51 protein-coding genes and 1 tRNA gene (1 of these 52 only partly in view) are annotated in these 57,303 nt (G+C 65.8%); 21 read left to right on the top strand and 31 right to left on the bottom strand.

Annotated features, from left to right (window positions below):
* Both I2488_RS18065 and I2488_RS18060 read left to right on the top strand, forming a co-directional pair.
* A protein-coding gene (locus I2488_RS18065) for an adenosylmethionine--8-amino-7-oxononanoate transaminase (RefSeq protein ID WP_343071113.1) crosses the window boundary here: on the top strand, positions 1-727 show its 3' portion. It extends 629 nt beyond the left edge of the window; the window shows 727 of its 1,356 coding nt (coding positions 630-1,356); the start codon falls outside the window, past its left edge; it ends in the stop codon at positions 725-727.
* 79 nt (positions 728-806) lie between these two features.
* Positions 807-882 (top strand) — tRNA-Thr (locus I2488_RS18060).
* A gap of 35 nt (positions 883-917) precedes the next feature.
* Here I2488_RS18060 and I2488_RS18055 read toward each other — a convergent pair.
* On the bottom strand, positions 918-1,832 hold the full coding sequence (locus I2488_RS18055) for an HNH endonuclease (RefSeq protein WP_196277181.1): 915 nt from the start codon (positions 1,830-1,832) through the stop codon (positions 918-920).
* 187 nt (positions 1,833-2,019) lie between these two features.
* Between I2488_RS18055 and I2488_RS18050 the strand changes: the two genes are divergently transcribed.
* Positions 2,020-2,538, top strand: coding sequence for a c-type cytochrome (locus I2488_RS18050; RefSeq protein ID WP_196277180.1), 519 nt, complete (start codon positions 2,020-2,022; stop codon positions 2,536-2,538).
* Between the two features lie 79 nt (positions 2,539-2,617).
* Here I2488_RS18050 and hemA read toward each other — a convergent pair whose 3' ends face one another.
* From hemA to bchF, 14 genes are read right to left on the bottom strand one after another with little or no spacing between them, the layout of a single operon-like run.
* Positions 2,618-3,838 carry a 5-aminolevulinate synthase gene (gene hemA / locus I2488_RS18045; RefSeq protein ID WP_196277179.1) on the bottom strand — a complete coding sequence of 407 codons (1,221 nt, stop codon included), beginning with the start codon at positions 3,836-3,838 and terminating at the stop codon, positions 2,618-2,620.
* 47 nt (positions 3,839-3,885) lie between these two features.
* The gene (puhE, locus tag I2488_RS18040) at positions 3,886-4,665 is read right to left on the bottom strand and encodes a putative photosynthetic complex assembly protein PuhE (protein WP_196277178.1); all 780 of its coding nucleotides are present in this window, start codon (positions 4,663-4,665) and stop codon (positions 3,886-3,888) included.
* Positions 4,659-5,747 (bottom strand): magnesium-protoporphyrin IX monomethyl ester (oxidative) cyclase, encoded by a 1,089-nt coding sequence (acsF, locus tag I2488_RS18035; RefSeq protein ID WP_196277177.1) that lies wholly within the window; start codon positions 5,745-5,747, stop codon positions 4,659-4,661. Before acsF ends, puhE begins: the two co-directional genes overlap by 7 nt.
* Positions 5,744-6,034 carry a hypothetical protein gene (locus tag I2488_RS18030; protein ID WP_196277176.1) on the bottom strand — a complete coding sequence of 97 codons (291 nt, stop codon included), beginning with the start codon at positions 6,032-6,034 and terminating at the stop codon, positions 5,744-5,746. The genes acsF and I2488_RS18030 overlap by 4 nt, the downstream gene beginning before the upstream one ends.
* Entirely contained in the window at positions 6,031-6,528 is a 498-nt protein-coding gene (puhC, locus tag I2488_RS18025; protein WP_196277175.1) for a photosynthetic complex assembly protein PuhC, read from the bottom strand. Before puhC ends, I2488_RS18030 begins: the two co-directional genes overlap by 4 nt.
* Positions 6,525-7,148: a photosynthetic complex putative assembly protein PuhB gene (puhB, locus tag I2488_RS18020; RefSeq protein WP_196277174.1), complete on the bottom strand. Its 624-nt coding sequence runs from the start codon at positions 7,146-7,148 to the stop codon at positions 6,525-6,527. The genes puhC and puhB overlap by 4 nt, the downstream gene beginning before the upstream one ends.
* Positions 7,145-7,909 (bottom strand): photosynthetic reaction center subunit H, encoded by a 765-nt coding sequence (puhA, locus tag I2488_RS18015; RefSeq protein ID WP_196277173.1) that lies wholly within the window; start codon positions 7,907-7,909, stop codon positions 7,145-7,147. Before puhA ends, puhB begins: the two co-directional genes overlap by 4 nt.
* Positions 7,910-7,946: 37 nt before the next feature.
* Positions 7,947-9,371 (bottom strand): BCD family MFS transporter, encoded by a 1,425-nt coding sequence (locus tag I2488_RS18010; RefSeq protein ID WP_196277172.1) that lies wholly within the window; start codon positions 9,369-9,371, stop codon positions 7,947-7,949.
* On the bottom strand, positions 9,371-10,075 hold the full coding sequence (bchM, locus tag I2488_RS18005) for a magnesium protoporphyrin IX methyltransferase (protein ID WP_196277171.1): 705 nt from the start codon (positions 10,073-10,075) through the stop codon (positions 9,371-9,373). Before bchM ends, I2488_RS18010 begins: the two co-directional genes overlap by 1 nt.
* The gene (gene bchL, locus I2488_RS18000) at positions 10,075-10,971 is read right to left on the bottom strand and encodes a ferredoxin:protochlorophyllide reductase (ATP-dependent) iron-sulfur ATP-binding protein (protein ID WP_196277170.1); all 897 of its coding nucleotides are present in this window, start codon (positions 10,969-10,971) and stop codon (positions 10,075-10,077) included. The genes bchM and bchL overlap by 1 nt, the downstream gene beginning before the upstream one ends.
* Positions 10,972-10,980: 9 nt before the next feature.
* Entirely contained in the window at positions 10,981-14,601 is a 3,621-nt protein-coding gene (locus I2488_RS17995; RefSeq protein ID WP_196277169.1) for a magnesium chelatase subunit H, read from the bottom strand.
* A complete protein-coding gene (gene bchB, locus I2488_RS17990) occupies positions 14,591-16,198 on the bottom strand; it encodes a ferredoxin:protochlorophyllide reductase (ATP-dependent) subunit B (RefSeq protein ID WP_196277168.1) in 1,608 nt (535 codons plus the stop codon). Before bchB ends, I2488_RS17995 begins: the two co-directional genes overlap by 11 nt.
* A gap of 3 nt (positions 16,199-16,201) precedes the next feature.
* Positions 16,202-17,485, bottom strand: coding sequence for a ferredoxin:protochlorophyllide reductase (ATP-dependent) subunit N (locus I2488_RS17985; protein WP_196277167.1), 1,284 nt, complete (start codon positions 17,483-17,485; stop codon positions 16,202-16,204).
* The gene (gene bchF / locus I2488_RS17980; RefSeq protein WP_196277166.1) at positions 17,482-17,994 is read right to left on the bottom strand and encodes a 2-vinyl bacteriochlorophyllide hydratase; all 513 of its coding nucleotides are present in this window, start codon (positions 17,992-17,994) and stop codon (positions 17,482-17,484) included. The genes I2488_RS17985 and bchF overlap by 4 nt, the downstream gene beginning before the upstream one ends.
* Before the next feature lie 364 nt (positions 17,995-18,358).
* Between bchF and I2488_RS17975 the strand changes: the two genes are divergently transcribed.
* Genes I2488_RS17975 through I2488_RS17945 form a run of 7 tightly spaced genes read left to right on the top strand, consistent with a single transcriptional unit; the run spans position 18,359 to position 24,819 of the window.
* Positions 18,359-19,168 (top strand): cobalamin B12-binding domain-containing protein, encoded by an 810-nt coding sequence (locus I2488_RS17975; protein WP_214652452.1) that lies wholly within the window; start codon positions 18,359-18,361, stop codon positions 19,166-19,168.
* Between the two features lie 12 nt (positions 19,169-19,180).
* Positions 19,181-20,602, top strand: coding sequence for a transcriptional regulator PpsR (gene ppsR, locus I2488_RS17970; RefSeq protein WP_196277165.1), 1,422 nt, complete (start codon positions 19,181-19,183; stop codon positions 20,600-20,602).
* A gap of 49 nt (positions 20,603-20,651) precedes the next feature.
* Positions 20,652-21,554 carry a chlorophyll synthase ChlG gene (gene chlG / locus I2488_RS17965; RefSeq protein ID WP_196277164.1) on the top strand — a complete coding sequence of 301 codons (903 nt, stop codon included), beginning with the start codon at positions 20,652-20,654 and terminating at the stop codon, positions 21,552-21,554.
* Entirely contained in the window at positions 21,554-22,867 is a 1,314-nt protein-coding gene (locus I2488_RS17960; RefSeq protein ID WP_196277163.1) for a BCD family MFS transporter, read from the top strand. The genes chlG and I2488_RS17960 overlap by 1 nt, the downstream gene beginning before the upstream one ends.
* Complete coding sequence (locus tag I2488_RS17955) at positions 22,864-24,063, top strand: geranylgeranyl diphosphate reductase (RefSeq protein WP_196277162.1); 1,200 nt, start codon at positions 22,864-22,866, stop codon at positions 24,061-24,063. The genes I2488_RS17960 and I2488_RS17955 overlap by 4 nt, the downstream gene beginning before the upstream one ends.
* Positions 24,060-24,554 carry a TspO/MBR family protein gene (locus tag I2488_RS17950; protein WP_196277161.1) on the top strand — a complete coding sequence of 165 codons (495 nt, stop codon included), beginning with the start codon at positions 24,060-24,062 and terminating at the stop codon, positions 24,552-24,554. The genes I2488_RS17955 and I2488_RS17950 overlap by 4 nt, the downstream gene beginning before the upstream one ends.
* 10 nt (positions 24,555-24,564) lie before the next feature.
* Positions 24,565-24,819, top strand: a complete 255-nt coding sequence (locus I2488_RS17945) for a hypothetical protein (RefSeq protein WP_196277160.1) — start codon at positions 24,565-24,567, stop codon at positions 24,817-24,819.
* Between the two features lie 146 nt (positions 24,820-24,965).
* Here I2488_RS17945 and pufC read toward each other — a convergent pair whose 3' ends face one another.
* From pufC to I2488_RS17895, 10 genes are all read right to left on the bottom strand, one after another.
* The gene (gene pufC / locus I2488_RS17940; protein ID WP_196277159.1) at positions 24,966-26,063 is read right to left on the bottom strand and encodes a photosynthetic reaction center cytochrome PufC; all 1,098 of its coding nucleotides are present in this window, start codon (positions 26,061-26,063) and stop codon (positions 24,966-24,968) included.
* Positions 26,060-27,034, bottom strand: coding sequence for a photosynthetic reaction center subunit M (pufM, locus tag I2488_RS17935; protein ID WP_196277158.1), 975 nt, complete (start codon positions 27,032-27,034; stop codon positions 26,060-26,062). Before pufM ends, pufC begins: the two co-directional genes overlap by 4 nt.
* A gap of 14 nt (positions 27,035-27,048) precedes the next feature.
* Positions 27,049-27,873 (bottom strand): photosynthetic reaction center subunit L, encoded by an 825-nt coding sequence (pufL, locus tag I2488_RS17930; protein WP_196277157.1) that lies wholly within the window; start codon positions 27,871-27,873, stop codon positions 27,049-27,051.
* Positions 27,874-28,025: 152 nt separating this feature from the next.
* Positions 28,026-28,214: a light-harvesting antenna LH1, alpha subunit gene (gene pufA / locus I2488_RS17925; RefSeq protein WP_196277156.1), complete on the bottom strand. Its 189-nt coding sequence runs from the start codon at positions 28,212-28,214 to the stop codon at positions 28,026-28,028.
* A 66-nt stretch (positions 28,215-28,280) separates the two neighbouring features.
* Complete coding sequence (pufB, locus tag I2488_RS17920) at positions 28,281-28,436, bottom strand: light-harvesting antenna LH1, beta subunit (RefSeq protein ID WP_196277155.1); 156 nt, start codon at positions 28,434-28,436, stop codon at positions 28,281-28,283.
* Between the two features lie 159 nt (positions 28,437-28,595).
* Complete coding sequence (gene bchZ, locus I2488_RS17915) at positions 28,596-30,041, bottom strand: chlorophyllide a reductase subunit Z (RefSeq protein WP_196277154.1); 1,446 nt, start codon at positions 30,039-30,041, stop codon at positions 28,596-28,598.
* The gene (gene bchY, locus I2488_RS17910; protein WP_196277153.1) at positions 30,038-31,579 is read right to left on the bottom strand and encodes a chlorophyllide a reductase subunit Y; all 1,542 of its coding nucleotides are present in this window, start codon (positions 31,577-31,579) and stop codon (positions 30,038-30,040) included. The genes bchZ and bchY overlap by 4 nt, the downstream gene beginning before the upstream one ends.
* A 3-nt stretch (positions 31,580-31,582) precedes the next feature.
* Complete coding sequence (locus I2488_RS17905; protein WP_168902670.1) at positions 31,583-32,572, bottom strand: chlorophyllide a reductase iron protein subunit X; 990 nt, start codon at positions 32,570-32,572, stop codon at positions 31,583-31,585.
* Entirely contained in the window at positions 32,569-33,534 is a 966-nt protein-coding gene (bchC, locus tag I2488_RS17900; RefSeq protein WP_196277152.1) for a chlorophyll synthesis pathway protein BchC, read from the bottom strand. The genes I2488_RS17905 and bchC overlap by 4 nt, the downstream gene beginning before the upstream one ends.
* A gap of 121 nt (positions 33,535-33,655) precedes the next feature.
* Entirely contained in the window at positions 33,656-34,723 is a 1,068-nt protein-coding gene (locus I2488_RS17895) for a methyltransferase (RefSeq protein WP_196277151.1), read from the bottom strand.
* 141 nt (positions 34,724-34,864) lie between these two features.
* On the opposite strand from I2488_RS17895, the gene crtD reads away from it, so the two are divergent.
* Both crtD and I2488_RS17885 read left to right on the top strand, forming a co-directional pair.
* Positions 34,865-36,424 carry a 1-hydroxycarotenoid 3,4-desaturase CrtD gene (gene crtD, locus I2488_RS17890; RefSeq protein WP_196277150.1) on the top strand — a complete coding sequence of 520 codons (1,560 nt, stop codon included), beginning with the start codon at positions 34,865-34,867 and terminating at the stop codon, positions 36,422-36,424.
* Between the two features lie 23 nt (positions 36,425-36,447).
* A complete protein-coding gene (locus I2488_RS17885; RefSeq protein WP_343071111.1) occupies positions 36,448-37,260 on the top strand; it encodes a hydroxyneurosporene dehydrogenase in 813 nt (270 codons plus the stop codon).
* On the opposite strand, the gene I2488_RS17880 is transcribed toward I2488_RS17885, so the two are convergent.
* From I2488_RS17880 to I2488_RS17860, 5 genes are read right to left on the bottom strand one after another with little or no spacing between them, the layout of a single operon-like run.
* Positions 37,257-37,406, bottom strand: a complete 150-nt coding sequence (locus I2488_RS17880; RefSeq protein ID WP_196277149.1) for a hypothetical protein — start codon at positions 37,404-37,406, stop codon at positions 37,257-37,259. The genes I2488_RS17885 and I2488_RS17880 overlap by 4 nt on opposite strands.
* On the bottom strand, positions 37,403-38,287 hold the full coding sequence (gene bchO / locus I2488_RS17875) for an alpha/beta fold hydrolase BchO (RefSeq protein ID WP_196277148.1): 885 nt from the start codon (positions 38,285-38,287) through the stop codon (positions 37,403-37,405). The genes I2488_RS17880 and bchO overlap by 4 nt, the downstream gene beginning before the upstream one ends.
* Positions 38,284-39,960 carry a magnesium chelatase subunit D gene (locus I2488_RS17870; RefSeq protein ID WP_246465755.1) on the bottom strand — a complete coding sequence of 559 codons (1,677 nt, stop codon included), beginning with the start codon at positions 39,958-39,960 and terminating at the stop codon, positions 38,284-38,286. The genes bchO and I2488_RS17870 overlap by 4 nt, the downstream gene beginning before the upstream one ends.
* 8 nt (positions 39,961-39,968) lie before the next feature.
* Positions 39,969-40,970 (bottom strand): magnesium chelatase ATPase subunit I, encoded by a 1,002-nt coding sequence (bchI, locus tag I2488_RS17865; protein ID WP_196277146.1) that lies wholly within the window; start codon positions 40,968-40,970, stop codon positions 39,969-39,971.
* Positions 40,971-41,013: 43 nt separating this feature from the next.
* Entirely contained in the window at positions 41,014-42,288 is a 1,275-nt protein-coding gene (locus tag I2488_RS17860; RefSeq protein ID WP_196277145.1) for a DUF3422 domain-containing protein, read from the bottom strand.
* 316 nt (positions 42,289-42,604) lie between these two features.
* On the opposite strand from I2488_RS17860, the gene I2488_RS17855 reads away from it, so the two are divergent.
* From I2488_RS17855 to I2488_RS17815, 9 genes are all read left to right on the top strand, one after another.
* Entirely contained in the window at positions 42,605-45,532 is a 2,928-nt protein-coding gene (locus I2488_RS17855) for a TonB-dependent receptor (RefSeq protein ID WP_246465754.1), read from the top strand.
* Between the two features lie 126 nt (positions 45,533-45,658).
* A complete protein-coding gene (locus I2488_RS17850; protein ID WP_196277143.1) occupies positions 45,659-47,206 on the top strand; it encodes a tryptophan halogenase family protein in 1,548 nt (515 codons plus the stop codon).
* The gene (locus tag I2488_RS17845) at positions 47,203-47,922 is read left to right on the top strand and encodes a SapC family protein (protein WP_196277142.1); all 720 of its coding nucleotides are present in this window, start codon (positions 47,203-47,205) and stop codon (positions 47,920-47,922) included. Before I2488_RS17850 ends, I2488_RS17845 begins: the two co-directional genes overlap by 4 nt.
* Complete coding sequence (locus I2488_RS17840; protein WP_343071110.1) at positions 47,915-48,937, top strand: cupin-like domain-containing protein; 1,023 nt, start codon at positions 47,915-47,917, stop codon at positions 48,935-48,937. The genes I2488_RS17845 and I2488_RS17840 overlap by 8 nt, the downstream gene beginning before the upstream one ends.
* Positions 48,934-50,436, top strand: a complete 1,503-nt coding sequence (locus tag I2488_RS17835) for a tryptophan halogenase family protein (protein ID WP_196277141.1) — start codon at positions 48,934-48,936, stop codon at positions 50,434-50,436. Before I2488_RS17840 ends, I2488_RS17835 begins: the two co-directional genes overlap by 4 nt.
* A complete protein-coding gene (locus I2488_RS17830) occupies positions 50,433-51,338 on the top strand; it encodes a glycoside hydrolase family 16 protein (protein ID WP_196277140.1) in 906 nt (301 codons plus the stop codon). Before I2488_RS17835 ends, I2488_RS17830 begins: the two co-directional genes overlap by 4 nt.
* 6 nt (positions 51,339-51,344) lie before the next feature.
* Positions 51,345-52,403 (top strand): LacI family DNA-binding transcriptional regulator, encoded by a 1,059-nt coding sequence (locus tag I2488_RS17825; protein ID WP_196277139.1) that lies wholly within the window; start codon positions 51,345-51,347, stop codon positions 52,401-52,403.
* On the top strand, positions 52,400-53,581 hold the full coding sequence (locus tag I2488_RS17820; protein ID WP_196277138.1) for an MFS transporter: 1,182 nt from the start codon (positions 52,400-52,402) through the stop codon (positions 53,579-53,581). Before I2488_RS17825 ends, I2488_RS17820 begins: the two co-directional genes overlap by 4 nt.
* Before the next feature lie 119 nt (positions 53,582-53,700).
* Complete coding sequence (locus I2488_RS17815) at positions 53,701-56,082, top strand: glycoside hydrolase family 3 protein (RefSeq protein ID WP_246465753.1); 2,382 nt, start codon at positions 53,701-53,703, stop codon at positions 56,080-56,082.
* Positions 56,083-56,086: 4 nt separating this feature from the next.
* Here I2488_RS17815 and I2488_RS17810 read toward each other — a convergent pair whose 3' ends face one another.
* A complete protein-coding gene (locus I2488_RS17810) occupies positions 56,087-56,689 on the bottom strand; it encodes a LysE family translocator (RefSeq protein ID WP_246465752.1) in 603 nt (200 codons plus the stop codon).
* Positions 56,690-57,303 lie beyond the last annotated feature (614 nt).

Below are 57,303 nucleotides of genomic sequence, written 5' to 3'. Positions count from 1 at the left end.
AGCCGCGCTTTCCCGGCTGCTCGAACAGCATGGCACGGGCCTCGCCGGCATCGTCGTCGAGCCGCTGGTGCAGGGCGCGGGGGGCATGGTGTTCCACGATCCCTTCACGCTGCAGGCGCTGCGGCGACTGGCCGATGCCCACGATCTCCTGCTCATTTTCGATGAAATCTTCGTCGGCCTCGGTCGCTTGGGCGATGCCATGTTCGCCTGCCAGATCGCCGGCGTGCAACCCGACATCGTCACCCTTTCGAAGGCTCTTACCGGAGGCACGCTGCCACTTGCCGCTACCATCGCCTCGCGGCGGATCCATGAAGGTTTCCTGTCCGACGATCCGATGCATGCGCTGATGCATGGGCCCACCTACATGGGCAACGCCATGGGCTGCGCGGCGGCCAACGCCTCGCTCGACCTGTTCGAAAGCGAGCCGCGTCTGGCCCAGACCCAGGCGATCGGCGCGCAACTCCGCACGCTGCTCGAGCCTGCTCGCGGGTTGCCCGGCGTGAAGGACGTCCGGGTGCGCGGCGCCATCGGCGTTATCCAGCTCGATCGCCCCGCACCAGCTGATCTGCTCTCGGCCAGTTGCATCGCCAATGGCGTCTGGCTCCGCCCCTTCCGCGACATTCTTTACACCACGCCGCCCTTGATTGCCGACGAAGATGACGTTGCGCTGATCGCCAATGCCATGGTCTCGGCCGTGAGCGATTGGAGCACCGGGATCGCTCCCTGAAACATTGCTCCCCACGCACCGAAAAAGGGTTGCCTCGCCCCCCACTGCTGGCTAAACGGCGCCCCTGCCCAAGAGGCACGCCGCTTTAGCTCAGTTGGTAGAGCACATCATTCGTAATGATGGGGTCACGTGTTCGAGTCACGTAAGCGGCACCATTCTCTCTCGAACATCACAGTATTCGGCTATTGCTTCACGCCTTGAAGCAGTGTTGCCGATGCCATGCGAGGAAGGCCGGATGTGGCCGGTCCAGTGGGCGGATCGGTGGTAGTGCATGGCCGCTGCGATTGATCAGGGATCGGATGCTGTCGGGGTCGTTGGCCTGACGGCTCACCAGGATTTCCAGATCGTCCGTCAAGCTCACCAAGCCGCGATCGAACATCCAGTGCACTGTTCCAGAAAGCGCAAGGCCATTTGAGGCAATGTCGGGGCCGCCGTGCTCGACAGGTCGGATGTGCGCTGCCTCCACTTCGGCACGACCGCCGCCGTTTATCAGCCTCAGGCCCGTTATTGCGCACCGCGAGTCGTAGGCCGCGAGAATACGCCGCCGGAACATCCGGTCTCTGACTGCTCGTGAGCCGAGATAGTCGATCCTGTCACGCTCGACCTCATGCTGGAACGGCACTTGCGTATCCTGCAGCCGGCCCTCGCGCCGAATGGTTGCCATGTCCGCATCGCCGGTACGCGGAAGAAAGTCGGCGCTCTCTGCCAGGCCCAAATCGACTATCCGGTTGAAATCCTGGATCGACAGTGGGCGAACTGCCGATTGCGCCCGTCCGGAAATCTTGCCGCCATCGTTGAGCACGCCTCGCTCCACGATCCCCGACGCGCCATTGAAAGGAACCGGATTGGGAAAATCGAGATACGTTCCTGGCTCTATCAGCGCCAGATACATCCCGGCGAATGAGGGATCGGGAACGATGCGCTCGATCTTTGCCGCCGCAAAGTAACCACGGCTGGAACGTATCTTCGACGGTTCGAGATAGATGACCCAGTCACCGATACATTCGCTGGCACGGCGCAGATACTGCTTGGGAAACTGGTAACGCTCGGCAGGACTGTCATCGTAAATCGAATCCGATCGGTGGATGAACACGCCTTTGGCCATGCGACATGGATAGACTCTGGCGGGCCGTTGGCAACCATTGCGAATGGCTGGCCGGTTCCCCGTTTCCGACCGCTCTTCCGGCTTGGTTTCAGCCCGAAATGCCGTGTTGCACGCACGTGGATGCCGTGTTTTACTCTCCCACCGTTCGATCCAGATGCGCTTCGATACGGAACAAGGGTGGATGCATATGAAGCAAGCTTTTCAATATCTTGCGCTTACCTCGGCGACCCTGCTCCTCGCGTCTTGCGGTGGCGGGGGCAGTGCTGACAAGACCGCGGCCGATTCTGCGGCAAAGCCCGCCGAGACCACTGCGGCTGCGGCGCCCGCGCCAACCGCAAGTGCTGCCGCTCCGACGGCCGATTCAACCGATACGCTCGATGGTGCCACGCTGGCCTCGCTCACCGGCGATGCGGCGCATGGCAAGACCATCTTCACGCAGTGCAAGGCTTGCCATGCCATCGAGGCCGGCAAGAACATGATCGGTCCGTCGCTCGCTGGCGTCGTCGGCCGCAAGGCCGGTTCGGAAGCGGGCTACAGCTATTCTGCCGCAAACAAGAACAGCGGCATTACCTGGACTGCCGAAAAGCTGTTCCAGTACCTCGAAAAGCCGCAGCGCGTGGTGCCGGGCACCAAGATGTCGTTCGCCGGTCTGCCCAAGGCACAGGACCGTGCAGACGTGATCGCCTACCTCAAGGCGCCAAACTGAGCCTGGCGGCCTGATCGGTCACTGCAAAAAAAGGGGCGTGGACCGTTGAAGTCCGCGCCCCTTTTTTGATGTTCGCAGGTCAGGCTGCAGCCGAACGACGCGCCAGTTCGCACTGCGACCAGATGTCGCTCAGCGCATGGATCAGCTTGTCGACGTCGCCATCGCTGTGCACCGGCGATGGCGTGATGCGCAGGCGTTCGGTGCCGCGCGGCACGGTCGGGTAGTTGATCGGCTGCACGTAGATGCCGTGGTTGTCCATCAGCCAGTCGCTGATGCGCTTGCACTTGTGCGGGTCGCCCACCATCACCGGGATGATGTGGCTAGGATTGGGCAGGTGCGGAATGCCGATCGCGTCAAGCCGGCGGCGCACCGTCGCCACGCGCTCCTTGTGCCGCGCCCGCTCCATCTCGCTCGCTTTGAGGTGACGGATGCTGGCAGCGGCGCCCGCAGCGAGGGCGGGCGGCAGAGCGGTCGTGAAGATGAACCCGCTGGCGAATGTGCGGATGAAGTCGCACAGCGCTTCGGATGCGGCGATATAGCCGCCCATCACGCCGAACGCCTTGCCCAGCGTGCCTTCTATCACGGTGATGCGGTCCATCAGGCCTTCGCGTTCGGCGACGCCGCCGCCGCGCGGACCGTAGAGGCCCACCGCGTGAACTTCGTCGATGTAGCTCATGGCGCCGTGTTTTTCGCAGACGTCGAGGATTTCGGCGATCGGGCCGATGTCGCCGTCCATCGAATAGACGCTCTCGAACGCCACCAGCTTGGGCACGTCGGGACCATATTCGGACAGCAGTTCGTCGAGATGGGCCACGTCGTTGTGCCGCCATACCCGGCAGGTTGCGCGCGAATGGCGGATGCCCTCGATCATCGAGGCGTGGTTGAGCGCGTCCGAGAACACCACGCAGCCCGGGATCTTCGCGGCAAGGGTGCCGAGGCCCGCCCAGTTCGAGACATAGCCCGAGGTGAACAGCAACGCCGCTTCCTTGCCGTGCAGGTCGGCCAGTTCCTGTTCGAGCAGCACGTGGTGATGGTTCGTGCCCGAAATGTTGCGCGTGCCGCCCGCGCCCGCACCGCATTCGTCGAGCGTGTTGTGCATGGCTTCGAGCACGGCCGGGTGCTGGCCCATGCCAAGGTAATCGTTCGAGCACCACACCGTGACCTGCTCGGTCCGATCGTCGACATAGCGCGTGGCGTGCGGGAAGTTGCCGCACTTGCGCTCGATCTCGGTAAAGATCCGATAGCGCCCTTCACCCCGGACCGCGTCCAGTTCCCCCTGGAAGTAGGCTTCGTAATCCATGTCGTCGGTCCTCTTCGTGTGTTCTCGTTAGAGTACGGCTTGTCGCATCAATTGGCGGGGCGGCGCGTAGGCAGTGCCCACCCCCACAGTGCCCCGTCGCGGATCGGCAGGGCCAGAAACAGGTGTTCGAGTGCGCCCAGAGCGGCGAGCGCGAAGAGCAGGCTGGCGCCTGATGCACTGGCACTGCCCTCGGGCGCATTGATCGCGCTCAAACCGAGCCACGCTGCAAGCGCGGAAGTCGCTGCAATCGCTAGAAAAAGTTCGAACCCCAAGCGGCGTGGGCCGAAGTAGGTCTTGAGGTAGGCAAGGTGCGGCGGGAAGATCTCGGTGCTCATGTTCGGCACGCCGAAGAAGATCACCAGCTTGGTCGAAAGCCGCATCGCCAAGAGTAGCGTGAAGGTCATCGCGCCAATCTGGTTGGCCGCGTTCCAGCTCACGGAAATGAGCCCGATCGCGCTCAATGCCAGCGCAATCTCGTGCCAAGCCACCGCGCTGACGGCATGGAAGAAGCGCTCGATCCCCTGCGCTCCCTCGGGGCAGGGCTCGCGACGAGGCCCGGTGATCGCCCCCGTCAGGAACGTGATCTCGTGCCACGACCAGATCAGGATCGCCCCGGCGAACGCGGCATAGACCCCTGTCAGCGTCGGCTTGTTCATCGACCAGGCCACCACCGCCAGCCCGCCAACGCCCGCAATCCCCGCCAGCATCAGGCTGCGCGGGAAAGTGCGGCGTTCGCGGTTGTCCGCCCATGCGATCAGACCGGTCGCAAGGAACCAGACCACGATCGTGGCGATCACCGGCAGGACGTGGCCGGTCCAGCTTACCACGCGGGCTGCATCCGCACGGTGGCAGGCAGCTCGTTGCGGCGGGGGCGCAGCAGATACATCCGCGCGAAGTTCGCAGCCGCGCCCAGCGCACCTGATGCGCGCATCAGGGCGCCCGAAAGACCACCACGCTTCTTGCCCGCATCGATCCTCTGGCTCGCCACAAGCAGGCGCTTCATCGCGCGGCGGAAGCGCGGATCGTCAGTGTCGAGCTCGACCGGGAAGACCTGACGGCTGATCGCGGTGCAGATCTCGAACACCCGGTAGTCGTAGGTCTCGGGATCGAGCCCGAGCGCCTTGTGGAACACCGGGCGTGCATGGTCGCGAACGTACATCGTCGAATAGACCGCAAGCAGGAAGAACCGCACCCACAGCTTGTTCATGCCGGTCAGCAGCTTGGGGTCGGCGCGCAGCAGCAGCGCGAAGGCCTCGCCGTGGCGGAACTCGTCGTTGCACCAGCTTTCGAACCAGTTGAAGATCGGATGGAAGCGCAGTTCCGGGTGCGCGGCCAGCTGGCGATAGATCGCGATATAGCGCGCATAGCCGATCTTCTCGGACAGGTAGACCGAGTAGAAGATGAACTTCGGCTTGAAGTAATGGTATTTCTTGGCCTTGGTCAGGAAGCCCAGATCGATGCCGATGCCCGCATCTTTCAACGATTCATTGATGAACCCGGCATGGCGGCTTTCATCGCGCGCCAGCAGCTTGAACAGCAGCTTCATGTCGGGGTTCTTCGTGCGCCGCGCCATCTCGGCATAGAGGATGCAGCCCGAAAACTCCGAGGTCAGCGAACTTACCAGAAAGTCGATGAACTCGGCCCTCAGTTCGGGCTCCAGCCCCTCGATCACCCCGGCAAAGCTTTCCTGGCGCTTGAAGTGCTTCTTGTTGGGATCGCTGACCATTTCGGCCATCAGTTCGTCCCACTCCTCGCGCACCAGCGAGACGTCGATGGAATCGAGCGCGGCAAAGTCGGTGGTGTAAAAGCGCGGGCTCAGCACGGTTTCATGCTGCACCATCTTGTGCACGTCTGGCTTGGGCGCGCGCTCCGGCGCTGCCACAGGACGTTCGAGTGTGATCGCGTTCATCTCAGGCTCCCAGGATTGAAGCTGACCTCGTAAAGCTCGGTCAGGCCAAGGTAGGCGACAAGCCGCATCCAGCCCCGTAGGAGGGGGCCTGCACGAACGACGGTTGCCGTCCGCTCGAACACGGCGCTTTGCCCAAAGGCCACGCGGATCGGTTCGCCATGGACGCGAACCTTGTCGCCGGGCTCGACGGTCAGGTTGCCCGCCAGCTCGACATGCGCGTGGAAATGCGCCTCGCTCTGCTCCACCGCCACGCGGCAGGGCACATCGAAGGCGCGGGCGCGGATCATGCCTGATTGCCCTTTGCCGGGGTTCCGCTCAGGAACCTGGCAAAGGCGGCCCGGTTGGTCGCGCCGAACGAGCCAAGCTCGATCGCACGCCCCGTCGCCGGGTCGCGCAGCGAGAGCGATCCGTTCTCCCACTGCGTCAGTTCGAAGGGAGCCGCTGGGCCGATCCCCTTCATCTTCCGTTCGCGAGCCATGCCGCGCATCACGCCGCGCACGAACCCGCCACCATCGTTCTCGCCGATCATCACGGCGAGCGTCGAACCTGCATCTGCGTCCTTGACCACGACCGCACCGTCCGCCCGGTCCTCGAAAGCGAGGTGCCGCACTTCCAGCGCCGCCACGTTGTCCCGCGCACGCGACGCGGCCGGCACGGCCTCGCGCTCGAGCACGCCGACGCGGACCAGCGCGGTCAGCGCCAGCGTCGTCGCCACCAGCGCGCCTGCCAGCATCAGCGCCGGGCGAGGGACGGTGTTTTCGTGGTCATGGACAAGACTCATGCCGCTGCTCCCTGCAGGCCATGGTCGCGCACGGGCGCGGCCTTGGTCCGCACCGCCGCGGCTTCGTTCGGCACCACAGCGGCGCAAGCCTTTGCCAGAACCTTTGCCGCAACTTCTGCATCGGGCAGGGCACGCAGCATCGGACTCGGCTGGCCCAACCGCCAGGGCCGGGCATGCGGCCAGAGCATGGCGAAGCCGAGGCGATGACGACCGACCAGCGTCAAGGCAATGTCGCCATGCCCGCCACCTTGCGGCCGCAGGTCCGCCGATCCGATCAGCGCCAGCGGCAGGTTCACGCACTTGTTCAGAGCCACGCCGATGCGCAGCACCACGCGGCGGTTGGTGATCGTGTAGACCGTGGTCCGCGCCACGGCGATCGAGAACACCGCCAGCAGCCCTTGCGTGAGCGCCCCGCCGACCACCGCTGCACCAGCACCGAACAGCTTGCCGGTTGCCAGACCCAGCAGTGCCAGCGCCGCGAAATAGCCGCTCACCCAGCGGGTGTGCAAAGCGCTGCGGGCGAAAGTCCGCCAGTCCGGCGAACCCTGCCACAGGATGCTTTCACCAGCGGGCAGATCGCCCGGCAGCCCGCGGATCGGCTCGTGGTCGTACTCGCTCATATCAGCGGTTCCAGGCGGTTTTCGTTGGCATAGAGATAGCCGGTGCCGAAGTAGGCCACGGTCCGCTCTTCCTCGTAGCGGGTGATCTCGCCGGGATTTGAGGGGAAGGGGGCTCCGGCGAAGTCGGCGGCGTTGATCGCGCTGATGATCACCGCGTTCTTCCTGACCGCGGCCATTGCCATCGGGGCGAGGACGGTCTTGCCGCCGGTGTCGACGGCAAGGTAGCGCACCATGTGCTCGGCCCGGTCGACCCACAGGTCGGACACGACGCCAGCCTTGGCACCGTCTGCGCCATAGACCGGAAGGCCGCGCGGATCGGTGCTGGCCGAGGCCACGCTGATCTCGGGCACCACGCCCATCGGCACGATGCGCGGGTTGCCGTTGGCGTCGATGTCGGGCCACTTGGCGCGGTTGGCGTAGGAGCCGGGGCCGACCCCTGCTTCGAACACGTCGCCAACGGGCGAGAGCGGCGCTCCGCCAAAGTTCTCGCGGCGCTTTGCCTTGACCTCGAAGTCGTCACGGCTGCCGTTGGGAACCGATACCGTGCCCTTGTCGAAGGGCAGGATGAAAGTCTTGGGAGCTGCTGCCGAAAGCGGCCCGCCCTCGGCCAGCGTCCGGCCGGTCAGCGCATCCTCAAGCGGATAGCCCTCGCGGCGATCTTCGCGGCGCAGCCAGAAGACCAGCGCGATGAAGAAGCCGATGAATGTGATCATTGCGATCTGTGCGGCATCGATCGTGCCGACGATATTGCCGTAGTTCATGTGCGTGTCCTCTTCGCGTTCCTTTGACCCCTGCTGCTCATGTGGGGAATTCCGTCAGTCCGAAGCTTCGTCCTTCCCGCCGGATCGCCGCCGGGGTCTGGCCTACGAGCGGGCCCAGCACGACGAGTGTGGCCAGCAGCAGGCAGATTTCGATGATGTAGATCGTGGCATAGCCGGTCGCCCGGTTGGCCAGCGTCAGGCCCAGTTCGTCCGAGACCGCCAGGCTCGAAACCAGGTCGCGCAGCACCCCGCCCATCGCGATGGCAAGGCCGGCAAAGGTGGTCTGCACCGCACCCCATGCGCCCAGCGCAAGGCCTGATGTCTTCTCGGTCGCGAGTGTCATCGCTGTGGTCAGCGTGCCGACGAGGAACAGCCCGGCGCCCGCGCCGATGCCGGTCGCGCCAGCCAGCAGTGCGGTCGGACTGCCCAAGGGCGCGGCAAAGATCACCAGCATGAACGCGGCAACCCCGATCACTGCGCCGAACCCGGCAATCCGCAGCGCGTCCATCCCGCGCGACAGCCAGCGGCCCGAAAGCGTGAAGCCGACCAGTGCGCCCAGCGACCACCCTCCGGTGAGGAAGGTCGTTGCACCGACGGAGAGGCCCAGAATCTCGCCGCCGTAAGGTTCGAGCAGCGCATCCTGCATGGAGAACGCCGTGGCCCCGAGGCCGACCGCCACCAGCAGCCGCATCGTTATCGGCTCGGCAACGAAGCTCTGCCACACCTCTGTAAAGGCGGGGCGCGGCGTTTCTGCCGATGCAATCGCGGCACTGCGCGCTTCCTGCTTCCACAGCGCAATCACGTTGAGGAAGAACGTCAGGATCGCCGAACCCTGGATCACCTGCACCAGACGCGTCGGTGTGAAATGCGCCAGCAGCCCGCCGATCACCAGGGCTGCGATCATCATGCCGGCCAGCAGCGCCAGATAGAGCAGCGCAACAGCACGCGGACGGCGCTCGTCGTCCACGAGGTCACCGGTCAGGGCAAGGCCCGCCGTCTGCGTCGTATGCATGCCGAAGCCTGCCAGCAGGAACGCCAGCGCGCTCGCCGCAACGCCGATCGCGAACAACTCGGGCCGCGCCATCAGCAGCAGTGCGAAGGGCATGATCGCCAGGCCGCCGAACTGCATCAGCGTGCCAAACCAGATAAACGGCACCCGCCGCCAGCCCAGCACCGAACGATGCACGTCGGACTTGTGCCCGATCAGCGCACGGAACGGCGCCGCCAGCAGCGGAATTGCGATCATCAGCGAAACCAGCCACGCCGGAATGCCCAGTTCCACGATCATCACGCGGTTGAGCGTGCCGTTGAGCAGCACTGTCATCATGCCCACGCTCACCTGGAAAAGCGACAGGCGCAGCAGGCGCGACAGCGGGATCTCGGCACTGGCCGCATCGGCGAACGGCAGCCAGGTGAGCGCCACCTTGCTCCACTTCGCGGAAAGGGCCTGCCGCTGCGCCATCAGATCTTCACCAGCTCCATTGCGTGGCTCTTGTAGAAGCCGCTCGAAATCCGGCCCGAACGGCGCACTTCCCAGCCATCGAACTGGCTCAGCGCCGCACGCAGTTCACTCTCGGCAATCGGCACGATCGCGGGCGAACGGTCGGAACGGGGGAACACCTTGCCCACCGTGTGCATCGCGCCGAGCAGCGGGGTGTATGGCGCGAAGGTGAAGAGGATCGAACCGGTGCAGCGGCGGGTCAGCGCAGAAAGCGCCCAGACCATGTCCGGCAGCGTGTAGTGGATCAGCGAATCCATCGCCACGACATGGTCAAATGACCCGAGCGCCGGATCGAGCATGTCGCCCACGCGCCACTGGATGCGCCCATGGCCGAGGTATGACGGTGCCCGCTCGGCGGCGATGTCAACCAGCCCCTGCGCCACGTCGATGGCCGTCACCACCGCGCCGCGGCAGGCCGCTTCCACGCTCAGGCTGCCGGTGCCGCACCCGGCGTCCAGCACGTCGCGCCGCCGCAGGTCTTCGGGAAGCCAGCCCAGCAATTGCGCGCGCATCGCATCGCGTCCGGCCCGTACTGTTGCACGGATGCCGCTGACCTTGGCGGTCGAGGTCAGGTCGATCCACGCCTTCTGCGCGGTGCCATCGAAGTAGGCCGCCAGCTTCTCTCGCTGACTGTCATAGCGGTTGGGGGCAAATTGCGTGGCCATCATTCGTACCCCAGAAAGTCGAAGATATCGCGGTCCTTCATCGGGCTGGCGGCCACGGGATCGACGCCGTCCCACAGCATTTGTGCAAGCCGCAGGTATTCCTGCTGTGCAGCAATCACTTCGGGCGAGGGCTCCATCTCGAACAGCGTGCACTTCTTGAGGCGGCTGCGGCGGATCGCATCGACATCGCGGAAGTGCGCCAGGCGCTTCATGCCGATGGCTTCACTGAAGCGGTCGATCTCGTCGGTCGCGGCAGAGCGGTTGGCGATCACGCCTGCCAGTCGCACGTTGTAGTTCTTCGCCTTCGCACCGATCGCCGCAACGATGCGGTTCATCGCGAAGATCGAGTCAAAATCGTTCGCCGCAACAACCAGCGCGCGCTCGGCATGCTGCAGCGGTGCAGCAAAGCCGCCGCACACCACGTCGCCCAGCACGTCGAAGATCACCACATCGGTATCTTCCAGCAGGTGGTGCTGCTTGAGCAGCTTGACCGTCTGCCCGACGACATAGCCGCCGCAGCCGGTGCCCGCCGGAGGTCCACCGGCCTCCACGCACATCACCCCGTTGTAGCCTTCGAACATGTAGTCCTCGGGCCGCAGTTCCTCGGAATGGAACTCGACGCTTTCCAGCACGTCGATCACCGTTGGCATCAGCTTCTTGGTGAGCGTGAAGGTGGAATCGTGCTTCGGGTCGCAGCCGATCTGCAGCACGCGATGGCCGAGCTTGGAAAAGGCGGCGGACAGGTTCGACGATGTCGTCGACTTGCCGATCCCGCCCTTGCCATAGACGGCAAAGACTTTCGCGCCCTTGATCTCGTCGCGCGGGTCCAACGAGACCTGCACCGATCCTTCGCCGTCCGGCTGGCTGAAACGGGCTCTGGGGTCGAGCAGGTTCATCGCAAACTCCTATTCCGCCGCAATTGCGGAAGTGATGGTGGAAGGGGTGTTCCCCACGAACACGCCTTCCAGCCTGTCCTCAAGCTCGTCGCTGGCCATGCGCAGCGCTTCGAGCGTATCGTCGTCGGGTTCCCACAGGCGCCGCTCGCAGGCTTCGAGCAGGCGGTTCGCCACCCGCGCCGAACTGGTCGGGTTGAGCTGCGAAAGCCGCTCGCGCATTGCCGGGTCGAGCACGAAAGTCTCGCTGATCTTCTGGTAGACCCACGGCGCCACCTGGCCGGTCGTCGCCGACCACCCCACCGTATTGGTCACGTGCTGCTCGATGTTGCGCACGCCTTCGAAGCCATGTTTGAGCATGCCCTCGAACCACTTGGGATTGAGCGTCCGCGTCCGCGTCTCCAGGTCGATCTGTTCGGCCAGCGTGCGCACCTTGGCCTCGCCCACCGTCGCATCGACGATGTAGACCGGCGCTTCCACGCCCTTGGCCCGCGCGATCGACCGGCTGACTCCGCCGAGGCTGTCGACGTACTGGTCGAGATCGGTAATCCCGACCTCGACGCTCTCGAGATTCTGGTAGACGAAATCGACGTCCTTGAGCGCGCTGCGCAGGAGGTCGCGCTGCGCCACCGGCGTCCCCTTGACGCCATAGGCATAGCCCTTGCGCGTCTCGAAGGCGTTGGCCAACTCGTCCGGATCGGCCCAGACGCCGCCCTCGATCAGCTGGTTGACGTTCGCGCCATAGGCTCCTTCGGCATTGGAGAACACGCGCAGCGCGGCGGTTTCCATGTCGCAGCCATGCTCGCTCATGTGCGAAAGGCTGTGCTTGCGCACGAAGTTCATCGTCAGCGGCTCGTCGGCATTGGCAGCGAGCAGCGCCGCCTCGGCCAGCATCCGCGTCTGCAGCGGCAGCAGGTCGCGGAAGATGCCGGAAAGCGTCACCACCACGTCGATGCGCGGGCGGCCCAGTTCCTCCAGCGGGATCAGTTCGGCCCCGGCAAGGCGGCCATAGCTGTCCATTCGCGGCCGCGCGCCCATCAGCGAAAGCACCTGCGCGATCTGCGCGCCCTCGCTCTTCATGTTGTCGGTGCCCCACAGCACCATGGCGAGGCTTTCCGGCGCGGCATCCCCGTTGGCGGCATGGCGCGCCAGCAGCCGCTGCGCCTGCAGCTTGCCCTGCTCGCAGGCAAAGCGCGTCGGCAGGCGGAAGGGGTCGAAACCGTGGAGGTTGCGCCCGGTCGGCAGCACTTCGGGATTGGCGAGCAGATCGCCGCCGGGGGCAGGGCGCACATAGCCGCCGTCCAGCGCATGGATCAGCGCGCCCAGTTCGTCGCAGGAATCCAGCGCAGCCTCGATCGCCTCGGACGAAGTCTCGCCCGCCTCCATCAGGGCCTCGACCAGCTCCGCGCGCTCTGCGCCCGCGGGTGCCTGGCCCAACACGTGCAGCCCATGCGGGATCAGCGTCCGCTCCAGCTCATAGAGGTTGGCGCTCAGTTCCGGCACGCTCTCGGCGGTGATGTCGAGCGCATCGCACTCGTCCCAGATCAGCTCCTCAAGCGCGGCGCGCTCGGCCCCGTCGGTCGTCATCCGCCAGCGTTCGACGCCCGCCTTGAGGTCGGCAAAGCCGCGATAAAGCCCCGCGCGCGCCAGCGGCGGCGTCAGGTAGCTCAGCATCGTCGCGCCCGAACGCCGCTTGGCCAGCACGCCTTCGGAGGGATTGTTGGCAGCGAACAGGTAGAAGTTCGGCAGATCGCCCAGCAGACGCTCGGGCCAGCACTTGCCGGTCAGCCCCACCTGCTTGCCCGGCATGTATTCGAGCGCGCCATGCGTGCCGAAATGCACCACTGCATCCGCGCCAAAGTCTTCGCGCACCCAGCGGTAATAGGCCGAGAACGCATGCGTCGGGGCAAAATCGCCATCGAACAACAGGCGCATCGGATCGCCCTCGTAACCGAACCCCGGCTGCACGCCCACGAACACGTTGCCGAACCGCGCGCCCAGCACATGGACATGCGAACCGTCGCTCTGGATCTTGCCCGGCGCGGGGCCCCATTGCGCCTCGATTTCGGCCAGATAGGGCTCGCGCCGCACGTGCTCGTCGGCATCGATGCGGGTATAGACATTGGCATCTGCGCCGAACCGCTCGGCATTGCCCTTGAGGATCGCATCGCGCAGCGCATCGACGCTTTCGGGCACCTCCACCTGATAGCCCTCGCGCGCCATCCGCTGGAGCGTGCCGTGCAGCGATTCAAACACGGCCAGGAACGCTGCCGAGCCGGTTGCGCCAGAGTTCGGCGGGAAGTTGAAGATGGTGATCGCCACCTTGCGCCGCGCCCGCTCAACCTTGCGCAGCGCGACGATTTTGGCGACCTTCGCCGCCAGCGCCTCGGCGCGTTCGGGGCAGGCGCGCATCGCGTTGACCGGCCCGGTGCTCTCGAACACGCAGGCCTTGGCGCAACCCGTGCAAGCCTTGCCCGCTCCGTCCGAGCGCCCGCCGAACACCGTCGGCGTTGTTGCCCCGTCAAGCTCGGGAATGGCCACCATGATGGTGGATTCCAGCGCCAGAAGACCTTGCCGCGATGCGCCCCACTGCTCCAGCGTCTGGAACTCCAGCGGATGCGCTGCGACGTAGGGCACATCCAGCTTCGCCAGGATCTCCTCGGCTGCCTTGGCATCGTTGTAGGCAGGCCCGCCGACCAGCGAGAACCCGGTCAGCGAAATCACCGCATCGACGACCGGCTCGCCGTCCTTGAGGAAGAACTTCTCGATCACCGGCCGCGAATCCAGCCCGTTGGCAAAGCCCGGAATGACCCGCAAACCCGCCGCTTCCAGCGCCGCGATCATGCCGTCGTAGTGCCCGGCATCCTTCGAAATCAGGTATGAGCGCAGCAGCAGCAGCCCGACCGTGCCGTTCGGACCCTGCTTGGTCGGCAGCAGGCGCAGGCTGTCCGAAAGCTTCTGGTCGGTGCGCGGGTGATAGACGCCCACTTCGGGATAATCGCGCGGGGCCTCGGCCTTGGTCATGCCGCGCCTCGTCAACCGCTCGCCCGCAGCATAACGGTCGATCAGCGCGCGGACCATCGACACCACGTTGTCGTCAGAACCCGCCAGCCAGTACTGCAGTGTCAGGAAATAGGCGCGCACGTCCTGCGCGGTGCCGGGAATGAACCGCAGGATCTTGGGCAGGCGGCGCAACATGCGCATCTGTCCCGCGCCCGAACTGGCGCCCGACTTGCCCGATCCGCGCAGCTTCTTGAGCATGGCGAGCGGGCCCTTCGCCGGCGCGTCCATGCGATAGCCACCCATCCGCGTCAGCCGCACCACGTCGCCCGACGACATCAGGCAGACCATCGCGTCGCAGTCCTCGCGCCGCGCTTCCAGCGTCGGCAGGATCGCGCGGATGTGATCGTCGAGGAACAGCATCGTCACGATCACGATGTCGGCCTGCGCAATCGCCGCCTTGGTCGCCTCCAGCGCCTTGCTTCCCGGGCGGTCCCAGTCGGTCGCGGCGTGCAGCGTGACGCTGATGTTGTCCTGCCGCAGCCGCGCATCGGCGCGTTCGACGCCCGCCTTGAGGTGGTTGTCGAGCGTGACGATCGCGACACGGACCTGGGGGGCGCGGCTACCGGGCATAATGGGCCTTCGCATCATAGAGCGTGGCCAGATCCACCGCGCCGCGACCTTGCGAAACTGCGAAGGCCTCGGTGTTGCGGCGAACCTTTCCGCGCACGAAGAACGGGACTTTCCTGAGCTCCTGTTCCGCTTCTGCGGTCCACGAGATCGCGGTGCCTGCCGGCCGGGCCTCGGCAAGATCACCTTGGGAAACGAGGGAGGCGTCCGCGACATCGGCCGCGCGCGCATCGGACGGGGACGGCGCGCTCTCGCTCCTGTGGGAGCGTGCAGCACCGTGCAGGTGTGAAGGCCCTGCCTCGTCCGAAAACTCGAAGTCGTCGCGGAACATCGTCAGCAGATGTTCCTCAAGACCCATCACCAGCGGATGGACCCAGGTATCGAAGATCACGTTGGCGCCTTCGAAGCCCATCTGCGGGCTGTGGCGCGCCGGGAAATCCTGCACGTGGACCGGCGAGGAGATCACCGCGCAGGGAATGCCGAAGCGCTTGGCGATGTGGCGCTCCATCTGCGTGCCCAGCACCAGTTCGGGCGAGGCGTTGAGTATCGCGTCCTCGACCAGAAGATGGTCGTCGGTGATCAGCGGCTCGATGTCGTAAAGTGCGGCGGCAGCTCGCATTTCGCGGGCGAACTCGCGGTTGTAGCAACCGAGCCCGCAGATATCGAAGCCCAGCTCCTCGTGGGCAATGCGCGCAGCGGTGATGGCATGGGTCGCATCGCCGAAGATGAAGACTCGCTTGCCGGTCAGGTAGGTCGAATCGACCGAACGGCTCCACCACGGCATCCGCGATGTCGCGTCGTCGAGTGCTGCGCTTGCATCCACGCCTGCGAGCGCGGCCACTTCCCTGATGAACTCACGCGTTGCGCCCACGCCGATCGGCACCGTGCGGATGGCTGGCTGGTGCAGTGCCTGATCGAGCCAGCGGGCTGCTTCGCCACCGACTTCGGGATAGAGCACGATGTTGAAATCGGCCCGGCCCAGCGTCCGGATATCGTCGGGCGCGGCATCGAGCGGCGCGACGCAATTGACGTCAATGCCGATGCTATCGAGCAGTCTGCGCACTTCGGCCACGTCATCACGATGGCGGAAGCCCAGCGCGCAGGGGCCGAGCAGGTTGACGAGCGGACGGCGACCTTCACGCGGGGCAGGGCGAACCTCGCGGTCCACAAGCTGGCGCACGACGCGATAGAACGTCTCCGCCGCGCCCCAGTTCTCCTTGCGCTGATAGCTCGGCAGCTCCAGCGGGATGACCGGGCAGGGCAGTTCCAGCGCTTCGGCAAGGCCCGCCGGATCGTCCTGGATCAGCTCGGCGGTGCACGATGCGCCCACCAGCAGGGCCTTGGGGGCAAACCGCTCGTAGGCATCGCGCGCGGCGTTCTGGAAGATGCTTGCCGTGTCCTTGCCCAGATCGCGCGCCTGGAACGTGGTATAGGTCACCGGCGGACGCTTGCCCCGGCGTTCGATCATCGTGAACAGCAGATCGGCGTAGGTATCGCCCTGCGGCGCGTGCAGCACGTAGTGCAGGTCCTGCATCGCAGTGGCGACGCGCATGGCGCCCACATGTGGCGGACCCTCATATGTCCAGACCGCCAGCTGCATCGCCTATACCCTCAGTATGTCGCGACGGCGCAGGGGCCGCGCGAAGAGCTCGGCGAGGTCACCCGCCTGCTCGAAGCCGTGGATGGGCGAGAACACCAGTTCGATCGCCCACTTGGTCGAAAGCCCTTCGGCCTCCAGCGGATTGGCAAGGCCAAGGCCGCAGACCGTGAGGTCCGGGCGGTCGAGCCGGACGCGGTCGAGCTGCAGGTCAACGTCCTGCCCCTCGCTCAGCCGCGTCGAGGTCGGCAGGAGCGCCAGCTCGCGCCCGTTCAATTCGCGGTTGAGGTAAGGCGTGCCCACTTCCACCGGCATCATGCCCAGTTCCGTGTGAAGGAAGCGCGCCAGCGGCAGCTCCAGCTGCGAATCCGGCAGGAACGTGATGCGCTTGCCTTCAAGCCGCTCGCGCCGATGGGCGATCGCGCGCTTGGCTCGCTCGCGGCCGGGAGCCACCACGCGGTTGAAGTGCATGCGGTCGATGCCGAAAGACTCTGCCGCTGCGCGCAGCCAGTCGGTCGTGCCCTCGGCGCCGAACGGGAACAGCGCGTCGAGGCGTTTTGCCCCGCGCCGCTGCAAGGCGCCGGTCGTCTCGGTCAGGAACGGTTGCGCCAGCAGGAACACGGTGTTCGGCCCGACCTTGGGCAGTTCGGCCATGCGCTTGGCGGGCAGGAAATGCACCGGTCCGATGCCAAGCTCGTCGAACAGCCGCTTGAACTGGTCCTCGACAATGTCGGGCAGGGCGCCCACGATGAGCAGATTGGTTGCCTCGCCTGCGTCGGCTGACGGCATTTCCGGCACCAGCGCGGTCAGGCAGGCATCTTCGCCCTCGGTAAAGGTCGTCTCGATCCCGCTGCCCGAATAGTTGAGGATGCGCACGGAGCCGGCAAATTTGCCGTCAAGCCGCTGCGCTGCCTTGCCCAGATCCAGCTTGATCACTTCCGAAGGGCACGAACCCACCAGAAACAGCGTGCGGATCTCCGGCCGCCGCGCCAGCAGCTTGTCGACGATGCGGTCAAGCTCGTCCTGGCAATCGGCCATCCCGGCCAGATCGCGCTCCTCGATGATCGCGGTGGCAAAGCGCGGCTCGGCAAAGATCATCACGCCCGCCGCGCTCTGCAGCAGATGGGCGCAAGTCCGCGATCCGACGACGAGGAAGAATGCATCCTGCATCTTGCGATGCATCCAGATGATGCCCGTCAGCCCGCAGAACACCTCGCGCTGCCCGCGTTCGCGCAGCACCTGTGGTTGTGCTGCAGGGGCACAGCCGAGGACGCTCTCGCCGGGGCTCATGCTGCCACCTCGAGGCGGGCGGCGCGCAGCTTCAGCAGGAACTGTCCAGCGTTGATGACATAGGCGGCATAGCCTGCGAGCGCGATCTGCATCCGCTGTTCGAAGCTGCCGTAATGGCCCAGCAGCATCACCAGGTAGGCAGTGTGCAGCGCGATCACGAGCATCGAGAACACGTCCTCCCAGAAGAACGCGCGGGCAAACAGCCACTTCCCGAAGACGACCTTCTCCCAGATCGAGCCGGTGACCATGATCGCATAGAGCGTGAAGGTCTTCACCACGACCGAGATGTCGGCCGCCATGACGCCTTCGCCTGTCCAAAGGCTGCGAACCACGAGGCCGAGGCTGATCAGGAAGACGAGGAACTGGAACGGAGCGAGCAGGCCCTGGACCAGGGTCCAGCGAGTCGAATCACGCCTCTCCCGCTCCTCCGGCGTGTAAAGCGCCGGACGTGCAGGCTGCCTGCCAAGTGTCTGGCCAGCAGCGTCAAACCTGATCGCGTCCCCTCTCATTCGGCCCCTTTCACGGGCTGAGGCACAAGGCCTTCGAGAACCGGAGACTACGCCTCGCCTTGCAGAAGTGTCAATCTTTCTTGACGACAAATAAAAATGACAGATGAGGGTTTGTCAGCAACAGTTTACAGGCGTAGGATACCGGTTCCGGGCAGAGTCGAAGTATCGAGGCGGCGGTTCGGGGGTGCCATCATGCACCCGCACCAGACCGGAGGGGTCTGACATGGCTACTGTGTACGGAACCGGGACCAGAAGGGTCGCCCCTGCACGCCGCAAGCGTGGCGCAGGTGTGAGGGCAGGTACCGGGCACGCCGACGCAGCGGGGTTGCCTCATTCCGGACCTGACCAGACTTGCGCACCCGGGATGGTTCCCGCAAAGGGCGCGCGCTCGCTCAACAGTCTCATCGAAGAACAGATCATTCCTCGCCTGCTCCTTGCGCATTCGTCGGATCTGCCGCGCTCCCGCGTGGTCGGCACGCTGTCGGTCGATCCGGCAGACGCCGCGCGCTTTGCCTCGCTGCCGCTGGACCTCGATGCCGAGGAACTGCTCGAGGTTGTCGAAGGCTTCGTCCAGCGCGGGGTTTCCATAGAATCGATCTACGTAGATCTTCTTGCCCCCTCGGCCCGTCGGCTCGGCCAGCACTGGGAAGAGGACGAGTGCGACTTTCTCGACGTCACCATGGGGCTCTGGCGCCTGCAGGAAGTGATGCGCCAGGTGGCCTTGCGCTACCCGTCGGACGTTTTTGACGGGAACCATACCCGTACTGCGTTGTTTTCGCCGCTGCCCGGTGATCGGCACGCGCTTGGCACTTTGATGATCGAGGAAGTGTTCGCGCGGTCGGGTTGGCAGACCGAAGCGTTGATTGAGCCTAAGCGCAAGGAATTGCTGCAGATTATCGCGGAAAGACACTTTGATGTCATAGGCTTGACCGTCAGTTGCGATTGCACTAACGCGACCTTGGCCGACCTAATTTGTGCCATTCGCAGCGTCTCGCGGGCGCCAGGGGTTCAGGTTTTTATCGGTGGACGAATGGTCAATGCCAATCCGGGTATCGTCGATGAAGTGGGTGCCGATGGCACGGCTCCGGATGCGCGCTCGGCTCTTGTCCTCGCCGAACGGCTTGTCGCGAAAAAACGTGCAGGATCAGTCCGTTTCGATCTGCCACTCGGATAATCGGCCCGGTTGATGCCATCCCGGAACAACTCCATCGAAGGGAAGCTGCCCTTCGGCAGTCCGCACACCCATTTCAACGGGTTGGGTTCGGACGCTGCGGCAACGCTGGCCATGGTCGCCGGCGACCTTGCCCTGATCATTGACGATTCCGGCAAGATCATCGACCTCACCGCCAATCCGCGCGAGTTTCCCGAAGCACAGCAGTGGCTTGGCCGTGACTGGCTCGATACTGTCTCGATCGAGAGCCGTGCCAAGGTGATGGAAATGCTGGCAAACGCCCGCAAGGGCGTGACCCAGCACTGGCGTCAGGTCAACCAGGTCACCGCCGATGGCGAAGTGCCGGTCCGTTTCGTCGTGGTCCGTCTGGGCGAGGGCGGGGGCAGCATCGCCTTCGGTCGCGACATGCGCGATGCCGCCGCGCTTCAGCAGCGCGTGCTGCAGGCCCAGCAATCGCTCGAGCGCGACTATCTGCGCCTGCGCCAGCTCGAGGCGCGCTACCGCATGCTGTTCGACCAGTCGGTCGAGCCTGTCCTGATCGTCGATGCCGAAGCATTCCGCATCCGCGAGGCCAACCGCGCCGCGCACCAGATGTTCCATGCCCGCAACGGCTCGCTCCAGGGCGGCAAGTTGACCGCCCTCTTCACCAAGCCCGCGCGCGAACACCTGATCGCCTTCCTCGGTTCTGCACTGGTCTCCCCCGGCGTCATGCCGATCGAGGCGGAAGTGGTCGACAGCACCGAACCGGTCATGCTCTCGGCCAGCGGCTTTCGCGAGCGGGGCGGGCAGTTCCTGCTCATCCGCCTGTCCGGCGCCAACAGTGCCGTCGAACAGAATTCGGGCGCAACGCTGCGGGTGATCGAGGAAATGCCCGACGCTTTCGTGCTGACGGATGCGCGCATGATCATCCAGGCCGCCAACCCGGCATTCGTCGAACTGGTCTCTGCAGCTACGGCCGATCAGCTGCGCGGCCGCCCGCTCGGCGATTTCCTGGGGCGTCCCGGCATCGATCTCGATCTGATCGACAGCCAGTTGGCCAAGCACGACATTGCCCGCAATGTCAGCACCGTCGTCGGCGCGCGGGACGGTTTCGATGGCGAGCCGGTGGAACTGTCTGCCGTACGCACCAACGATGACCAGCCATCCTACGGCTTCGTGATTCGCCCCATCGGCCGCCGGCTGCGCGATCTGCCGGCCACCACCGATGCGCCGCGTTCGGTCGAACAGCTCACCGACTTGGTCGGCCGCATGTCCCTGCGCGATATCGTCCGGGAATCGACCGACCTGATTGAGCGCCTCTGCATCGAAGCCGCGCTCGAATACACCTCGAACAACCGCGCTTCCGCCGCGGAAATCCTCGGCCTCAGCCGCCAGAGCCTCTACTCCAAGCTGCACCGCTACGGCCTCGGCAACATGGTTGACAGTGTTGACGAATAGAGTGTCAATTTGATTTGACGCTAGGGGTGCATGGGCATAGTCTTTGCCCATGGCGCGATCTGCAGTCACCACTGGGATTACGCCGCCTCCGGCGGCTCGCGATGTCTTGGAACTGCTCAAGCCGATAACCTGGTTCCCGCCGATGTGGGCGCTGATGTGCGGCGTCGTCTCCTCGGGCGTTTCCCCGCTGAGCCGCTGGACTTTCCTCATCGCCGGCATCCTCCTGGCCGGGCCGCTGGTTTGCGGCACCAGCCAGGCGGTGAACGACTGGTTCGATCGCCATGTTGACGCCATCAACGAGCCCAACCGCCCGATTCCCTCGGGCCGCATCGGCGGTCGCTGGGGTCTCTACATTGCCATCGGCTGGACGATCCTCTCGCTGGTGATCGCCGCGCTGACCGGTCGCTGGGTGTTGATCGCCACGGTCTTCGGTCTCGTCTGTGCCTGGGCCTACAGCGCGCCGCCGTTCCGCCTGAAGACCAGCGGCTGGATCGGCCCTGCCGTCGTCGGCCTAACCTATGAAGGGCTCAGCTGGTTCACCGGCGCTGCCGTCATGGCCGGGTCGCTGCCGCCGACGCATGTGCTGGTGGTGCTCACGCTTTACAGCATCGGCGCGCACGGCATCATGACACTCAACGATTTCAAGGCGGTGGAAGGTGACCGGGCGACAGGCCTGCGCTCGCTTCCGGTCGTCCTCGGTGAACGGCCCGCAGCGCTGCTGGCCAGCGCAGTCATGGCCGTGCCGCAAGTGATCGTTGTCGCCCTCATGGTCCTGTGGGGCCACCGTATTTCCGCAGGCGTCGTGGCACTCCTGCTCGCCGCACAACTCGCGCTGATGCCGAAGCTCGTCTCGGCCCCGGCGAAGAACGCGCCCTGGTACAACGCCACCGGCGTCTCACTTTACGTGCTTGGCATGCTCGCCTCGGCACTCGGCCTTGGAGGGTATGTCTGATGCACGGCAGGTTCGGCTGGTTCTCGATTGTCCGTCTGGGCCTTGTCCAGGCCTCGATCGGCGCAATGGTGATGATCGCCACGTCGCTGCTCAACCGCCTGATGGTGCTGGAATATGGCCTCGCCGCCGGCATCCCGGCAGGGCTGGTGGCGTGGCACTACATGGTGCAGCTCTCGCGCCCGCTGTGGGGTCATGGCTCCGACCTCGGCCGCAGGCGCACGCCATGGGTGATCGGCGGCATGGCCATCCTCGGAGCAGGGGCAATGCTCGCCGTGCAGGCGACGACCATGCTCGATGATGCCCGGACGCTCGGCATCGCGCTCGCCGTTGTCGCCTTCTCGCTGATCGGTGCAGGCGTCGGCGCAGCGGGGACCTCGATGCTCGCCATCCTTGCCACCGGGGTCGCACCCGAACGCCGCGCCGCTGCTGCTGCCACGACATGGATCATGATGGTCTTCGGCATTGTCGTTTCGGCCGGAACGGCTGGCGCCTTGCTCGATCCCTTCTCCGAACAGCGCCTGTTCATGGTTGCAGGCGGCGTCGTGGCCGCAGCGATTACGCTCACCTGCCTCGCCATGTTCGGGCTTGAGGCCAAGGCGACAAGCGCCACGGCTCCCGAAACCCGCGAGCCACCGGCATCCCTGCGCGAAGCCATTGCCGAGATTCTCGGCGATCCGCAGTCGCGCCGCTTCACCCTGTTCATCTTCGTGTCGATGCTGGCCTATTCGATGCAGGACCTGATCCTCGAACCTTTCGCAGGGCTTGTCTTCCAGATGTCGCCGGGGCAATCGACCAGCCTTTCCGGCGTCCAGCACGGCGGCGTTCTCGTCGGGATGATCGTGACCGGCCTTGGCGGCAGTGCCTTTGCCGGACGCATGCCGATCGAACTGCGCATCTGGACGATGCTTGGCTGCATCGGTTCCGCGCTCGCGCTGGCAGGCCTTGCCATTGCGGCACAGACCGGTCCCGGCTGGCCGCTCGCAGCCAACATTGCCGCGCTCGGCTTCTTTAACGGTGCATTCGCGGTCTCGGCCATCGGCTCGATGATGGGTCTGGCCGGTGCCGGAAAGCGCACCCGTGAAGGCGTGCGCATGGGGGTCTGGGGCACGGCGCAGGCCATCGCTTTCGGCCTTGGCGGATTGACCGGCGCCCTCGGCGTCGATTTCGTGCGGAGCGCGACAGGGCAGGTGGCCGAAGCCTTCCAGCTGATCTTCGCTTTCGAGGCGAGCCTGTTCCTCGTCTCGGCAATCCTCGCGATGCGGGTAACCTTCCGGCGGGCCATTCCCGCCCAACTGGGGGCGGCAGGGGCATGACCGGAGAGAACGAATTCGATGTCGTGGTGATCGGTGGCGGACCTTCGGGAGCTACCGCAGCCTGGGATCTGGCGCGCGCTGGCCGCAAGGTCCTGCTGCTTGATCGGGCAGGGCGGATCAAGCCTTGTGGCGGCGCGGTGCCGCCGCGCCTGCTCGAGGAATTCGAAGTCCCGCAATCGCTCCTCGTCGCCCGCGCCCGCGCGGCCCGCATGGTCGCGCCCTCGAACCGCGCGGTGGACATGCCGGTGGGCGAGATCGGCTATGTCGGCATGGTCGATCGCGATCACTTCGACGAATGGCTGCGCGAACGGGCCGCCACGGCGGGCGCGGAGCGTCGCACCGGCACCTACGAACGGATCGAGCGCGACGCCAATCCCGGAGCGATCGTCTGCTATCATGAGGCGCGCGGCGGTGAAGTCCGCAAGGTCCGTGCCCGCCTCGTCATCGGTGCCGATGGTGCCCGCTCTGGCGTCGCGCGCGAGAACATCCCCGGCGCAGAGCGCAACCCCTGTGTCTTTGCCTATCACGAAGTCGTGCGCTCGCCCGAGAGTACCGAACAGGGCTTCGACGCCTCGCGCTGCGACGTGCTCTATCAGGGCAAGCTTTCGCCCGATTTCTATGCCTGGGTCTTTCCCCACGGCGAGACTTCCAGCATCGGCGTCGGCAGTGCCAACAAGGGCTTCTCGCTGCGCGGCTCGGTCAAGCAGATGCGCGACGATCTCGGCCTCGCCGGATGCGACACGATTCGCCGTGAAGGCGCGCCGATCCCGCTCAAGCCCCTGAAGCGCTGGGACAATGGGCGTGATGTCCTTGTTTCGGGCGATGCCGCCGGCGTCGTCGCACCGGCTTCGGGTGAGGGAATCTATTACGCGATGACCTGCGGCCGCATCGCCGCGCAAACCGCGGAGGCCTTCCTCGCCAGCGGCAATCCCGCCGTGCTCAAGCAGGCGCGCAAGGCGTTTCTGCGTGAACATGGCCGTGTCTTCTGGATCCTCGGGATCATGCAGTACTTCTGGTACTCGAGCGACAAGCGTCGCGAGCGCTTTGTCGAGATGTGTGCAGACAAGGACGTCCAGCAGCTGACCTGGCAGGCCTACATGAACAAGAAGCTGGTCCGCGCCAAACCGATGGCGCACGTGCGCATTTTCCTCAAGGATTGCGCGCACTTGCTCGGCTTGAGGCCTGCCGCCGGATGAAGCGTGCCTCGCTCCTTCCTGCCGGCATACCCATTGGCATCGCCTCGCTCGCGGCCTTTGCCACGGCGATGATCGGCGGGACGATCACCGATCTCGGGCCTTGGTATGATTCACTGATCAAGCCCGATTTCACCCCGCCGCGCCCGGTCTTCCCGATCGCCTGGACCACGATCTTCGCGCTCTGCGCCATCGCCGGCGTCTCAGCCTGGCGCGCGGCCAAGGATTCACGCACGTCGGACACGGTGATCGGCCTGTTCGCGCTCAACGGCTTCCTCAACATCCTCTGGAGCCTGATGTTCTTCCGGATGCAACGGCCCGACTGGGCGTTCTGGGAGCTCTGCGTGCTGTGGTGCTCGATCGCCGTGCTGATCGTCTACTGCGGACGTCTCTCGCGCCTCGCGGGCCTCCTTCTCCTTCCCTACATCGGCTGGGTCACGGTGGCAGGCGCGCTCAACTGGGAAATCGTCCGCCTCAACGCGCCGTTCGGTTGAGGGCAGGGCGTTGGAAACGCTCTTCGCCACCGGTCACGCCGCCGACATCGTCCTTGCAGCGCTCTTGCTCGAAGCGCTCTGGCTGCGCTGGCGCGGTTGGAGACTTGGCGATCTCCTCACCATGCTGCTCCCTGCGGCGCTGATCGTTGTCGGACTTCGCGCCGCCTTGGTCGGGGCGGAGTGGCCGTGGATCTCGGTGCCGATCGCGCTCTCCTTCCCGGTCCACATCGCCGACGTCATGCGCCGCCGCCGTAGCCTTCCATAGTTGCGCTCCCGATTGCGGGAGTTGCGGGGGAGTTGCCGGGGAGTTGTGGCAGAGTTGCCCTTCTGCCTCGGAGAGTTGGAAACATAAAAAAAGGTCCGCCGGAGCAGCTCCGGCGGACCTTCGAGGTCCCACATTACTGCGGGGGATCAGTGTGTTGCGGTCGTCACCGCAGCTGCCATCGGTGCGGCCGGAGCCGCGGGAGCTGCCGGCGCCGCTGCGGGCCCCGACACTGGCTGGGCCATCGGCTGGCCCCACAGCGCCGGGTAGTCCTTGGCCATCTTGTACCCGCCCATCGGCTTGTTCTTGCCCTGGTGGCAGGTCGCGCAGCTGACCTTGAACGGATCGCCCATCGGCCCCTTGCGGTGTGCCGGGAAGACGTCCTTCAAGCCGCTGATATACTTGCCATTTATGTCCCGCACCATGCGCAGGCCGTACCACGCCGTGGCGCGCTTGGGCGTGCTGATGTTCCACGGCTTGAACGCCTGCGCGTTGTGGCAGAACGTGCAGTTCACGCCCAGCGACGTCGAGATGTGGTTCATAAGTGCATACTGCGGCTCGGTTTCCTTGACGGAAAGCTCGTTGGCCTTGGTCGGATGCAGGGTGTCGGAAACGACCCGGATCGACCTGTCGGTCTTGGGGTCGCCAGTCAGGTACAGGGCCAGCGAGGCATTGGGCAGCGACGAGTAGGCCGAGGCCGGAAGTGGCTGATTTTGCCCGTGAAGATTGCCGATGATCCCGTTTTTGCCGGCCTCGGGCAGAGCCCAGTAGTTGGCAGGGATGGCGTTGCCGCGGTGGCAGGTCCAGCAGGTCACGCCCGTGGTCGCTACGTGCTTGGTCCAATTGGAGTTTATGTTGCGCGTCATCTGCAACATCTTGCGCGCGGCAACCTTGGTGTACTTCTCGTCCGAGGCCATGTTCTCGGGGTTGTGGCAGTAGTTGCACCCTTGCTCCGGCGCGACCCACGCGGTGATCGCAGCCATCGTGTAGGTGAACTGCTCTTCCGAGACATCGCCCAGAACCTGCACGTTCTGGTAGGCAGCCCCGGCACGCGGACCCTCGGTCGAGGGTGAGTCATAGGGCGGGGCGGGCACGTCGTCCTTGGCCATGGCCACCTTCTTCAAGGTGACCTGGTCCATGCCCGTGCCGCGATGCCCGTACTGCACCGATTGCTTCGGCGAGAGTTCGCACCCCGTCAGCGTCAGCGCAGCGCTCGCCAATGCGGCGATTGCGATTGTCCTTCTCATTGGCCCGCACTCCCCAGCGTGGCGGGATCAATGACCCCGGTATCGGGATACATCGGAGCATAGCCATGCTGCTGCGCCCAGAGGTACCAGTTGTCGACCACGGTGCCCGTCAGCAGGATGCCGATGCCGCCGGTCAGCGTCGTCAGCACCGCGAACCACCAGGCCCAGCGGTGGATCGATTCCATCGTGGCGTTGAAGCCCATGGTCCAGCGCCAGAACAGCGCCGCGCGTTCCGAGGCCGTGCCGCGATCGGTGATCTGCTCGATCTCGCGCTCACCGCCGTAGCGGCCGACTGCCAGGATGGTCGCACCATGCATCGCGAAGAGCAGGGTCGAGCCGTAGAGGAAGGCGATCGAGAAGGCGTGGAACGGATTGTAGAACAGGTTGCCGTAGCGGATCGAGAAGGCTGCGGTCCAATCGAGGTGCGGGAAGATGCCGAACGGCACGCTTTCCGCCCACGAACCCATGAAGAACGGGCGGATGAAGCCGAGCACGAGGTAGAGCCAGATCGCCGAGGCGAAGGCCCAGGCCACGTGCGTTCCCATGCCGAGCGCCCGGGCGCGGGTATAGGTGCGGATCCACCACAGGATGATCGAGGTGGTCAGGAAGAACCCGGCCATGATCCACCACCCGCCCTTGGCCAGCGGCACGAAGGGGGTGAAGCCATATTCCGGCCCCGGCGGTTCAAGGCTGAGCCAGGGCAGCATGCGCACGAACTGGATCGGGTCCCAGTTGACCGAGGCGAGCATGTTGAGCCCGATGATCTCGATCGCGAAGAAGCCGAAGATCAGCGCGAATACGCCGGTCCAGCCCAGATAGACGGGGCCGATCTGCGCGTGGCCGATGATCCCCATGAGGTGGTTGAAGGAACCCTTGCCGATGCGCGGCTCGCTGCCGGCGGGAAGGTCGATCCCGGCTTCGGGGTGACCACGAAGCTGAACCTGGGTGAAGATGTTCTGATAGGTCGCCATCGCTCAATGCTCCTTCACGACCAGATCGGCAGGTTGAGCCACCAGGTCCACCATTCGGGCCAGCCCTTGGTCCACAGCGGCCCGCTGATCACGATGCACACCGCGCTCCAGAAGCCCGCATTCATCGCCAGCAGCAGGCCGACGCGGTGAATGCCGAGCGTGCCGACCGAATAGCCGATGAGATCGCGGAAGAAGGTGTCCTCGTACTCGGGCGACTTCACTTCGCCGCCAGCTGGCGGGTTCACGGCGGAGAGCACCAGAGCGCCATGCAGCGCCAGGGCGAGGGCCGTTGTGAAGAAGAACGAGACCGCGAGCATGTGGGCCGGGTTGTAGTGGAAGTGCAGGTACTGATACCCCGTGTTGGAAACCCAATCGAGGTGGCTGAAAATGCCGTAGGGGAAGCCGAAGTGCCATCCGCCCAGAAGGACGGGGCGGATCACCACCAGCGTGAAGTAGGCGAAGATTGCCATGCTGAACGCGGCGGGGACATGGTAGCCCATGCCCAGCTTGCGGCAGATCTCGACTTCACGCAGCGCCCAGCTGGTAAACGATACCAGCGCGCAGACCGTGATGACCTGCCAGAACCCGCCCTTGGCCAGTGGAGCCAGCCCGAGGCCGTACTTGAGATCTGGCGGCTCGATCGAGATGAGCCAGGGATTCCACGTCGGCCCTTGCGAGGCGGCGTAGAAGATGAGGGCGGTGCCGAGCGACGCGAAGATCGCGGTCACCACACCGAAGAAACCGACGTAGAACGGACCCACCCAGAAATCGAACAGGTCGCCGCCGATCAACGTGCCACCGCGAACGCGGTATTTTCGTTCGAAACTAAGGAGTGCCATGGTTCTACCCCTCCCCGCCGCGGCGCGACGGGCTTGATTGTTCCCCACCCGCCGCAAGCAGCGGGGTCTCTTGCCTTATTCGAGGGGGATACAGGAGGCGGCGACGGGAGCGCCGCCGCCTCTCGCACAGGCCCCAATCAGGCAGTGCGGTGTCAGGACGCCGGAGGCGCCGCTGCCGCTGCTGCGTTCGCCATGCCCTGGGCCGAGTTCGGACCATCGAGCCAGTTGAACGTATCGGTGCTGAGCAGGATGAAGTGAATCACCAGCGCGAGCACGAACAGGAACGCGAACAGAGCGACGAGTGCCCTGCGCGGATCGAAAATAAGCCAAATCCTCCACATGGTCTTAGTCCTTGTGCAAGTGTTTCAGGACCCGCGTCAGGCTTGCGGCCGTGGCGGGCGGATGCGTCAGAGCCAGGGCTTCCACATCCAGACGAGGACGTGTGCGACCACTGCGACGGCGGTGAAGCCGACGAAGCTGCTCACGAAGAGTTTGTGGAATTCCTTTGCTTCCTCTGGGGTGAGGTAGGTCCTCAGCCCGAAGCGATCGTCATGATCACTCATTGCCCAATCTCCAGTCGTTGTTGATGTGCGAGAGGCGGAAGACCTCTTTCGGTATCCACGCGGAACTGACCCGCGGGGATGGGGGAACACGGCGACCGGAGAACGGCGACCGTGCAAGCTGATGCGCCTGGGATGAGCGCGGAAGGATAGCTGCGCGGATCATGTGACCTGCGCCTCGAGCATGGCGTCGGCGAGCCGGTCGGCGCTGACGCGGGTTTCGTTGTTGCGGCGGGTGACCCGCTCGGCCGCATCGCGCAGGCGCTTGGCGGCGGAGATACGGACCAGCACCGGCTGGGCTTCGACGATCTGGTCGAGCCGGGCCTTGGCGTCCTCGTCCCACGCCAGTTCGCGATGATCGCGTGCGGGCGTGGCTTCCACGGCATCGAGCTGCGTCGCCAGTGGGATGATGTTGAACAGCGCGTCGAACAGCGCGTTGCACACCTCCTGCACCAGGTAGGTCGCGCCCGAATAGCCCATGAACGGCGTGCCGATGTGGCGACGGATCGCCGCGCCGGGGAAGCTGGCCGGGATGTAGATCGACCTGCCGCCCTTTTCGGCGTTGTACATGCGCTCGTTGTAGCTGCCGAACAGCACCAGCGGCGGCGTGGCGTGGATCGCGGCGCGCACGTCCTCGTTCTTCGGCTTCACGCCGGCACTGCGCGAGAAGGCGAAAGTGCAGGGCAGGCCCATGTCGTCTTCGAGGAAGTGGCGGATGCCGCGCGCATAGGTCTCGTTGGCGACGATGCCGAAGCTGGCCGTGGCGAAGAAGTCCTGCGTGACCGAGCGCCACAGGTCCCACAGCGGCTTGATCGTGGTGTGCTTCTCGCGCTCGATGAACGGTTCGGGATCGAGGCCGAGTTCGGCGGCGAGAGCGCGCAGGAAGCGGGTCGTGCTGTCGAGCCCGATCGGGGCCTGGAAGTAGGGCCGCTCCATCTGCTCGCACAGAGCGCGGCCGAATTCGCGATACATGCAGACATTGGCCTGTGCGTCCGCCAGCTTGCGGATGTCGGCGAGGTGGCTGCCCATCGGGAAGACCATGTTCACTTCCGCGCCGATGCCTTCGACAAGGCGGCGGATCTCGTGAAGATCGCTCGCCATGTTGAACATGCCGTAGGCGGGGCCGAGGATATTGACCTTGGGCTTTTCGCCCTCCTTCAAGGGCTTGGGCGCGGGCACGGTCTTGGGGCCGAATTCCGACCACAGCCAGGTCAGCGCGCGGTCAGCCGATTGCCACTGATCCTCGTCGATCGTGCGCGGCAGGAAGCGCTTGATGTTGGTGCCCTGCGGGGTGACGCCGCCGCCGATCATCTCGGCGATGGAGCCGGTCACGACCACGGCGGGCAGTTCCGGATCGAGCACCTTCCACGCGCGCTTCATCGCGCCTTCGGTGCCGGTCTTGCCGAGTTCTTCCTCGCCGAGGCCAGTGACAACGATCGGCAACTCGTGCGGGGGCAGTCCGTCGGTGTAGTGAAGCACCGAGGTAACCGGCAGGTTCTCGCAGCCGACCGGGCCGTCAATGATCACCTGCAGGCCTTTGACCGCGGTGAAGACGTAAACGGCGCCCCAGTAGCCGCCGGCCCGATCATGGTCGAGAACGAGGGTCATGTGCCCACCGCCTCTGCCGCCTTGCGTGCGGCTTCGTTGAGGGCGGCGTACTTCTTCTTGAAGGCTGGGCGGTCCTGCGGGGTTTCTTCCCAGATCCCGGCAGCAGGGCCGGTGCCGACGCCTTCGAAGAACGCAGTCATCTTGTCGAAGCGCGCCTTGTTGGCCATCGCGGCGTTGATCACCTGCGCAAGGCTTCCTGCGCCAGCCACGCCCATCAGCGGCCGGGCGGAGATCAGGTTGGTGAAATAGAGCGCCGGGATCGCCTTGGCCTTGGCGTGCTGAACCACCGGGGTAGTGCCTATGGCGAGATCGGGGCGGAATTCCTCGACCGCGGCAATGTCCTGCTCAAGGCTGGCGCGGAACTGGACGCGGACGCCGCGTGCTTCCAGCCATTCGCGGTCGGGATCGGACCAGCGCGTGCGCGGGCAGGCGCTGCCGACATAGGGCACGTCGGCGCCGCTTTCGATCAGCAGTCTTGCGACGAGCAGTTCGGAGCCTTCGTAGCCCGAAACCGTGATGCGTCCCTTGATCGGGTTGGCCGCGAGCGCGGCGCGGATCATCGGCACGAAGCGGGCTTTGGCGGCTTCGACCTTTTCGGCGGGAACGTTGCAGGCAGCGCCGATGGCTTCGAGCCACGCCGCCGTGCCTTCCGCGCCGACCGGGGCCGAGCCGACCACGGCGCGTCCGGCATGTTCGAATTCGCGGATGCTGGCCGTGTAGAAAGGATGGATCGCCGCAATCACCGCGCAATCGAGCGCCGCATAAAGCTCGCGCCATTCGCGGGTCGGCACTACCGGTCCGGCGGCGAGGCCGAGCGGTTCGAGCATCATGCCGATGCCGACGGGATCGGCCGGGAACATCTCGCCAAGCAGGGTGACGGTCGGCTTGTCGGAGCGGGTGGCCGGGGCTGCCACCGGGCCTTGCGCCACTTCCTCGCGCGCGTAGGCGAGCATGGCACCCGCCAGCACGTCCTTGGCCTCGGCATGGGTCGGAATGCCGAAGCCGGGCACATCGATGCCGATGATGCGCACGCCGTTGATCTGCTTTTTCAGCAGCCGAAGCGGAACGCCGCTGGCAGTGGGTACGCAGAGGTTGGTGACGACAATGGCGTCATAATCAGCCGGATCAGCCAAGCCCTCGACCGCTTCCTTGATGTCCTCGAACAACTTGCCGGTGACGAGCGTTTCGGAACTGAACGGCACATAGCCGACCGTGCGACGCGCGCCGTAGAAGTGCGAGGTAAAGGTGAGGCCATAGACGCAGCACCCCGAGCCCGAGAGCACCGTTGCGGTGCGCCGCATCCTGAGGCCGACGCGGAGGGAACCGAAGGCCGGACACATAGATTGCGGCTGATCGTGCGGGCCGACCGGGTAGTCGGCGGCATAACGCTCCAGCAGTTCGGAACCTTGCGCCTTGTTGGTCGCTTCGCGCAGCACGTCTGCGCCCGCATGACAGCCGCCGCCTTCGACCGGAGGATCGAGGTCGATCCGGTCGGGCTGGCGCGAGAAGTCCATCGCGTCGGTGGCGAGGTCGGTCATGCCCTAGACCTCATCGTACACCACCTCGAGCGAGGGCTTCTTCTCGAATGACCCGCCGCGCATGTCAGCCTGTGTCGCCGGGACCAACTCGACGTTGCCTCCGGTGTCTTCGGGGGAGAAGAGGCCAAGCAGTCCATCCTGGTCGAGGGGCGTGGGCTGCCGCGGCGGCGCCGACGCGACATTGGATGCGAGCTCCGCGAAGAGACTGCCCCATTGCCCGCCGGGCTTGCCGATAATCTGGTAATTGGCCGACTTGCGCCGGATGTCCTCGTCCGCCGGAATGGCGCAGAGGACCGGGATGTCGACCGCCTTGGCAAAGGCCTGGGCCTCGCCGGTGCCGTCGTCCTTGTTGACGATCATGCCGGCCACGCCGACATTGCCGCCCATCTTGCGGAAGTATTCCACCGCCTTGCAGACGTTGTTCGCCACGTAGAGCGACTGCAGGTCGTTCGAGCCGACGACGATGACCTTCTGGCACATGTCGCGCGCGATCGGCAGGCCGAAGCCGCCGCAGACGACGTCGCCGAGGAAGTCGAGCAGGACGTAGTCGAAGCCCCAGTCATGGAAGCCGAGCTTCTCGAGCAGTTCGAAGCCGTGGATGATGCCGCGCCCGCCGCAACCACGGCCGACTTCGGGGCCGCCGAGTTCCATCGCGAAGACGCCGTCGCGCTGGAAGCAGACATCCTCGATGCGCACGTCCTCGCCCGCCAGCTTCTTGGCCGAGGACGTCTCGATGATCGTGGGGCAGGCCTTGCCGGCGAACAGCAGGCTGGTGGTATCGGACTTGGGATCGCAGCCGATCAGCAGCACGCGCTTGCCCTGCTGGGCGAGCATGTAGCTGAGGTTGGACAGGGCGAAGCTCTTGCCCGAGCCGCCCTTGCCGTAGATCGCGATGATCTGCGTTTCCTTCTTCACTTCGCCGGTGTGCGGGGCGTCAGGCTCGATCGACGCTTCATCGCGCAGAGCGGCGGCATGTGTATCCAGCATCGTCATGCGCAATTGCTCCAGTCGAGGACCATCTTGAGGCAGTCGGCGTCGAGGAAGGCTTCGGGGTAGGCTTCCGGGGCTTCCTCTGCCGGGCGCTGGTGCGAGACCAGGCCGGAAAGATCGAGCGCGCCGCTGTCGATCATGGCGCGGGTGGACGCGAGATCGTCAGGCCCCCATTCGGCGGCGACGCGGAAGCGGGCCTCGGCGCGGAAGGCTGGGGCAAAGGCAAAGCTCGGACGGTTGGCGTAGAAGCCGGCCAGCACGATCTCGCCCTTCTTGCGCAGGCGGGGGACCAGAAGGTCGAGGCAATCGGCGTCGCCACTGGCGTCGTAGATGTTGGCGTAGTCGTGCCGGTCGTCGTCCTTGGGGGCGATGACGTTGTAGCCTTGCGCCCCGGTGCGACGGGCGGGCTTGTGCTCCCACACGGTCGGCGCAGGGGCTCCTGCCGCGATGGTCATGCGGGCGAGAAGACGACCCAGCGTGCCGTGGCCGATGATCAGATCGGGCGGATCGCCGCCGTTCATGGCATGGAGCGCGGTGGCGGCGAGGGCAAACAGCACCCCGTCACGGCCCAGCGACTCGGAGACCGGAAGGGCGCGGGCCGAGGGCACGATTACCTGCCGTGCCGTGCCGCCGAACAGGCCGCGAGCGTCGCGGTAGCAGGTGGCGCCCGGCACGAAGACCCAGTCACCGATGCGGCCTTGCGCCTCGCTCCCGGCGTCGACAATGCGGCCCAGGCTTTCGTATCCGGGCACCAGCGGGTAGCCCATGCCGGGGAAGTTGGGCATTTCGCCTGACCAGAGAAGCTTTTCGGTTCCGGCACTTACGCCGCTCCACTGCACTTCGATCAGGACATCGGAGGGGGCAAGCATGGCTGAGCCGACGTCGGCAGCCTGTCCTGACGTCAGCGCAAGCCTGCGAAGCGCGATGCGCCTCGGTGCTTCCAGTATGACCGCCAGCGACTCCATGCCGGTCTTCCCCTCTCCCGGCCATTCCGGCCGTGCCGCAGTATCCGGATGGGTACTGTCAGGCGCTGTTCACCATACGCTAACGCCAAAGAGTGTCAAACAGATTGGACGGTCAAAACTGTCAACATGAACTAACAATCAGGGTGGCGATGACCGGCATCGGCGTGCGCTTGCGTTGCCAGCGGCCAAATCCGGCGGCCTGCAGCATGTCGCCGTACTCTGCGGGTGTGCGGGGGCGGCCCGAATTCATCGCCCAGAGATACAAGCCGAAATAGGCATCCCCCATGGCTTCCGCTCCCGGGGTTCCGGCCATGGGTTCGGCGATCACAAGGCGTCCGCCCGGCGGAAGGGCCTCGCGGATCGCGCGCAGGATCTGCATGCAGCGATCGTCATCATGATCGTGGAGAATTCGCACGAGTGTGATGCAATCGTACCCGGTGGGAAGGCGATCTGCGAAGAAATCGCCCGGATGCAGCGCGACTCGGTCCGGTACGCCAGTGATGCCCGCGAGGACGGGCGGCAAATCGAATATCCCGAGCTCCAGCGAAGGGCAGGCAGGGGCAACGGCATTGACGAAGGCGCCATGGCCACCGCCGACATCCAGTAGCTTGCGGTGTCGGTCGAAGCGATAGGCGGACAGGGCCTGTCGGGCGACCATCTCCTGCGATGCCGCCATCAGGGTCGAATATCGGTCGGCCGTTTTCCGATCTGTTTCAGTCGTATAGTGCCAGAAGCTCGACAGTGCGGTCGGCAGAGACCGATCCTGGCGCAGAAGTTTGAGCGGGTCGGCAAGATCCTCGTAGAGCAGCGCGTGGTGGCGCACCATGGCCAGTGCGCCGGGATTGGAACGTAGCGCCGCGCCTTGCTGGCCGAGCATCCAGCAGTCCGGAGCGACTTCTTCGGCGAGCCGGAGTGCGGCTGCAGCGCGCAGGAGGCGAGTCGCGGCATCGCGGCTCAGCCCGGTCGATCGGGCAATCTCTCCGGCATCGCAGGGCCCGACGTCGAGCAGGTCAAGCAGGCCGACCTGGACGGCGGCAAAAAGCACCTGCGAGTAGGAAAAACCAGCGACAAGATCGAAGGCGCTGCTGGCCCGCCGTCTGGAAACGCTCGCGAAGATTGGCAGACGCGCAGCCCACTGCTGAAACACGGGGCTGCTCAGGACGCTGTTGCGCCACTGCGTCCAGCGCATTCGCCATAGCGGCGGCGCACTTGCGGGCTGTGCTGCTTCAAGGGGCATGACGTCCAACATATGTCCAAAAGATTGGACATTTGTGCTGTAAAGGTCAATTGTATTCGCTGAAGGGCTACAGCCTTCACAGGAGAGCAGGCCTTGGCATCGCGTGTCGCGATCATCGGCGCAGGCATCGGCGGGCTGACAGCAGCTGCGCTTCTTGCGGCGCGCGGGCTTGACGTGACGGTGGTGGAAAAGGCGTCCCATCCCGGAGGAAAGGCGCGGCAACTGATTGTCGACGGCGCCTCGATCGATGCCGGACCCACTGTTTTCACGCTGCGCGATGTGTTCGAGGACATCTTCGCTGCCTGCGGCGCAGACCTTGCCGACTTCGTCGACATTCGCCGGGCAGAGGTGATCGCCCGTCATGCCTGGGGCCCTGAAGGTCACCTCGATCTCCATGCCGATCCGGAACGGAGCGAGGCGGCCATCGGCGCGTTTGCCGGCTCTGCCGCTGCGGCGGGCTATCGTGCTTTCTGCAAGGAGGCCGCGCGCATCCACTCGATCATCGATGGCCCGATGATGCGCGGCAGCAAAGTGAGCTGGCCACTGCCCCTGATGTGGCGGATCGGCCTGTGGCGCATGGGCGATCTGCTGGCGATCAGGCCCTATGAATCGATGTGGAAGGTGTTGGGCGAGCACTTTGCCGACCAGCGCCTGCGCCAGCTTTTCGCGCGCTATTCCACCTATTGCGGCTCATCCCCGTTCGAGACTCCGGCCACGCTGATGCTGATCGCGCATGTCGAAGCGCAGGGCGTCTGGCTGATCGACGGCGGGATGAGTGCCTTGGCGGGGGCGCTGATGCGCCTGGCCCAGATGCACGGCGCCAAGTTCCGTTTCGGCACCGGGGCGGCGTTGATCGAGACGGCGCAAGGGCGCACCGCGGGCCTTATCCTCAGCAACGGCGAGCGGATTTCCGCTGATGCTGTCATTTCCAATGCCGATCCGGAAGCCTTGGCCGCCGGGCGCTTTGGCCCTCTGGGAGCCATGGCGGTGCCCTCGCACGGGGTGCGCAAGCGGTCGCTCTCGGCGATGGTCTGGCTGGCGCACACGGCGACGGCCGGTTTCCCGCTGCAGCGCCACAACGTGTTCTTCTCGCCCGACTATGCGCGCGAATTCAGCGACATCCGCGGTGGCGCGCCGCCATGCGATCCCAGCGTCTATGTCTGCGCGCTCGATCGCGAGGGCGGGGCTGACGTGCCGTCCGGCCAGCGCGAGCGGTTGCAGATCATCGTCAATGCTCCCGCCAACGGCGACAGCCACACTTATACCGAAGAGGAGAAGGCCCGGTGCACTCAGGCCATGAGGCGCAGCCTGCAACGTTGTGGGCTGGAGCTGGAGGAAGCGTTTCCCCACACGCTGCTGACACCGAACGCCTTCGAGAGCTTTTTGCCCTCGACCGGGGGAGCGATCTATGGTCGGGCCTCGCACGGCTGGGCGGCGTCCTTCCTCCGGCAGGGCACGCGGACCCGGATCCCTGGGCTCTTCTGCGCGGGTGGAAGCACCCATCCGGGGGCCGGGGTCCCGATGGCCGCCTTGTCCGGACAACTGGCGACGCAGGCCGTGCTGCAAGACCTTGCTTCGATGCGGAAATCCCGTCCGGTGGCTACGGCTGGTGGTATGTCGATGCGATCAGCGAGTGTGGACGCCACGGCCTGACGATCATCGCCTTCATCGGCAGCGTGTTCTCGCCCTACTACAAGCGGAGCGGGCGCGGCGATCCGCTGCAGCATTGCGCGCTCAACGTGGCGCTCTACGGCCCAGGCGCGCGCTGGACGATGACCGAGCGCGGACGCGGCAGCGTGAGGCGCGATGCCGACAATCTGCAGATCGGGCCGAGTTCGATGCGCTGGACGGGTGACGCGCTCGAGATCGATATCGAGGAAATGGACAAGCGCGTCGGCGTGCCGTGGCAGCGGCGTGTCGCCGGGAAGATCCGGGTCTGTCCGGAAGCGGTGAACGACCGTGCCTTCTCGCTCGACCCGGATGGGCACCACCGCTGGCATTGCATTGCTCCGCGCGCGCGGATCGAAGTGCTGATGGAAAAGCCGGACCTCAGGTGGAAAGGCAGCGCCTATCTCGATTCGAACTTCGGTGCGGAATCGCTGGAGGAAGGTTTCCGCATCTGGCACTGGTCGCGTGCGCACGGGGCAAGCAGTTCGGTGGTCTGCTACGAAGGCATCCGCCGCGATGGGCAGGGTTTTGCCAGCGCTCTGCGCTTTGGCGCTGACGGCGTGCCGCACGAGGAGGAGGCGCTGCCGCCCGTCGCACCGCTACCCAACACGCTGTGGCAGATGGAGCGCAAGACCCGCGCCGACAGGGGCCATGCCAGCGTGATCCGAACCTGGGAGGATGCGCCGTTCTACGCGCGCTCGACGCTGTCCTCACGCCTGTTTGGCGAGCCGGTGGTGGCGGTGCAGGAAAGCCTGGATCTCGACCGCTTTTCCTCGCCGATCGTGCAGTTCATGCTGCCGTACCGGATACCACTCGGTTAATCGTCAGGATTTTCGGCCTGCTTCTTCGCCTTGTCGCGCGCGATTTCGGCGTTGATCGAGCGCAGTTGCCACAGCCCGAAACCGAGCGCGACGGCTGCGAAGACCACGATTTCTATCCAGCCGAAGTTTTCGCCTATGGCGTTCATGCATGCTCTCCCTGCTTGCTGTGCGCAAAAGTGCGGATCAGGTCGGCGGCTGTTTCGGGACGTTCTTCGTGGGCAAGGTGGCCGAGGCCTCGCAGCACGTCCACATGGCAATCGGGGATGAGGCGCGCCGCCTGTTCCACCGACGACAGCGGGATAGCCGCGTCGCTGTCAGAGTGAACCAGCAGCATCGGGCTTCCCAGTTCCGGCAACCGGCGGCTCAGAGCCTCGAGGTCCCAGCTTGCCATCATCTCCATCGCACCGGCGCAATGGTGGCGATTGCCCATCAGCGCTTCGTAGGCGGCGATTCCCCGATCGTCGATCGTCGAGCCGGTGGCGCGGCGCAGGAAACGGGCGGTCTCGCCGGGGATGCGGGCGATCCCTGCCAGCATGCGCGGCACGAACGGGTTCACGAACATCATCCTGGCCAGCGACGGAAACAGCTTGGCGGCAAGGCCGGGGAAGGGCATCAGGGCCGGATTGAAGCCGATCAGCGGCGTGCCTCCGCCTTGAAGATGGACGGTCTCGATGGCTATGGCCGCGCCCGCCGAGTGGCCGACAATGAGGACAGGCTTCTGCTCAAGCGTCTCGAGAAGAGCGATGACCGCGCTCGCCATGCCGGGCAGGGTCAGACCTTGGCGAGGGCGCCCTTTGGTGAAGCCATGTCCGGGAAGATCCGGGGCGATCACGGTAAAGTCGCGCGCGAGCAACGGGAGCACATCACGCCAGCTATGCGTGGCCGCGCCGGTGCCATGGAGCAGCAGCAGGGCAGGGCCGCTCCCTGCAGTCTGCACATGCCATCTGAGGCCCGGAGTCTCCACGAAACGGCTCGCCTCGCGGTTCGGCCAGTTGCGGCCTTCGACTTCCCAGCGCGGGCCGCTCATGCGCGCTTCTTCTGCGGTTCGGCCGCCAGCGTGACGGCCGCCTTGAGCGCCTTGGCGTCGGCAAAGGGCAGCGGCAGGTAGCGCGCGCGCATGGCTTCGGCGATGTGGGCCGCTTCGGGGCGCGGACGCGGGGAGATGTCGATCACCACGGCATCGAGATTGACGCTGGCGATTCCCTTGGCCGCGGCCAGCGCATCGGCGTTAGCCTGAACTCGGCCCGACGTTCCATCTGCAGCAATGTTCGCGCTGCCGTCGGTGAGGAACACGAGGAACGGAGTGCGCCCGCGGCTCATCACGGCATCGGCCAGCTGGCGGGTGAGGGCAATGCCGCGGGCGAGCGGAGTACCGCCGCCGCCGGGCAGTTCGGCAAGCGCGCGCTTTGCGCGGGTGAGCGAGCGGGTGGGCGGAAGGAGAAGATCAGCCTCGGTGCCGCGAAAGGCGATCAGCGCAACTTCCGCGCGTTTTACATAGGCCTGCGCGAGGATCAGTTCGACGGCGCCCTTCGCTTCGGACAGGCGGGCGAGAGCGGCGGAGCCCGATGCATCGACCGCGAAGATGGTGACGGTGGTGGCGCGCTCCTCGAAACGGCGCACGCGCAAGTCGTCGCGGCGGAAGCGGATAGGGCCTGCCCCCTCCGGCGCCGGATCACGCCTGCGCAACGGCTGCCACGGAATTGCCGCGCGCAAGGTATCGACCAGCGCCATGCGCGCGCCACCGCCCGGCATGCCGGGGCGTGCGCCGAGCGGCTTGCCGCGCAGTGCCGAACCGGTGCGTCGCCCGGCACCGCCCCCGCGCGCGGACCGTTGGGCGCGACCGGACGCGATCATTTCGAGCACGTCGGGCGGGATCGCGGCGCGGGCCGCTTCGATCAGCAGGTCTTCGGGTATGTCGGGCGCATTGTCGTCGTCATCATCCTCGTTGTCAGGCTGCTCGGCCTCTTCGCGTTCGGGCTCGGGCGGTGGCGGTTCCGGCTGCGGTTCGGGCGGAAGCTGTGTCGCGCGCGGTGCGAGGACCAGACGCGTGGCAGCTTCGAGATCGGTGCGACCCACTGTTTCGTTTCCGGCCAGCAGCGCGTTTGCTCTGGCCGCTGCCGCAGCCTGAAGGAGCGGGCGGATCGAGGCAATGCCGAGCGCCGCAGCCGTTGCAGCAAGTGCCGACAACGCCTCGCTTTCAAGCGAAGGCGCGCCGTTCGCATCGCACGGTGCAGGCATTTCGCAATCGAGATCAGCTGCACGCAGGTCGCGCAAGGGCAGATCGAACGCGACCCGCTCCATCAGCGCCAGCGGGGGCCGCTCGTCCGGGCCTTCGCCGTCGTCCAGCAGGACCAGCAGGAAGCCGCCACCATTGTCGAGGCTTTGCGCGATCCGCCCGGCAATGTCGGTGCGCAGCCGCTCCGCCATCGGCACGACCAGAACGCCGCCCGCCACCTCGGCGAGCAAGCCGCGCTGGAGCACCAGCTGTCCGCTGGCGAGACTTGCGGCGATGTCAGTGCCCCCGGTGAGGCGGTCCTCGTCGATATGGCCCGGCAGGCGGCGGAAGGGTGTGTCCGGCGGCAGCAATCCGCGCAATGCCTGCAGCACCACATCGCGCGCAGGCCCGCCGCCGCGCAGCACCATGCCGCCAAGCTTGCGGTCTGCGGCGAGCAGGCGCGCCGCGAGGAGCGCATCTGCCATCGCATTCGTCATCCGAAGTGTTCGGCGATCGCGCGGTCTATGCGGGCGGTCGATCCGCTTTCGTCGAGCACGTCGCGGCGCAGGCGGTGACGCAAGGCCATGGGTGCGACGTGGAGAAGATGGTCGCGCTTGACCACCTTTGCGCCCTTGAGCGCAGCATAGGCGCGCGCGGCCCGCATCAGGGTAAGTTCTCCGCGCAAACCATCGACACCGACCGCGCTGCAGATGCCGGCGGCATCGACGAGCACGCTGTCTGGCACTTCGATCTTGGCCAGCTTCTTCTGTCCCCGCGCGATCTGCTGCAGGACCTTCTCGTCCTCCTCGGCCCACTGCGCGGCGAAGGCTTCGCTGTCGGCATCGTGGGCGGCGCAGCGGCGCATGATCTCGACGCGGTTCTCGATCTCGCGCGGGGTGCGCACTTCGACCGAAAGGCCGAAGCGGTCGAGCAGTTGCGGACGGAGTTCGCCTTCTTCCGGGTTGCCGCTGCCGATCAGCACGAACTTCGCCTTGTGGCGCACCGACAGCCCCTCGCGCTCCACCACGTTCTCGCCCGAGGCGGACACGTCGAGCAGCAGGTCGACGAGGTGATCCTCGAGCAGGTTGATCTCGTCGATGTACAGGAATCCGCGATGCGCCCGCGCCAGCAGCCCGGGTTCGAATGTCTTTTCCCCGGTGCGCAGCGCGCGTTCGAGATCGAGGGAGCCGAGCACGCGGTCCTCGGTCGCGCCGAGCGGCAGATCGACGAAGGGGACCGGGCGCTTGCTCGCCTTGGTCGAGTCGCAAGGGCCGGGGCAGGTGTGCGGCGCTTCGGGCGAGCAGCCGTAGCGGCAGCCGTCCATCACCATGATCGGTGGCAGCAGGCTGGCGAGGGCGCGGGCGGCGGTGGACTTGCCCGTCCCGCGGTCGCCGAAGACCATCACCCCGCCGATGGAGGGATCGACCGCTGCGATCAGGAGCGCGAGCTTCATCTCGTCCTGACCGACGATCGCAGAGAAGGGGAAGCGCGCCATCTGTCCAGAACTGTGGACACTTATGGCCGTCAGGACAAGCGAATTATTGCTGCGATGACGTCTTGATCAACCGGTCCTTCAACGTGTGCATCGTCCACCACACGCCAAGTACCATCGGCAGCACCAGAACGCCGACGACGAACTCGTCGGAAACCCCCAGCGCAGCGTCCGGGACGGCGTAGAGCGCGTACTTGACGAGGCCCAGCACATAGTAGCTCAGCGCCACCGCCGACAGGCCCTCGACCAGCTGCTGCAACCGCGCCTGCATCGAGATCGACTGCTCCATCGACCGCAGCAGTTCGGCATTCTGGTTCTCGATCCGGGTGTCGATCCGGGCCCGCAGCAGCGAGGCGAGCTGCTCGGTGCGATGGGCAATGCGCTCGATCCGCTCGCTCGTGGCGATGCAGGTGTTCATGGCCGGGCGGAAACGCCGCTGGGTGAAATCCACCAGCGAGGCGAAGCCCTCGACTGGCTGCACGCCCAGTTGCTCGAGCCGCTCCTCGACGATCTGGCCATAGGCGCGGGTGGCGTCCATGCGGAACGAGATCGCCGTCGAGACCGAAGCCAGATCGAGTGCGAGACCGGACAGTTCCTCGAGCAGGCTGTCATCGCGCGCGTCGCTGTCGGCAATGCGGTTCGAAAGATCGCGCAGCCGTCCTTCGGCGGCATCGAGCTTGGGCCAGCATTCGCGCGCCACCGGCAGTCCCAGCAGGGCCTTGTTGCGGTAATTGCCCAGTTCCTGCATCCGCTGCAGCTGGCGCGTCAGGTCGCGCCGGTCGATCCCGTTCGCCGCCACGAGCAGCCGTCCGAAACCGTCGTCCTTCAGGCGGAAGTCCGACCAGATGCGGATGCCGCCGCCCAGCGTGCTTGAAACCAGTTCGTCGCGATTGAGGGCATGGTGATCGAGCACCTGCTCCACGTCCGCGTCGTTCTCGCCCAGCCACACCCGCGTGCTGCGGATGATCTGGCCCGGCAAGGTCTGCGCCCAGGCGATCGCCGCAGACAGGAGCGGATCGGTGCCCGGATCGAGAAAACCGGCCTCGTCACACGGCGCGCAGAAGATCGTGAGGCTGCTGCCCTCGCTCTGCCGCTCCCAGGTGAAGGTCACATGGTCGTTGATGCGGCCCTCGCGATGCGTCGGGTTGCCGACGCTGTCGTGACTGGCCGTAAGCGCTTCGATGGCGGCGAGTTCGTCGGCCCGTTCGCCATCTTCGACGCCCAGCACCCATTGCACGATGTGGCAGGGGACCTGCAGCAACGGCCAGCGCCGCAGGTGCATTTCGCCGACAGCCCTGCTTCGAAGGTCGTGGTCGCGCATGGAAGGCCTATCCCTGACGCGGCTGACGGGATGAAAGCACAATCGGGCCGCCGCTTGATCGCAAGGCTATGCCAAGAGCGGCGCGCGACCAAACGGATTTCCCGGCTTTCGCGCAAGTCCCTGCCCGGATTGCCCAAAAGAACTAGGGCTGAGGCGCCGATGCACCGAAGTCGCTTGACCGCGTGAACGTTCTCATTTAGGTGAACGTTCACAAGAGCGCTGATGGCGAGCAATTCGCGTGGCAGTGCCGAGGTTTCAAAAGGGGAGGATCATGAAGGTTTCCATGACACGTTCCGCTGCCGTTCGCGCAGCCAGCATGGGTGCCCTCGCACTCGCACTCGCCGGGCAGTCCGTCCATGCGCAGGAAGCGCCGCAGGACGCCGCTGCTCCCGCCGATGAGGGTGAGGCCATCGTCGTCACCGGCATCCGCGCCTCGCTGTCGAAGGCGATGGACATCAAGCGCACCGCGCAGGGCGTGGTCGATGCGATCTCGGCCGAAGACATCGGCAAGTTCCCCGATACCAACCTCGCCGAATCGCTGCAGCGCATCACCGGTGTTTCGATCGACCGCAACAGCGGTGAAGGCTCGACCGTGACGGTCCGCGGCTTCGGTCCGGACTTCAACCTTGTGCTGCTCAACGGTCGCCAGATGCCAGCCTCCAGCCTCGGCGGCAGCAGCGGCGCTCCGGCCTCGCGCTCTTTCGATTTCGCCAACCTGGCCTCCGAAGGCATTGCCGGCGTCGAAGTCTACAAGTCGGGCCGCGCCTCGCTCGCCACCGGCGGCATCGGTTCGGTCATCAACATCAAGACCGCCAAGCCGCTCGAGCGCCCCGGCTTCCACGGCAGCATCGGTGCCAAGGGTGTCTATGACACCTCGCTGTTCGAAGGCACGAGCATCACCCCGGAAGTTTCGGGCATCATCAGCGATACCTTCGCAGACAATCGCATCGGCGTGCTGCTGACCGGTTCCTACCAGGACCGCAAGGCCAGCCAGGCCCAGTTCAACGCCGGGTGGCGCGAAGGTTATCTCGGTTCGGAAAACAACTGGGGTTCGCTGGCGCAGCCGGGCACTCCGGGCGCCGCCAACATCCAGAACCGCCCCGGCCCGAACGACATCTATCAGGTCACGCAGAACGCGGGCTACGATTTCACCACGTTCCGTCGCAAGCGCATCAACGGCCAGGCCGTGGTGCAGGTCAAGCCGACCGACACGCTGACCGCGACTGTCGACTACACCTTCTCGCAGAACACCATCGACGCGCGCACCAACTCGATCGGCGTGTGGTTCAACCACGGTGATACCTCGAGCAGCTGGACCGATGGCCCGGCGGCAGGCCCGAACTTCTACGCCGAGAACTTCGGCCCCGGGAAGGACCTCGCCATTACCGGCGCGGTCGCGGCCAACCGTTCGCGCAACCAGTCGATCGGCGGCAACCTCAAGTGGGATGGCCCCGGCGGCCTGCGCCTCGAACTCGACGGCCACCACTCGACTGCCGAGAGCAAGCCGACCAAGCCTTATGGCTCGGGCATTGCCGTGGGCAGCGCCATCTTCGGTGTGAAGTCGCAGAAGGTCGACTATACCCAGGACATGCCGGTCATCAGCGTCGAGATGTATCCCGGTGCCGAGATCAATGCCGCCAACATCCGTCCGGCCGGCAACGCCTTCCGCACCGCCTACATGCGTGACGAGATCAACGAAGTCACCTTCCGGGGCGGCTACGATTTCGACGCCTCGTTCATCGACAGCCTCGACTTCGGCGTGACCTATACCGAGAACAAGGTGCGCTCGGCTTTCGGTGTCATCCAGAACGACACCTGGGGTGGTACGCTTTCTGCGGCCGAGACGCCTGACGACATCTACCAGATCCGCAACCTGCCCAAGGACCTCTCGGGCATGTCTGGATCGAACGATGCCTCGATCATCCCGAACTACTTCGAGATCGATACCGACAGGCTGATCCAGCTGCTCGACAGCAAGCTCGGCATCTGCAGCACCTCGGTTGCGGCAGGCACTTGCATCGCCAAGTACACGACCGACCGCACCGTCCGCGAACGCACTTGGGCGCCGTACCTCCAGACGACGCACTCTTTCGATCTGGGAGCCGGCACCGCGCACCTGCGCTTCGGCCTTCGCTACGAGAAGACCAAGGTCGACTCCACCGCGCAGGTTCCGATCCCGGTCCGCACTATCTGGACCGGCGGCAACGAAACCGCGATCGACTATGGCAACCCGCAGCAGGTCGCTGCCGCCTCGCTCAAGGGCGAGTACGAGAACTGGCTGCCGGCGATCGATTTCGACATGGAGCCGGTCCGCAACGTCCGCCTTCGCGCCAGCTACAGCCAGACCATCACGCGTCCCGACTATACCTCGCTGCAGGGCGGCACTACGCTTGCCTCGCCGATCCGCATCGGTGGCAGCACGGCATCGAGCGGCAACCCCGGCCTGTTGCCGTACAAGTCGAACAACGTCGATCTTTCGGCTGAATGGTACTACGCGCCGACCAGCTACGTCTCGGTGGGCTTCTTCCACAAGGTCGTGAAGAACTTCATCAGCCAGACGCAGGTCAACCAGCCCGCGTTCGGCCTGACGAATGCTGCAGCGGGTGCCAACGCGGCAGCGGCGCGCGCGGCGCTCGGCCCGAACGCCACGGCGCAGCAGTTGCTCGACTACATCGGTGCCAACTTCCCCTCGACCGTCATTCGTGACGCCAACGGGGTGGTGACCGGCGTCGTCGGCCAGGCGTCCGATCCGCTTGTCAACTTCATCACCACGCAGCCGACCAACAGCGACCAGAAGGCCAAGCTGTGGGGCTGGGAGTTCGCGGTCCAGCACAGCTTCTGGGACACCGGCTTCGGCGCGATCCTGAACTACACCGTGGTGAAGAGCGACACGAAGTTCGACAACACCCTGCGCTACACCATCCCGCAGTTCGCGGTGAACGGGGTCAGCGACAGCGCCAACGCCGTGCTGTTCTACGACAAGAACGGTCTGCAGGCGCGCGTTGCCTACAACTGGCGCGCCGGGTTCCTCTCGGGCTACGGCTTCGATCCGTACTACGTGAAGGCCTATGGCCAGTTCGATGCCAGCGCGTCCTATGAAATCCGCAAGGGCGTGACGGTCTTCGTCGAAGGCATCAACATCACCAACGCCGACCGCAAGGGCTACCAGCGCAACAACCAGACCGTGTTCTTTGCGGCACCGGGTTATGCGCGCTATGCTGCCGGTGCGCGGTTTACCTTCTGAGCCTGAGGACTTGACCTTCGGGTAAGGAAAAACCGGCGGCCCGTACTGTTCACGCAGTGCGGGCCGCAGGGGTTTCGAGGAACTGACAGGCTCGCCGGATCAACCGGTGGCCGAAACGGGTGAGAGATGATCGGGTCGGTGGAGCAGGTTGTCATCGTCGGAGGCGGCACCGCAGGGTGGCTTTCGGCCTGCCTGCTGGCGGCGCGGCGGCCCGAACTTGCGATCACGCTGGTCGAAGCGCCCAATATTCCGACCATCGGCGTGGGCGAGGGCACCTGGCCGACGATGCGCGAGACGCTCGCCACCATCGGCATTCCCGAGGCGGAGTTCCTGTCCGAGTGCGACGCCTCGTTCAAGCAGGGTTCTCGCTTCGATGGCTGGGGCGATGGCGGCGAGGCTGACAGCTACTACCATCCCTTCACCCCGCCTCCGCCTGGCGACATGGCGGCGATGCTCGCGGCGTGGCAGGCGGATGCGCCGGGTGCGCCCTTTGCCGCAGCGATGACGCCTCAGGCTCTTGCCTGTGACGAAAGCCTTGCGCCACGGCAGCGGGCGATGCCGGACTACGCCGGGGCGCTGAACTACGGCTATCATCTCGACGCGGGCAAGTTTGCTACCCTCTTAAAGCGCCATGCTACCGCGCGGCTCGGCGTGACGCATGTTTCGGCGCAAGTCACTTCGGTTGCCAATGACGACACCGGCAACATCTCCAGCCTGCGCCTGCACGACGGGCGCGAGCTCGCTGGAGATTTCTTCATCGACTGCTCCGGCCTCGCCGCCATCCTGATCGGCGGGCACTGTAGCGTGCCGTGGGTCGACCGCTCGGACGTATCGTTCAACGACAGCGCGCTTGCCCTGCAAGTGCCGGTGGAGGCTGGCAGTGCCATTGCCTCGCAGACCATCGGCACCGCGCACGAAGCGGGCTGGATCTGGGACATTGCTTTGCCGACGCGGCGCGGCATCGGCTGCGTGTTCTCCTCGCGCTTCATGGACGATGCGCGGGCCGAAGAGGTGCTGCGGTCCTATGTTGCGGCGAAGCTGCCGGGGACGGACCTTTCCGCCTTGCGCCCCCGCAAGCTGACCTTCTCGACTGGCCACCGCGAGCGCTTCTGGCATGGCAACTGCCTCGCCGTCGGCCTCTCGGCCGGCTTCATCGAACCGCTCGAGGCCTCGGCCATCGTCACCATCGAACTGTCGATCAAGGCGCTCGCCGAGAGCTTCCCGCGTCGTGCGGCCACGATGGGCCTGCTCGCCGAGCGCTTTAACGAACTGTTCCGCTACCGCTGGGACCGCATCGTCGAATTCCTCAAGCTGCACTACGTCCTCAGTCGCCGGACAGAGCCCTACTGGCTGGCCCAGCGCGACCCTGCGACGATCCCCGCGCGGCTTGTCGAGGCGCTCGAACTCTGGCGCGATCAGCCCCCTTCGGTGTGGGACTTCCCCCGCATGGACGAGCTGTTCTGCGCCGCCAGCCAGCAATACGTGCTCTACGGCATGGGCTTCCCCGTGCCCGCCGGAGCGCCTGATGCAGCAGCGTCGCAGCGCCTTGCCGAAGTGCGGCAGCGCTCGCGTGCGCTTGCGGCGGCGCTGCCCTCCAACCGGACCTACCTCGATGCCCTGCGCCCTGTCGCGGCGGCAGACCCGATCGCCATGCACGGAGCGGCAATGAAATGAGCAACCACGCAGTCCTCAATCCCGCCGACCATGGCGAGTTGCGCATCGACACCGCGGCCAGCGCGGAACTGGGCGACAACGTGATGGCCTGCGCCACCGTGCCTGCCGAGTTTCGCTCGATCCAGGCTCACTACCCCATCGTACTGCGCCGCGACCTTTCGACCGGCAAGCTGGAAGCGCTGGCGCTGCTGGGTTTCGAGACCGGCGAGAACCTGTTCCTGCGCGATGGCGCCTGGGACGCTGCCTATCGCCCGCTGTCGATGGCGATCCGCCCGTTCCTGATCGGCCGCGCCGCCACGCCCGATGGCGTCGGCCAGGTCCACGTCGATCTCGACCACCCGCGTATCAGCAAGACGGGCGAGGGCGTGCGGGTGTTCGATGCCGGCGGCCAGCCCACGCCTTATCTCGAGGACATCGCCGCCAAGCTCGGCGATCTCGACCACGCCCATCGCGAATCCGCCGACTTCTTCGCCGCGCTCGATCGCTATGACCTGGCTGAATCCTTCACCCTCGAAGTGACTCTCGACGATGGCGCCAAGAACTCGCTCGTCGGCTATCACACCATCAACGAGGAGAAGCTCTCCGCCCTCGATGGCCCTGCGCTGCAGGACCTTATGACCGGCGGCCACCTCGCGCGGATCTACATGATCATCGCCTCGCTCTCGCACTTCGGCGATCTGGTCGCGCGCAAGAACGCAAAGGTCCGAGGTGGCTGAGGCCGCTGCCCTGACGCTTCCTGCCGTTGCCGAACGGACGCTCGAAGCACCCGGCGATCTCGACGCCATGCTGCGGGGCGCGCGCGAACCATTCGTGCTGCGCGGCCTGGTGCGCGATTGGCCGCTGGTTCAGGCGGGCCTCCAATCGGCCCGCGCCGCCCGTGCCTATCTGGTGGAGCGCGCCCGCCCCGTGCCGTTCACCGTTTCCCTCGCCGATCCCGGCAGCGGCGGCCGCCTGTTCTATGACGCGGCCATGCAGATGAACTTCCGCACCGCGCGCGGCAAGCTGGACGACATCTTTGCAGGCTTTGACGCCAACGAAGGCCGCGCCGATCACCCGGTGATCTACCTCGGCTCGATCGACGTGCCGACGCACTTCCACGGCGTCGATGCCGAAAACCGCGTCGATCTCGGAAGCCGCGATCCGATCACAAGCCTGTGGATCGGATCGCCCACCCGCATCGCCGCGCACAACGATTTTCCCGACAACCTCGCGTGCTGCGTGGCGGGACGCCGCCGCTTCACGCTGTTCCCGCCCGACCAGTTCCGCAACCTCTACCTCGGCCCGATCGACAACACCCCGGCCGGGCGCGCGGTCAGCATGGTCGATTTCGCCGCGCCCGATTTCGATGCGCACCCGCGTTTTGCGGAGGCTCTGGCCCACGGGCAGGTGGCCGATCTCGAACCGGGCGACGCGCTGTTCGTGCCTTCGATGTGGTGGCACCATGTCGAGGCGACCGGGCCTTTCAACATCCTGCTCAATTACTGGTGGCGCGATACCCCGCGCTACATGGGCCAGCCCCAGACCGCGCTGACGCACGCCCTGCTTGCCATTCGGGACCTGCCGGAGGCGGACCGCGCGGTGTGGCGCGATCTGTTCGACTACTACGTGTTCTCGGGCGGCGATGAGGCCCGCGCGCACATTTCCGCAGAAGGGCAGGGCGCGCTCGGCCCCATCGACGCGCAGGGCGCTGCCCGCATTCACCAGTTCATCCTGAGGAGCCTCAGCCAATGACCGCTTCGCATCTGCCCCGCCGCATCGTCATTGCCGGAGGCGGCACCGCCGGATGGATGACCGCCGCCGCGCTCGCCCGCACGCTCGGGGCCGTTGCGCAGGTCACGCTGGTCGAGAGCGAGCAGATCGGCACGATCGGCGTCGGTGAAAGCACGATCCCGCCGCTCGTCACCTACAACCGCCTGCTCGGCATCAACGAGGCCGAGTTCATGCGCGCCACGCAGGCGACGTTCAAGCTGGGCATCAATTTCGAGAACTGGCGGGTGCAGGGGGAGAACTACTTCCACTCGTTCGGCGGCACCGGCAAGGACCACTGGTCGGCGGGCTTCCAGCACTTCTGGCTCAACGGTCTGGAGCGCGGACATGCCGAGCCCTACGGCGAATACTGCCTTGAGCTGAAGGCGGCTGAAGCTGGCAAGTTCGCGCACCTTCCGGATGACCGGATGAACTACGCCTACCAGCTTGATTCCGGCCTCTACGCGAAGTTCCTGCGCACCATGGCCGAAGCCGATGGCACCACGCGGATCGAGGGCAAGATCGCCCGCGTCGAACTTGATGGCGAGAGCGGCAACATCGCCGCGCTGGTGCTGGAAGGCGACCGCCGCATCGAAGGCGATCTGTTCATCGACTGCACCGGCTTTCGCGCGCTGCTGATCGAGGGCGCCTTGCGCGCAGGGTACGACGACTGGACACACTGGCTCCCTTGCGACAGCGCCATCGCCATCCAGACCTCCAGCGTGCGCGCGCCGGTACCCTATACCCGCGCCATCGCGCACGAGGCGGGCTGGCAGTGGCGCATCCCGCTGCAGCACCGCCAGGGCAACGGCGTGGTCTATTGCAGCGACTACCTGAGCCACGAGGCGGCGCTCGAAAAGCTGCTCTCGACCGTGGAGGGCGAGAAGCTGGTCAAGCCCAACCACATCCGCTTCCGCACCGGCGCGCGGCGCAAGCAGTGGCACCGCAATTGCGTGGCGGTGGGGCTTTCGGGCGGCTTCATGGAGCCGCTCGAGTCCACCTCGATCCACCTGATCCAGCGCGCCATCCTGCGCATCGTGCGGATGCTGCCGGCGGGCGAAATCAGCAGTCGCGACATCGACGAGTTCAACGAACAGCAGTTCACCGACATGGAACAGATCCGCGACTTCCTGATCCTGCACTACAAGGCGACCGACCGCCGCGACACGCCGTTCTGGCGGCACTGCGCCAGCATGGAGATCCCCGCCAGCCTCGAACACAAGATCGAACTGTTCCGCGAAACCGGCCGCGTCTTCCGCAAGAACGAGGAACTCTTCGCCGAGAATTCCTGGGTGCAGGTGATGATGGGACAGGGGATCAGTCCGCAAAGCCACCACCCGGTCGCCGCCAAGCTGCGCGACGAGGAACTGAAGCATCTGCTCGGCTCCCTGCGCGAGCAGGTCAGCCGCACCGTCGCCGCGCTGCCCTCGCACGGCGATTACGTGGCCCGCTATTGCGGTGCGGAGGTTCCGGCAGCGGCATGAGCTTTCTGCTTCTGGCCGCGGCGGCGGTCCAACCCGATTGGCAACTCGTCTGGGCCGACGAGTTTGACGGCACCTCGCTCGATCGCACCCACTGGGTCCTTGCCGAGGACTGCTGGGGCGGCGGCAACGAGGAGCGCCAGTGCTACACCGCACGCGCGGCCAACCATCGCGTCAAGGATGGCGTTCTGGAGATCGTCGCGCAGCGCGAGGACTTCACCGGCCCGGCATTCCCGCGCGACCAGCGCGACAGCATGGAAAAGGCCGAGGCGACCCGGAGGAAGCCGTTCACCTCGGCGCGCCTTTCAACGCAGGGCAAGGCCTCGTGGCTCTACGGCAAGATCCAGGTCCGCGCGCGTCTTCCGCAAGGGCAGGGCACATGGCCTGCGATCTGGATGCTGCCCGAGGACTGGGCCTATGGCGGCTGGGCGCGCTCGGGCGAGATCGACATCATGGAGGCGGTCAACCTCGGTGAGCCGTGTGAGACCTGCGAGGCCGGGCGGGAGAACCATGTGCTCGGCACGATCCACTTCGGCGGGCAGCCCCCGCGCAACCGCTATATCAGCGAGGAAACGCAGCTCTCCGATCCGACCGCCTTCCACACCTACGAGGTCGAGTGGGACAAGGACGGCATGGTCTGGCGTGTCGACGGCAAGGACTATGCCCGCCGCTTGCCCCATGAGTGGCACACGCTTGGCTCGGACAAGCCGGGCGCGCCGTTCGACAAGCCCTTTCACCTGATCCTCAACCTCGCCATCGGCGGGCATCTCTCGGAGAGCCGCAACGGCAAGGGCGTCGACGGTTCGGGCTTCCCCAAAACGATGGCAATTGACTGGGTGCGCGTATGGCAAAAGCCGGGCGAAGCGGGTAACGCAGGGCCCGGAACGAAGAGCGGGGGGAACTGACAGCCCATGGCGCGCAGGCGGCAGGCGGTGACGATCAAGCACGTGGCGGCCGATGCGGGCGTCTCGCTGCAGACGGTCAGCCGCGTCATCAACAACGAGGCCAACGTCCGGCCCGAAATGCGCGAGAAGGTCCAGGCCTCGATCGACAAGCTCGGCTACGTGCCGTCGATCGCGGCGCAGCGGATGAGCGGATCGCGCTCCTACCTGATCCTCGCCCTCAACGACCGCGAGCGCACCATCGCCGACTGGCGGGCGCGGCAAGGCACCGACTGGGTCGACCAGATGCTGCTCGGCGGAATGCTGGAGTGCGCCGAACAGGGCTATCGCCTGATCTTCGAACTGGTCGACACGCACAATGATCACGTCGAGCGGGAACTGGGCGCGGCGATTGCGGCGCTCCAGCCTGACGGCGCGATCCTGACGCCGCCGCACTCGGACAACCCGCAGATCCTCGAAACGCTGACCCGTCACAATGTGCCCTTCGCGCGGATCGGCGCGCAGGTGCACGAGGAGGGCCTGCCCGATGGCATCATGGTCTCGATGGACGACGAAGGCGGTGCCCGCACGGCAACGCGCCACCTGATCGAACTTGGCCACAAGCGCATCGGCTTCATTTCCGGCCCGTCCGAATATCGCCTCTCGGCCAAGCGCATCGACGGCTGGAAGGCCGAGATGGACGCAGCCGGTCTGCCCACCGACGGTTTGCTGGAAGCGGGCGATTTCACTTACGCCTCGGGCGTGCGCGCGGCCCGCGCACTGCTCACAAGCCTCGATCGGCCGAGCGCGATCATTGCCAGCAATGACCAGATGGCGCTGGCCACGGTGGAAATTGCCGACGAACTCGGCCTGTCCATTCCGGCGGACCTTTCGCTGGTCAGCTTCGACAATACCCCATTGGTGCGGTTTACCCGTCCCGCACTTACCGCTGTCGATCAGCCGATTGCCGAGACGACGGCAACTGCCGTTCGCAGCCTGATCGCGGCGCAGAAGGGCGAAGCGACACCGGGGCCGGTGATCCTGCCGATGGGCTTCGAGATCCGCGGCTCCACCGGCCCGGCGGCGTGACTGCCGCCCCGAGCCGCGAACGTCGCTTTCTCGCGCTCTATGCCCTCGCCTGGGCCGGATCGACGATTGCCTATGTCCCGTTCCTGACGCTGCTTCTGCCGATGCATGTCGGCCACCTGGCCGGTGCCAAGGCCGTGGGCTGGCTTGCGGCGACCACCTTCCTTGGCGCGATTGCCGCCAGCCTGTGTAACATCGTCTTCGGATGGGCGAGCGACGTGGCGGGCAAACGACGGCCCTTCGTGCTGGCGGGGCTGCTGCTGTCGAGCGTGATGCTGCAGATGGCGCCGCGCACCGGGACGCTACTTTCGCTCGCCGTGGTCATCGCGCTGTGGCAGGTCGGGCTGAACATGATGCTCGGGCCGCTTTCGGCCTGGGCCGGAGATCAGGTGCCCGACAGGCGCAAGGGCCTGCTTGGAGGATTGCTCGCCTTCGCCCCCGCGTCAGGCGCGCTGGCTGGTGCCGTGGCCACGTTGGGCGAGGGGCTTGCGCTCGAAACGCGCTTTGCCTTTGTCGGCGCAATCGTCGCGCTCTGTGTCCTGCCGCTGGTTCTGCTGGGCGAGGACGCCGTTGTGTCTGGCACGTCGAGACCTGCCGATGGCAGCGAGGTTGCGCGCAAGGTGCTCAAGGGCATGGCCACGCGGATGTGGCTGGCGCGCCTGCTGGTCCAGATTTCCGAAGCTTCGCTCTTCGCGTTCTTCTACCTGTGGTTGCGCACTGTCGATCCCGGTCTGGCCGACAGCGCGATTGCTCGCGTTCTGCTGACCGCGATGCTGATCGGCGCGCTGGTTGCACTGGTCGCCGGGGGCAGGGCGGACCGTACCGGCGAGCCGGTCATGCCGCTGGTGCTGGCGTCGGTTGGCGCAGCGCTCGGGCTGCTGGTCATGGCCATGACCGGGAGCCGCGACGGGGCGATTGCCGGGTACATCCTGTTCGGCCTTTCGACTTCGGCGTTCCTCGCCCTGCACAGCGCGCATACCCTGCGCGTCCTGCCGGACAGCGCGCGGCGCGGGCGCGATCTCGGCCTGTTCAACCTGACCAATACGATTCCGTCGCTGGCCATGCCTGCATTGACTTTGGCGCTTGTGCCGACGCTCGGCTTCGGCGCGCTCTTCGTGGTGCTGGCGCTGCTCGCGCTGTGCGCCACGGTGCTTCTCCTCGGCTTGCGACGAACCGCCTGACACTTCTCCGGCGCAGGGTTGATTTCCATTCGCAAACGTGTGAAACGCTCGATTGAGAACGTTCACAGAATTTGGGGAAGTCGATGTCGAAGGGAAGCTTGCGCCAGGCCAAGGCAAGCATGGCGGCGCTATCATTCCTGCTTCTGGCCGCGCCGGTCGCGGCGCAGGAAAGCCCTGTTGCCAATCCGGCGAACTGGCCGGTGGCGCACAGCCCGTCGACCATCACCGATGCTAAGACCGAGAAGGCGATCAGCAAGCTGCTGCGCAAGCTGACGGTCGAGCAGAAGGTCGGGCAGGTGATCCAGGGCGACATCAGCTCGATAAAGCCCGAGGACCTTGCCCGCTACCCGCTCGGCTCGATCCTCGCCGGCGGCAACAGCGGTCCTTATGGCGACGAGCGCGCTGACGCGGCCAAGTGGTTCAAGCTGGTCAAGGAATTCCGCGCTGCCTCGCGCAAGGCCGGGGCAGGGGTGCCGATCCTGTTCGGTGTCGACGCAGTTCACGGCCATTCCAACCTGCCGGGCGCAACCATCTTCCCGCACAACGTCGGCCTTGGCGCGGCCCATGATGCCGAGCTGATCAAGCGGATCGGCGCGGCGACTGCGGCGGAAGTGGCGGGCTCAGGCATCGAATGGACTTTCGCGCCAACCCTCGCTGCTCCCCAAGACTTGCGTTGGGGCCGTGCCTACGAGGGTTACTCCAGCGACCCCGCTGTGATCGCCAGCTATTCGAAGGCGATGGTCGAGGGTCTTCAGGGACCTTTGCTCGCCGGAAAGCCGCTGCCGTCCGAGAAGGTCGCTGCCAGCGCCAAGCACTTCCTTGCCGATGGCGGGACCGAGAATGGCAAGGATCAGGGCGATGCGAAGCTGTCCGAGGCCGAGCTCGTCCGGCTGCACGCGCAGGGCTATCCCGTGGCGATCGACGCCGGGGCGCTGACGGTCATGGCCAGCTTCTCGAGCTGGAACGGGGTCAAGAACCACGGCAACCGCTCGCTCCTGACCGACGTGCTCAAGAAGCGCATGGGCTTCGAAGGGCTGGTCGTCGGCGACTGGAACGGGCACGGGCAGGTGGAGGGCTGCACTCCGACCGACTGCGCCGCTTCGATCAACGCCGGGCTCGATCTCTACATGGCACCCGACAGCTGGAAGGGCCTGTACGACAACACCTTGCGCGAAGTGCGCGAGGGCAAGATTTCGATGGCGCGCCTTGACGACGCGGTGCGGCGCATCCTGCGCGTGAAGTACAAGCTCGGCCTGATGGGGCCGAAGCTGGTCGAGCGCGGTGATCCGGCAGCAGTCGGCGCACAGGCGCATCTCGACGTGGCGCGCGAGGCCGTGGCCAAGTCGCTGGTGCTGCTGAAGAACGAGGGGTCGGTCCTGCCGATCAAGCCGGGGGCCAAGGTGCTGGTGACCGGGCCGGGGGCTGACAGCATGGCGATGCAGGCCGGTGGATGGACGATCACCTGGCAGGGCACGGACACCACCGGGGCCGACTTCCCCAAGGGCCGCACCATCGGGCTGGCTATTTCGGAGGCCGTGGCCGAGGCTGGTGGCACGACCGAGATCAACGCCAAGGGTCCTGACGCGACCAAGCCTGACGTCGCCATCGTAGTATTCGGCGAGCAGCCCTATGCCGAGTTTCAGGGCGACGTGCCCAACCTCGCCTTCCAGTCGCGCGAGGGCGAACTGGAGCTGATGAAGCAGCTCAAGGCGCAAGGCGTGCCGGTGGTGGCGGTGTTCCTGTCCGGACGCCCGATGTTCGTGGGACCGGAGATGAACGTCGCCGATGCCTTCGTCGCCGCGTGGCAGCCGGGTTCGCAGGGGCAGGGCGTGGCCGATGTGCTGGTGGCGCGCAAGGACGGCAAGCCGGTCCGCGATTTCACCGGGACGCTGGCGTTCGACTGGCCGCGCGATGCGCGCTCGCCGATGATCGACCCGCTGTGGCGGGTGGGCCACGGGTTGAGCTATGCGAAGCCCGCCAGCGTCGGCAAGGTCAACGAAGACCCGCGTGTCGAACTGGGCAGCTTGCTGAGCGAGACGACGTTTATCAGGGCCGGCAAGGTGATCGAACCGTGGCGGCTGGGTCTCGACAGCGTGGTGACGATGCGCGCGGTCGACGTGGCGGCACAGGAAGATGCGCGGCAGTTCACCTGGGCCGGGAAGGGCGACATCGCGCTCGACGGGCCGGTGGTCGACATGCAGCGCCACCTGAATGGCGGCTTCGCGCTTCGGCTGGACTGGCGGCTTGACCAGCGCGGCAGCGGTCCGGTCACGGTGTCGTTCGCGGGCGTGAAGATGGATGTCAGCCAGAGCCTCGGGGCGCCGGGCAAGCCAGCGACCCTGCGCATCCCGCTGACCTGCTTTGCGGAGCACGGGGCGAAGCTGAATGCCGTGGGTTCGCCGCTGCGGCTCGGCGCGGACAAGGGCTTCACGGTGAGCCTGCGCAACGCCCGCATCGAGGGCGTGGGCGAGACGATTCCCTGCCCGCCGTTCGTGCAGTAGGCCTTTAGCGGACCGGCGTGAGCAGGAAAGATGCTGCCACGCCGAGGATGATCAGCGCGAAGATCCGGCGGACCGTCCGTGTCCGCCGGGGATCGGACAGCCAGCCTTGCGCGCGGGCTCCGGCGAGCACGATCGCGCAGTGGATCAGCGTGGCGATCGCGGTGCTGATCACGCTTAGCAGCAGGGCATTGCCGATGCTGAGCGTCTCGCCGCCGAGGAACTGCGGGGCGACGACCACGAAGAACAGATAGGCCTTGGGATTGAGCAGGTTGATCAGCGCACCGGTCGCGAAGGCGCGGCCGGTGGTGCCGTTGGCGGCAGGCGTTTCGTTGCCCGCACCGCGCCAGGCCTCGACCGCGAGCCACACCATCATCAGGGCGCCGGCGATGCGCAGGCCGTTCCACAAGGCGGGAAAGCTTTCGAGCAGGGCGGCAAGGCCGAGGGCAGCAAGCGCGCCGTTGGCCAGCAAGCCCACTGCAACTCCCGCAACGGCCGCCATGCCATTCCGCTTGCCCTCGGTCGCGGCGAGGCCCGCCAGCCAGGCCATGTTGGGGCCGGGCGTCAGTTCGATCAGCAGTACGGCAAGCGCGAAACCGACGATATCCAAGCCTTGGGTCCTTCTGGGTGAAGGGCTTGCAGTGGACGCGGCCTTGAGGGAGTGCAAGTCTTGGGCGCAACAACTTTGCGGCTTTGCGTGACATAACTCTCGCGCGGCGCTCGGGTGCCCACCCCGCTGCGACTAGGTTCGCTACGCTCTCCAAGTCTCGCGGCCCTCCCGCCTGCGGGAGGGCAAGACGCAACGCTCGTTCTCCCCTCCCGCAGGCGGGAGGGGTTGGGGGTGGGCATCCTTCGACAAGCTCAGGATGAGCGGGACACGTGATATGAAGCCTCATCCGCTGGCGAGTGCGGACCATGACGCCGGTGGGATAAGCACAGATCGCGCGACCGGTGCGGCGCCGTTGCGGCACGCGCGGGGAGGGCGCGGGACCGGTTGCGAATGGCCGGGGGGCGGTTCCGGGCCCCTGGTCGGCTCAGCCTGAGGGCGGACATATGTGAGAGGACGAAGCTGTGGCAGCGGCTCGCGGGCTGCTTTTGCTTCTGGCAAGCGGCTGCGTGAAAAGAACCTGTCGTTTGTGCTGACAAGTCGCACAATCATGGCGGGTTCCGCATCCGCAGCGTCGCTCAGGGTTCGGCGCCGTGCTATCAGCCCTGGGGTGTCCT

This window comes from Novosphingobium jiangmenense (genome assembly GCF_015694345.1).
In the GTDB taxonomy this organism is placed as follows: Bacteria; Pseudomonadota; Alphaproteobacteria; order Sphingomonadales; family Sphingomonadaceae; genus Novosphingobium; species Novosphingobium jiangmenense.
The sequence above is the reverse complement of the archived record's forward strand: the minus strand, read 5'-3'. Positions and strand labels throughout refer to the sequence as shown.

Coding starts and splice junctions, on each gene's coding strand:
- I2488_RS18055 (WP_196277181.1), bottom strand. CDS start 1,832: ATGGCCAAAGGCGTGTTCATCCACCGATCGGATTCGATTTACGATGAC.
- I2488_RS18050 (WP_196277180.1), top strand. CDS start 2,020: ATGAAGCAAGCTTTTCAATATCTTGCGCTTACCTCGGCGACCCTGCTC.
- hemA (WP_196277179.1), bottom strand. CDS start 3,838: ATGGATTACGAAGCCTACTTCCAGGGGGAACTGGACGCGGTCCGGGGT.
- acsF (WP_196277177.1), bottom strand. CDS start 5,747: ATGAACGCGATCACACTCGAACGTCCTGTGGCAGCGCCGGAGCGCGCG.
- I2488_RS18030 (WP_196277176.1), bottom strand. CDS start 6,034: ATGATCCGCGCCCGCGCCTTCGATGTGCCCTGCCGCGTGGCGGTGGAG.
- puhC (WP_196277175.1), bottom strand. CDS start 6,528: ATGAGTCTTGTCCATGACCACGAAAACACCGTCCCTCGCCCGGCGCTG.
- puhB (WP_196277174.1), bottom strand. CDS start 7,148: ATGAGCGAGTACGACCACGAGCCGATCCGCGGGCTGCCGGGCGATCTG.
- puhA (WP_196277173.1), bottom strand. CDS start 7,909: ATGAACTACGGCAATATCGTCGGCACGATCGATGCCGCACAGATCGCA.
- I2488_RS18010 (WP_196277172.1), bottom strand. CDS start 9,371: ATGGCGCAGCGGCAGGCCCTTTCCGCGAAGTGGAGCAAGGTGGCGCTC.
- bchM (WP_196277171.1), bottom strand. CDS start 10,075: ATGGCCACGCAATTTGCCCCCAACCGCTATGACAGTCAGCGAGAGAAG.
- bchL (WP_196277170.1), bottom strand. CDS start 10,971: ATGAACCTGCTCGACCCCAGAGCCCGTTTCAGCCAGCCGGACGGCGAA.
- I2488_RS17995 (WP_196277169.1), bottom strand. CDS start 14,601: ATGCCCGGTAGCCGCGCCCCCCAGGTCCGTGTCGCGATCGTCACGCTC.
- bchB (WP_196277168.1), bottom strand. CDS start 16,198: ATGCAGCTGGCGGTCTGGACATATGAGGGTCCGCCACATGTGGGCGCC.
- I2488_RS17985 (WP_196277167.1), bottom strand. CDS start 17,485: ATGAGCCCCGGCGAGAGCGTCCTCGGCTGTGCCCCTGCAGCACAACCA.
- bchF (WP_196277166.1), bottom strand. CDS start 17,994: ATGAGAGGGGACGCGATCAGGTTTGACGCTGCTGGCCAGACACTTGGC.
- I2488_RS17975 (WP_214652452.1), top strand. CDS start 18,359: ATGGTTCCCGCAAAGGGCGCGCGCTCGCTCAACAGTCTCATCGAAGAA.
- ppsR (WP_196277165.1), top strand. CDS start 19,181: ATGCCATCCCGGAACAACTCCATCGAAGGGAAGCTGCCCTTCGGCAGT.
- chlG (WP_196277164.1), top strand. CDS start 20,652: ATGGCGCGATCTGCAGTCACCACTGGGATTACGCCGCCTCCGGCGGCT.
- I2488_RS17960 (WP_196277163.1), top strand. CDS start 21,554: ATGCACGGCAGGTTCGGCTGGTTCTCGATTGTCCGTCTGGGCCTTGTC.
- I2488_RS17955 (WP_196277162.1), top strand. CDS start 22,864: ATGACCGGAGAGAACGAATTCGATGTCGTGGTGATCGGTGGCGGACCT.
- I2488_RS17950 (WP_196277161.1), top strand. CDS start 24,060: ATGAAGCGTGCCTCGCTCCTTCCTGCCGGCATACCCATTGGCATCGCC.
- pufC (WP_196277159.1), bottom strand. CDS start 26,063: ATGAGAAGGACAATCGCAATCGCCGCATTGGCGAGCGCTGCGCTGACG.
- pufM (WP_196277158.1), bottom strand. CDS start 27,034: ATGGCGACCTATCAGAACATCTTCACCCAGGTTCAGCTTCGTGGTCAC.
- pufL (WP_196277157.1), bottom strand. CDS start 27,873: ATGGCACTCCTTAGTTTCGAACGAAAATACCGCGTTCGCGGTGGCACG.
- pufA (WP_196277156.1), bottom strand. CDS start 28,214: ATGTGGAGGATTTGGCTTATTTTCGATCCGCGCAGGGCACTCGTCGCT.
- pufB (WP_196277155.1), bottom strand. CDS start 28,436: ATGAGTGATCATGACGATCGCTTCGGGCTGAGGACCTACCTCACCCCA.
- bchZ (WP_196277154.1), bottom strand. CDS start 30,041: ATGACCCTCGTTCTCGACCATGATCGGGCCGGCGGCTACTGGGGCGCC.
- bchY (WP_196277153.1), bottom strand. CDS start 31,579: ATGACCGACCTCGCCACCGACGCGATGGACTTCTCGCGCCAGCCCGAC.
- I2488_RS17905 (WP_168902670.1), bottom strand. CDS start 32,572: ATGACGATGCTGGATACACATGCCGCCGCTCTGCGCGATGAAGCGTCG.
- bchC (WP_196277152.1), bottom strand. CDS start 33,534: ATGGAGTCGCTGGCGGTCATACTGGAAGCACCGAGGCGCATCGCGCTT.
- I2488_RS17895 (WP_196277151.1), bottom strand. CDS start 34,723: ATGCGCTGGACGCAGTGGCGCAACAGCGTCCTGAGCAGCCCCGTGTTT.
- I2488_RS17880 (WP_196277149.1), bottom strand. CDS start 37,406: ATGAACGCCATAGGCGAAAACTTCGGCTGGATAGAAATCGTGGTCTTC.
- bchO (WP_196277148.1), bottom strand. CDS start 38,287: ATGAGCGGCCCGCGCTGGGAAGTCGAAGGCCGCAACTGGCCGAACCGC.
- I2488_RS17870 (WP_246465755.1), bottom strand. CDS start 39,960: ATGGCAGATGCGCTCCTCGCGGCGCGCCTGCTCGCCGCAGACCGCAAG.
- bchI (WP_196277146.1), bottom strand. CDS start 40,970: ATGGCGCGCTTCCCCTTCTCTGCGATCGTCGGTCAGGACGAGATGAAG.
- I2488_RS17860 (WP_196277145.1), bottom strand. CDS start 42,288: ATGCGCGACCACGACCTTCGAAGCAGGGCTGTCGGCGAAATGCACCTG.
- I2488_RS17855 (WP_246465754.1), top strand. CDS start 42,605: ATGGGTGCCCTCGCACTCGCACTCGCCGGGCAGTCCGTCCATGCGCAG.
- I2488_RS17850 (WP_196277143.1), top strand. CDS start 45,659: ATGATCGGGTCGGTGGAGCAGGTTGTCATCGTCGGAGGCGGCACCGCA.
- I2488_RS17845 (WP_196277142.1), top strand. CDS start 47,203: ATGAGCAACCACGCAGTCCTCAATCCCGCCGACCATGGCGAGTTGCGC.
- I2488_RS17835 (WP_196277141.1), top strand. CDS start 48,934: ATGACCGCTTCGCATCTGCCCCGCCGCATCGTCATTGCCGGAGGCGGC.
- I2488_RS17830 (WP_196277140.1), top strand. CDS start 50,433: ATGAGCTTTCTGCTTCTGGCCGCGGCGGCGGTCCAACCCGATTGGCAA.
- I2488_RS17825 (WP_196277139.1), top strand. CDS start 51,345: ATGGCGCGCAGGCGGCAGGCGGTGACGATCAAGCACGTGGCGGCCGAT.
- I2488_RS17815 (WP_246465753.1), top strand. CDS start 53,701: ATGGCGGCGCTATCATTCCTGCTTCTGGCCGCGCCGGTCGCGGCGCAG.